The following is a 57671-nucleotide window of genomic DNA, read 5'->3' as shown; positions in this document are numbered from 1 at the left end:
CGACTGCAACCTGCCGTACTGGGTGCTGGAGGACACCCGGCGCACGTTCGCGTTCTCCGTGCGCGTCGACACCGTGGTGCCCGGTGCGACCGGTGCCGTGAGCATCCACCCCCCGTACGGCGAGTTCGGCCAGTACCCCTTCAGCTTCGACCCGGACCTCACGAACAACACGGCGGTCCTGGCAGTCAACTGACCGGCCCGTGTCTGGCGTCCGGGGACGATCCGGCGCGAGGGCCTCGCACCGGACGCGAGGCCTGTTCGGGGCGGGTCCGCGGGTGTCATCCTCTGAACACGGCGGTGGCCGCGGCGAGTCGGCCGCGGTCACCGCCTGAAAGGTTTCCCGCTCCACGGGGCTTGCCGGACCACAGAAGTCATTAGTTAAATCAAGTCGTGAACTAAGCCGCTGTTCCAGCGGGTTGTCCACACCTCGCCGAACCCGCGTACCTCCTCGCCCGTCCGCGACCCCGCACCCACCACCCGTCCGTACCCACCCGCACTCACCCCGCAGGGAACCAGCATGAGACTCAGATCCCTGGGTGTCGCGCTCGCCGCCACGTCGGCGTTGCTCGCCCTCCCCACGAACCGGCCCCCCGCGGCAGCGGCCGACCCCTTGCTCTCCCAGGGCCGCACGGCCACCGCGTCGTCGACCGAGAACGCCGGCACCGCCGCCGCCCTCGCCGGGGACGGGAACACCGGCACCCGGTGGTCCTCCGCCGCCACGGACGCGCAGTGGCTCCAGGTCGAGTCCTGACCACGGGCCTGTTGGTGGAGCACTTCGACAAGTACGACGTGGTCTGGAACGGCGAACGCGGGCGGACGGTCTTCTTCCGGAACGAGAAGGCCTACGACGTCCCGAACGCGGCCGCCGTCACCCACGACGGCATCGTCGGCTACGCGGCCTACAAGGTGGCCGACACGGTGAACGAGCACGAGGCCTGGGGGCTGGGCAGTTACTGCAACTTCACGTCCGCCCCCTCGATCGTGCAGCACCACGGCTTCCAGGTGCCGGTGAGACCGGGGTGAAAGGGGTTGAGGAACATCCACGTCAGATCGTGCGCTAAGCCCTCGCGGCCTCCAATGGCGCTTTGACCTGGGCTGACGGTACGGCGCAGCCTTCGCGGGTCGATGTTGTCGATCTTCGGAGGACCTGGTGGCGGTCGAGTTCCTGTCTGATCAACAGGCAGCCCAGTACGCGGTGTTCAGCGGAGCGCCGTCGCGTGCGGAGCTGGAGCGGTACTTTTTCCTGGATGACTCGGATCTGGAGAAAGTGCAGGCCAAACGGCGTTCGCACAACCGGCTAGGGTTCGCGGTCCAGCTGACGAGCGTGCGCTACCTGGGCCGGTTCATGCCGGACCCGCGGCAGGTGCCGGCGGAGGTCGCCGAGTACCTCGCCGAGCGGCTAGGGATCGCGGATGCGTCGTGCCTGAAGGAGTACGGCGAGCGGGACGGGACGGCCCGTACGCACGCCGGGGAGATCCAGGAGGCTGGCGTGACTTCGCCGAGGTGCGGGACGAACTGAGCGAGTGGCTGGATGCGCGAGCCTGGACGACCGGCGACGGGCCGAAGTCTCTGTTCGACGCAGCGGCCGGGTGGCTGCGCGAGCGCCGGGTGCTGCTGCCCGGGGCGAGCCGTCTGGCCCGGCTGGTGGGCACGGTTCGGGAGGCGGCGAACAACCGCTTGTGGGACACCTTGTACGGCCTGCTGAGCACTGGTCAGCGGGCAGTGCTGGACTCCCTGCTGACGGTGCCGCCGGGCACCCGGGTGTCGGAGCTGGACCGGCTGCGCCGGGGCCCGGTGCGGATCTCCGGGCCCCAGATGAAGTGGGCGTTGGAACGAGCGGAGGAGATCGCGGCCTTCGGGATGGGCGAGGTGGACGTGTCCGCGATACCGCCGCAGCGGCTGGCGGAGCTGTCGCGGTACGGGGTCGATGGCAAGGCGTCGCTGCTGCGGCGGCATGGTGACTCCCGGCGCCTGGCCACGCTGCTGGCCACTGCGGTCTACCTGACGTCCCGGGCGGTCGATGACGCCCTGGACCTCCTGGAGGTGCTGATCTCGACGAAGCTGCTGGCCAGGGCGGAGCGGGAGACGGCGAAGGAGAAGCTGAAGACCCTGCCGCGGGTGGAGAGGGCGTCGGCGAAGCTGGCCGCCGCGTTCCAGATCGTGTTCGACAGCACCAGCGAGCAGGTCGACACCGACACCGGGGAGATCAGCCCGCCCGAGGTGGAGACGCTGGAGGCGATGGGGGAGCGGATCGAGCAGGTGGTGCCCCGGCACGAGCTGGCGGCGGCGATCGCCGCGCTGTTCGAGCTGACTCCGCCGCTCGACTCGGATGCCGACGAGGCATGGCGGACCCAGCTGGTCACCCGGTTCGGCACCGTACGGCCGTTCCTGAAGCTCCTGGTGACGGTGGTCGACTTCGGCGCCACGCCGGAGGGCCTGCCGGTCCTGAAGGCGTTGAAGTCGCTGCCGGATTTGATGGGACGCAAGAAGGTTGGCCCGGCGGAGATCGACACCGGCCTGCTCACCGGGCCGTGGCGGCGCCTGGTGCTGTGCGCGCCGCACCTGGAGCCGGGCACTGTCGACTGGAAGGCGTACGCGTTCTGCGTGCTGGAGCAGGTGCACCGGATGCTGCGGAGCAAGCAGGTGTTCGCGAAGAACTCCTCCAAGTGGGGCGACCCGCGCGCCAAGCTCGTCGACGGTGATGCGTGGGAGCAGACCAAGCCCACCATGCTCGCTTCCCTCGGCCTGCCCGCTGAGGCCGGGGAACACCTGGCCGCGCGGGCCGCGCTGCTGGACGGCACCTACTGCGAGGTCGCCGCGCGGGTGCCGGCGAACTCCCAGATCGTGTTCGACGACGACGGACGGCTGCACTTCGCCGCCCTGGAGCCGGAGCCCGAACCGGGGTCCTTGCGTGCCCTACGGAAGGCGGTGGAGGCGATGCTGCCCCGCGTCGACCTGCCGGAGGCGTTGCTGGAGGTGTTCTCGTGGACCGGCGCCGACCAGGCGTTCACCTCGGTCACCGGCGGCGAGGCGCGGCTGAAGGACCTGCACGTGACGATCGCTGCGCTGCTGGTCGCGCACAGTTGCAACGTCGGCTACACCCCGGTCATCGGGGCCGCGGACTCGCTGAAGTACGCGCGACTGTCCCACGTCGACCAGACCTATCTGCGGCTGGCGACGTACCGGGCGGCGAATGCCACGCTGATCGACTACCAGGCATCCATCCCGCTCGCGCAGGCGTGGGGCGGCGGCCTGGTCGCCTCCGTGGACGGCATGCGGTTCGTTGTCCCGGTCCCGTCGGTGTACGCGCGGCCGAACCCGAAGCACTTCGGGCGCCGGGGCGGGGCGACCTGGCTGAACATGATCAATGACCAGGCGGCGGGACTGGGCGGGAAGGTGGTGGCCGGCACCCCGCGCGACTCGTTGTACGTGCTGGACGTCCTCTACGACCGCGACGGCGGCAAGCGCCCCGAGATGATCGTCACGGATACGGCTTCGTACAGCGACATCGTCTTCGGGCTGCTCACCTTGGCGGGCTTCGCGTACGCGCCGCAGCTCGCTGACCTGCCGGACCAGAAGATGTGGCGCATCGACCGCGCGGCCGACTACGGCGCCTTCCAGGACGCGGCCCGCGGCCGGGTCGACCTCTCGCGGATCGAGCGGCACTGGGAGGACATCCTGCGGATCATCGGCTCCATCCACACCGGCGCCGTCCGCGCGTACGACGTGATCCGGATGCTGTCGCGGGACGGGCGCCCCACTCCGCTCGGGGACGCGATCGCGCACTACGGGCGGATCTCCAAAGACCCTGCACATCCTGCGGCTCGTGGACGAGCCCGGATACCGCAGGCAGATCAAGAGCCAGGCCAACCTCCAGGAGGGCCGCCACTCGCTGGCCCGGAAGATCTTCCACGGCAGGCACGGGCAGCTCTACCAGCGCTACCAGGACGGTATGGAGGACCAGATCGGCGCCCTCGGCTTGGTCCTCAACGCCCTCGTACTCTTCACCACGAGGTACATGGACGCTGCGGTGAAGCAGCTGCGGGCGGACGGCTACGACGTCCGTGACGAGGACGTGGCCCACCTCTCGCCGTTTGTGCGGCACCACATCAACATGCTCGGCCGGTACTCCTTCCAGCTCCCGAACCTGCCTGGCGGCCTACGGCCCCTGCGCAATCCGGATTCCACCGACGAGGAGTGAAGCGCCTGTTCTGGTCAGGACGATGAACCCGGTGATCTCTGGTCGTATCCGCCACGTCGCTGGCGGGGCGCCCCGATGGCGCGAAGGGGCGTGGGTCCGGTCCTCGATGAACTCGTTCTTCTGTCTACGTGACAGCTTCCTGACCTTCGACGATGGGAGTCAGGCCGTCGAGGAGTGCCTTGAGGCCGAATTCGAAGAGAGCATCGAGACGCAGGTCATAGCCGTCCTCGAAGGCTCCGACCACCTTGGTGAAGGTCGGGAAGCGGCCGGATTCCACCAGTTCCCGGAGAGCGGGGGCGCGGCTGTCCATCCACTGGTCCTCCGACTGGCCCGTGGCGGCTTCGGCGTGCGCTTCCATCTCCAGGTGCACAGCCAGGCCCTGGACATGGCTGTAGAGCAGGACGTGGATATCGAACAGCTTGGTGGGATCGAGTCCGTGGCCGTCGAGGGCTCGCAGCGCCCATTCTCCGTGGACCATCAGGTTGGGCACGAGCAGAGGGCGAGTGAGAGAGCCGATCTGGGCCAGCCAGGGGTGCTTGCGGTAAAGATTCCAGAGGGTCCGAGCACCCAGTTCGATGCGGGAACGCCACTCTTCGGGGGCGTTGGCAGGGTAGGACTCCTCGCCGAATGCGGTGTCGGCCATGAGCAGGATGAGGTCGTCCTTGCTGGGGACGTACCGGTAGGTAGACATGGCGGCGACGCCGAGCCGTGCCGCAACGCCGCGCATGGAGAGCGCCGACAGTCCTTCGGTATCGGCGATGTCGATGGCCGTGCGGACGATCCGGTCGAGGCTCAGCTCCTGCTCGGAGTCCGGGACGGGTGACGGACGCCTGCGGGCCGGCGCAGCGGCCGTTCCGGCAACGACCGTGCCGATCCGGGGCCGGGCCTCGACAAGTCCCTCCAGACGCAGGGTGGTCAGGGCCTTGGTGGCGGTGGCGAGCGCGACGCCCCATTCCCCGGCGATCTGCCGGGTCGAGGGAACCCGGTCCCCGGGGGCGAGTTCACCGTCCGCGATGCGCCGCCGGATCGCGGCGACGATGCGCAGATAGGGCGGATCACCGACTGCATCTGTGGTCTTCGTCACGTTCTGCCGCTTCCCTGTCCTGTACTAGTGCAGAGGGTAGCAGCGGCAACGCCGAACGTAAGCCGTCTGACCTAGTACAGATCCGGTATTTGGCCAGTTGGAAGGGGTCGCGCGTACGTCGTACGTTCAGTACGCGTACACCGTAAAAAGCACGGGAGGAACTTCTCATGCAGACCGTACTCATCTCCGGCGGCGGAATCGCCGGGCCCGTCCTCGCCTACTGGCTGCGCCGCCACGGCTTCGCGCCCACCGTCATCGAACGCGCCCCAGGCCAACGCCCCGGCGGCCAGGCGGTCGACATACGCGGCGTCGCGCTCGAAGTCGTGGAGCGGATGGGCCTGCTGGAGCAGGCAAGCCGCGTACGGACCCGGATGCGCGGCATGTCGATCCTCGGCCCCGACGGCCACGAGGTCGACCGCTCCACCGAGGCGACCTTCAGCAGCGGCCGGCTCGACAGCGAAGACATCGAGGTGCTGCGCGAGGACCTGGTACGGATGGTGTACGAGCACACCCGCGCAGGCGTCGAGTACCTCTTCGGCGACAGCATCACCGCACTCGAGGAGGACGAGACCGGCGTGCGCGTCGACTTCACGCACGGACCGTCCCGCACCTTCGACCTCGTGGTCGGGGCCGACGGCCTCCACTCCACCGTACGACGCCTGGCCTTCGGCCCGGAGGAGCATTTCGCCCACCACCTGGGCAGCTACCTCTCGGTGTTCAGCGCGGACAACTTCCTCGCCCTGGACGACTGGCAGATGTGGCTGCGGGACGGCGACAGGGGCTTCGGCATCATGCCCGTACGTGGCAACACCGAACTCAGGATCGCCTTCGGCTTCGAGTCCGCCCCCCTCGCCCACGACCTCCGCGACAGCGGCGCCCTGCGGCAGCTCGTCGTGGACAAGCTCGCGTCGATACGGTGGGAAGGGACCCGCCTGGCCGAGGCCGCCCGGAAGGCACCCGACTTCTACTGCGACGCCATGGCCCAGATCCGCATGGACCAGTGGTCGCTGGGCCGGGTGGCCCTACTCGGAGACGCCGGCTACTGCCCCTCCCCTCTCTCAGGGCAGGGCACCAGCCTGGCCCTCGTCGGCGCCCACGTGCTGGCCGACTGCCTTGCCCGAGCCAACGGCGACCACCGCAGCGCGTATGCCCGCTACGAGCGGCGGATGCGCCCCTTCGTCACCCTCAACCAGGCACTGGCCACCGAGAATCCCGGCGGACCCGCCTCGGAGGAATCCGCCGCGCACGCCAAAAACGCACTCTCACTGGACAGCTGATCCCCTGCCCCGAACCGACATCAAAGCAGAAAGGCAGCACAGAACCTCTCCTGCGCTCAGCGCCTGCTGTCGCCAGGGGCCAGCAGGCTGGTGAGCTCGGCGATCGCCTCCGGGGACGGCTTGAAGTAGCGACGGACGTTCTCCGGCTTCTTGTGCCGGGACTTCGCCATGAGCATCAGCAGCGACGCACCCTGTTCACCGAGGTGAGTCAGGGCGGAATGCCGGTACTCGTGCAAGTCCCAGCCCGTGCCCGGTCCGCGCAGAACGGTGTGCTCGTCGAGCAGCGCGCGGGCCTGCCCGTACGAGAGGCGGGCCAGCCCGGTGTCCGGGCACACGTCGCGTGGGCTGAGGACCTTGCCCGGTCCCGGACGGCGATGGGTGACGAACACCGGCCCGCGGGTTCGGCCCTTGAGGAGCCTGGGCAGCAGCCGGGCAGTGCCGGCATCCCAGTACACGGGCTCCAGCACGAAGTCCTCGCGAGCCTGGCCGCGGCGGCGGGCCTTGGTCCGGGCGCCCTTCGCCTTGACCGGGCAGCGGCGCCCGGCGAAATCCAGTTCCTCGATGTTCACACCGAGGACCTCGTCCGCGCGGGCGGCGGTCTCGTACAGCATCCGCCACAGCGTCTTCTCCCGCACGTGCACCTCACGCCGGGCAATCAGCCGGTCCACGGCCATCTTCGAGCGGGCCGGGGTCTCAGAGTCCGGCACCGTCAGCCGCTTCGCCCAGGCCGGGACCATCGGTCCGTCGTAGCCGTGCTCCTGGCACCAGCCGAGCCAGGACAGCACCCCCGCCCGGCGGGCGTTCCACGTGTTCACCGCCGCGGTGCCCCACAGCAGTTCCAGGGCCTCGCCGATCTCATCGTCCGCGACCGACGCCAGCGGTCGGCCCTCGCCGAGCCGCGCGGCGGTCTTGCCCACCCCGATCCCGTAGTTCCGGACCGTGTTCGGGTTGCCCAGCGAGTCGAGGAACACGTCGGCCGCCGTCCGGACGGTCAACGCCTTCCCGGTCGGCAACTGTACGACGGTGGGCACTGCTTCCCCCTTGCCACAGATAACAGGGCCGCTTCACGTAGCGGCCGAAGAACGTCACCGCAGGTGATGGATCAAGCTACCGCAGATATTGGGGTGTTATCTGTGGGAAGACCTCAGGCAAGTCCGACCGCCGACGCTCCGTCAGCCGCCCACCAGGGCCGACGTCGGCTTAGCGCACGATCTGACATGGATGTTCCTCAACCCCCGTGAAGCTGCACAGCCTCCAGGTGATCTCCCTGGGCGGCAAGGGCCAGTACGCGCACGTGGTCAACGACACCGGGGCGCCGACCTCGGGCACGGACACCGTCCCGTCCAAGATCACGCAGTTCCCGTGAAACAGGTGAGGCGCGTGGGACAGGCGTGACCGCCTGCCGGTACGGCCACGGCGACGGCGACGGCGGCCGTCGTACCGGCGGGTCCGCCCTGCCGGCAGGGCGGGTGTCCGGCCGGGGTGCGCGGCGCGGTGTCCGGCCTCGTCGGTGTCAGTCCTCGGCGGAGCGGGCCAGGACGTCCGTGACCTGCCGGTGGACGACCGCACGGGCCTCGGCGGGCAGAGCACCGAACTCCGTGCGCTCCAGGGCGTGCAACGCCTCGTCGGGGCCGGCCGCGCACGGGACGCTCTCGCTGAGCACCTCGTAGCCGTCGCGGGCGGCGACCCGCAGGAGCCGGCTGCCGTCGCCGTCGGCGTGGACGGCGGTCGCGACGACGAAGGGCGGCGGCCCGCCCGCGTCCGCGGGGACCTTGTGGTAGCCGCTCACGACGGGGTCGCGCCAGCGCAGTCCGAGCATGAGGTGGCGCTTGGCCACGGTCTCGGCGAGATCGGTCTCGTACACCCGGTCGGACCCGAGGACCGTGGCCCGCGCGTCCAGGACGAGGGCGGCGGGCAGCAGGCACCGCAGCGTGCTGCCGACGATGTTGCCGCCGACGGTGGCGGTCCTGCGCACGGCTCCGGTACCGACGCCGGCGGCGGCCCCGCGCAGCGCCTCCGGCGCCTCACCGCCGATGCGGTGCAGCACCACGGCCGCCCCCAGCACCCCACGCCCGACCACGTTGGCCTCGGGCAACTCCCTCAGCGACATGGCCAGTTCGGGAAATCCGTCGCGCTGCCAGGTGGCCCACACGAGGGTGGCCCCGCCTATCGGTACGGCACCCTCGGCGAGGCATTCCCGCGCTTCGGACACGGATGTGGGGAGACGGAGCAACACGGCGACCGACCTTCCTTCCCGGGGAAGCCGGCGGTGCGGAACCGACGCCTCCGCCATGTGGTCACGGGCAGAGCGCATTCTGCCCACGCCCATGGGGGCGCGTACAGGGCTCACCGCCCTGCCGTGTGCGCCCCTCGGGTGGGGGACGGCCGGGGGGGCGCCCCTCGGGTGGGGGACGGCCGGGGGCGCCGGCACGGAAATTCCGTTGCGGCCCGTTCCTCCTCCCCCGGACGCTTGCCCCATGTCCTATGTCCTGCGCCCCGCCACGCTCGCCGACGCGCCCGCCGTCACCGACCTGCTCAACGCGGTCGACCTGATCGAGATCGGCCGGCCCGAGACGGACCTGCACACCGTCGAGGCGGACCTGAAGCACCCGGAGACCGACCTCGCGCAGGACTCCTGGCTCGCCCTCGAAGGGAACCGGCCGGTCGCCTACGGCCTGTTGTGGGACGAGTCGTCCGGCGAGCGCATCGACATCGACCACTACGTCCTGCCCGAGCACCAGGAGGCCGGCCGGCTCCTGCTGGCGGCGATGGAGACCAGGGCGCTGGCCAAGGCCCGCGAGAACGGCTGCGGGCGGGCGGTGGTCCACCTGCACCTCAACGTGCGGCCCACCCTCGACACCGAGGTGCTGCGCGCCCGCGGCTGGTACGTCGTACGGCGCCACCACGTGCTGCGCCGCCCCCTGGACCGGGCCGCCGACCTCCCGCCGGTGCCGCCCGCGGGCGTACGGGTGCGGGCCTGCGCCGACGAGGCGGACCGCAGGCGGGTGCACGAGCTGTACCAGGCGAGCTTCGCCGACCACTTCGACTTCCAGCCGCGGCGCTACGAGCAGTGGCTGCACGACGTCGACGCGCAGGGCCTGGACTGGTCGCTGGTGTGGATCGCCGCCACGGACGACCTCGGCGACGCCGGGTTCCTGCTCGCGCGCGACGACCGCGAGGCCATGGGCTGGATCCGCGGCCTCGGTGTGGTGCGCGAGGCCCGCGGCCGGGGTCTCGCCGGACTGCTGCTGCGGCACGCCTTCGCGGCCTTCGCCGGGCGGGGCCGGGACACGGTGGGGCTGGGCGTGGACACCTCCAACACCACCGGCGCCCCCCGGCTGTACGCCCGCAGCGGGATGACCCTGCACTACGCCGTCGACACCTGGGAGGCGGTCGTGGCGGGATGAGCGGACGCCGGGTCCGCCGGCGTTCAGCCCTCGAGGGCGAGCCAGGGCCGCGGGTCGGCGTAGTAGCCGTCGTAGACCACCTCGAAGTGCAGGTGGGGGCCGGTGGACAGGCCCGTCGAGCCGACCCGGCCGACCGGGGCGCCGGTCCGCACGCCCTGCCCGGTGGTGACGCCGAGGACGGAGAGGTGGCTGTAGGTGGTCTCCAGCCGTTTGCCGTCGACGGTGCCGTGGTCGATGACGACGCGGTTGCCGTACGCCCTGGTCATCGCCGCGAAGACGACCGTGCCGTCGCGGGCGGCGGCGACCTGCGCGCCCTGCGGGGCGCCGAAGTCCACGCCGGTGTGCAGCTTGGTCACGCCGGTGAGGGGATGTTCGCGGGAGCCGTACGGCGACGTGATGACGAGGGTCGTCACGGGTGGGGCCAGGATCGCGTCCGCGGACCCGCCGCCGGCCGGGGCCTCGCGGTCGAACGCCGCGTAGCGCGGCACGAGCCGCTTCACCTCGGTGAGGTAGGTCCGGGCCCCCGCGGGCACCCGTCCGGCCGCCGCGACCTCGCGGCCGCCCACGGCGTAGGCGGCCAGGGTGAGGTCCACCAGGTCGCCGGTGACGGTGCCGTCGGTCCTGAGGCCGGTGATCTCCGCGGCGAGGGCGCAGTCCTGGCGGCCGAGCGCCATGATGGCGTCGGCGGGGTCGTGGGGCGAGGAGTTGCCGTTGCCGTCGTCGTCCTTGCCCCAGGTGCGCCACTCCGCGTCCGTGAACCCGGCGATGCCCTGCTCGCCGGAGAGCCGGCCGGTGTCGTCCCGCCAGCCGGAGAGCTGGTCGATCTGCGCGGCGAGCACGGACGGCGTGACGACGGTGCAGCCGGCCGCGGCCTTGCGCAGCCACGGCACGTAGGACTCGTCGATCCCGGGGACGGTGACCTGCTGCCCCTCCGCGCCGGGAGTCCAGTCCGAGGGGAGCCCGCCGGTCAGCGCGAGGACCCCGGCCACCGCGGACAACGTGAGCAGACCGGGCAGCACCAGCAGGGTGAGGGGGCCGGGGCCGCGGCGTCGCGGGCGGTCGGTGGAGGCGTGGGGGGCGGGGGCGCCGGGCTCGCCGGACGGGCCGGCGTCCGTGAACTCGTCCTGTCGGGCGAGCGGTTCGGCGGTGGGAGGGGAAGTGCGGTCACCGGCCGTGACGGCCGGTTCCCGGTCCGCGTCCGCCGACTGCCGCTGCGCGACGGGACGTTCCGCTGCGGCGGACGGCGCGTGGTCTGCGGCGGACGGTTCCGCGGCGGTGCCGGGGGACCGCTCCCCGGCGGAGCCCTCCTGCGGGCGCGTCTCGACGGCCCCGTTCTCGTTCATGCCACCGGCCGTCGGGGGGAGTTGCTCGTGCTCACGGGCGGACGCTAGCGCGGGCCGCGGGCGGAGTCATCGGACGGGAAGGCAGCGGGAGGTGTCCCCGGGGGCAGATCCGGTACGTCCGTGCGGACACCGTGGAGGACCGGAAAGCCGGGGACCGGCGCGGGGACATGTCCGGCTGGGGCGGGCGGGAGCAGCGCGGAGGCGTGTCCGGCCGGGGCGGGCGGGAGCAGCGCGGGGACGGGCGGCAGGGGTGCGGGGACGGGCGGCAGGGGTGGCGGGGCGGGCGGGAGCGGTGCCGGGGCGGTGCGCGCCGGTCGCCGCCGCCGGGCGAGCCACAGGACGGCGGCGGTGTAGAGGGCGATCCCGGCCAGGTCGAGGACGGCGAGTTGCCAGGGCAGGTCGGCGGCGGTGTCCTCGCTCTTCAGACCGTCGACGACGGCGGCCGCGGCCGCGAAGGCGAAGAGGTTGTTGACGACGTGCAGGCCGATGGCCGCCTCCAGCCCGCCGGTACGCACGGTCAGCAGGCCCGTGACGACCCCGAACACCACCAGGTCGGCGAAGCCCCAGGGGGTGCCCCAGCCGTGGGCGGCGGCGAACAGCACCGCCTGGGGCGCGACCGCGATCCAGGGCGAACGGACGAAGGCGCCGACCGCCTGGGTGAGCCAGCCGCGGAAGACGTACTCCTCGGCCGCCGCCTGGAAGGGCACCAGCAGGACGAGCACGGCCAGGGCCGGCCCGAAGACCTCCCAGCCGGCCCACCGTTGCGGCTCCCCGTCCTCCGCGGACAGCAGGAACATCGCCCCGCCGGTCACGGCGAGGACCGGCAGGGCCGCGAGCACGCACAGGCCGAGCCAGCGCCACCGCAGTCCGCCCGTCACGGAGGAGACCGTGCCGGCCGGACGGCGGCCGATCCACCGGACCGCGAGGAGTACGAGGGGGATGGCGACGGCGAGCATGGCCAGGTCGACGGCGGTGGTCGTCACCGGCCCGAACTCCACGATGCCGTCCAGGCCTTCGGGGTAGCCGCGTGCGACTCCCACGGCGGAGACGAGGGCGTAGAGCAGTCCGGCCGTCAGGGTGTACGCCACCGCCACGAACAGGGTGCCGAGGACGGGCCGCCACCATCGGTGACGTGCCGCGACGCGGGCCAGCCGGTGGTAGCCGAGCGGTTCGGCGGGGTGGCTCGGCGGCGGGACGGCGAGGTGGCCCGACGGCGGGACGGCGAGGTGACCGGGCGGCGGAAAGGCGAGGTGACCGGGCGGCGGAAAGGCAAGGTGGCCCGACGGCGGGAGGGCGGCGGGAGGGGGAGGGAGCGGAGGTGTCCCGGGGGCGGGCGGGTTCGTCATGGCGGCCATCCTCGCCGACCGCCGGTTCCCGGGCATCGACCCGGCGCAGGAACGGCGCCTCCGTCGCAGGGTAGAGGGCGGCCTCGTACCGGTGACGGGTGCGGCCCGGCCGGGCCGCGGCCTACGCTCGTCGGCGACATGGACACGATACGCAACTGGCTGCTCCCCGCCCTGCTCGCGGCCGGACAGCTCACCTGGTGGGCGACCGGCCCCGACCCGGCAGGCGCGAACGCGCCGGGACCGGTCCGGCTCGCGGCCGTCCTGGTCGTCCTGGCCGCCGAGACCGTCGCGCTGGGCCGTCGGCGGCAGGCGCCGGTGCGGTGCCTGGCCTGGACGCTGGGCACCCTGGTGGCCGGCCAACTGGTCTGGGAGGACGGCTGCCTGGGCCTCGGCGCGCCGGTCGCGCTGTACTCGGTCGCCGTCCACCGCCCCGTGCCGGTGACCGTCCGCGCGGTCGCCGCGGCCGTCGGCGTCGAGTGGCTGCTGTCGTTCGTGCACATCGGGGTCCGGCCGGCCCTCGCCTCGGAATGGGCGCTCGGCGCACTGGGGTACCTGGTGTGCGCGGGGCTCGGCGAGGGCCGGCGCCAGTGGCTCGACGGACGGTCGGCCGCCGCCCGCCGGCTGGCCGGCGCGGAGGAGGCCCGGCGACGGGCGGCCGACACCGAACGGCGGCGGCTGGCGCGCGAGTTGCACGACGTGAGCGCGCACCACCTGACGTCCGTCGTCATCACCGCCGACGCCGCCCGCCGGCTGGGGCCGGGAAGACCGGAACTGGCGGCGGAGGCCCTGTCGTTCGCGCAGCGCACCGGCGCCGAGACGCTCACCTCGCTGCAACGGCTCGTCGGGCTGCTGTGGGACACCGACGACGGCGCGGAATCCCGTCCTATGACCGCCCGGATCGAAGAACTCATCGCCGGTTTCGGACGGTTGGGCCGGCCGATCGAGGCCGACCTCCCCGACGACCTGGCCGGTCCCGCGGCGGAGGCGGTCCACGGGATCGTCCGCGAGGCCCTCACCAACGCCCTGCGTCACGCGCCGGGCTGCGCCGCCCGCGTCGGCGTCCGGCGCGGGTACGGCGTCCTGGAACTGACCGTGGACAACGCCCCACCGCGCGGCTCCGCCCCGCCCGGGGTCGGCGGTCTGGGATCGGGGCGCGGGCTCGCGGGGATGCGGGAGCGGGCCGCCGCCGTCGGCGGAGAGCTGACCGCCGGTCCCCGGCCGGACGGTGGCTGGCGGGTCCGGGCCATGCTGCCCGACGCCGCCGGGCCCCGGGGGCCGGCCGAGGAGGCCGGACGCCGGGACGTACTGCGGGAGCAGCGGCTGGCCGATCCGGTCCTGGTGTTCTCGGCGGCGGTACTGCCCCTGGTGTCCGTGCTGGTCGCCGCGGAGGACTGGACGGGCGCGAGCCTGCGTGCCGCCCTGCCCGCGCTGTTCGTCCTGGCGGCGCTGCTGACGGTCCACGCGGCGCCGCTGCTGTGGCGCCGGCGTGCCCCGTGGGCGGCTCTGCTCGGGGTGTTGGCCACGTCGTGGCTGTGGCCGGTGACGGTCGTCGTGGCCGACCTCCCGGTGCGGGTGTCGCGGTTCCTCGACGTGGGAGCCGTCGCGGAGCTGCTCGCCGTGTACGCGATGGGGGTCTACGGCCGTGGCGCCTCCCGTACCTGGCCGGCCTGGGGAGTGTCGGCGGTGTCCCTCTCCGCGGTCGTGGTGCTGACGGCCGCGGCGGAGGGGAGGCTGACGGGGACGGGGACGGGGACGGCATCGGTACGGCTCACCGCCGTGGTGGTGTTCGTGCCGCTGGCCGTCCTGACGGCCGGGGTGTTCGCCGCCCTGTGGGGCGCCGGACTGGCCGTGCGCCGCAGGCGCCTGCGGGTCCTGGCCCTGGACGACCACGCGCTCGCCACCTCGCTGTGGCACGCGGAGCGGGCGGCGGACGCGGAACGGCGGCGGCTGGCGGCGAAGCTGCGCGACGCCGTCCTGGAGCGCACCGCCGCGCTGGTCGAACGGGCCCGGCAGGGACAGCTGGAGGAGGTGGCCACGGAGGCCCGGGCGGCGCTGGCGGCGATGCGCGAACTCCTGCACAGCCTGGGCGGGTCCGAGGACCCCGGGCAGCGTCGCTCCCCCGCGGACCTCGTCTCCCTGTACCGGGACCTGTCCTCGTCCGGCCGCCGGGTGAGCGTGCGCGGCCTGCCGAAGGCCGCGCGGGACCTGCCGTCCTCGGTGGCGCTGTCGGCGTACGGGATCGTGGAGACGGCGCTCGGCGCGGGTGACCAGGGGCCGGCGCGGGTCACGCTCAGGCGGCACCGGGACACGCTGCGGATCACCGTGTCGGGCGTGCCGCTGGCGGTGACCGGGCCGGTGGCCGAGCGGCTGCGGGCGCGGGTCCCCGCCGGGGCGGGGCGGATCGTGCTCGAAGCGCCCGGTATCGTAAGGGCGTTGCTGTCGGCCCGGCCGGGTCCGGAGCCCGTTCAGGAGGTGTCCCCGTCGTCACGCGTGTGATGGTCGTCGACGACCAGGCCGTGGTCCGTGCCGGATTCGCCGCCATCGTGGACGCCGAACCCGATCTGACCGTGGTCGCCGAGGCGGGTGACGGGGCGTCGGCGGTGGCGCTGGCCGCCGAGGAGCGGCCCGACCTGGTGCTGATGGACATCCGCATGCCCGGCATGGACGGCCTCACCGCGACCCGTCTCGTCACCTCGGTGCCGGACGGGCCTCGGGTGCTGGTGCTGACCACCTTCGACCTGGACGCCTACGTCTACGAGGCGTTGCGGGCGGGGGCGTCGGGGTTCCTGCTCAAGGACGCCATGCCCGAGGACCTGCTGTCCGCGATCCGGGTCGTCGCCGCCGGGGAGGGCATCCTCGCCCCGACCGTGACGCGCCGCCTGATCGGCACCTTCGCGCAGGGCGCCCCGCGGCCGCCCGCCGTCACCGGTGCGCTGTCCTCGCTCACGCCCCGGGAGAAGGAGGTCCTGCTGCACATCGCGGCGGGGCTGGCCAACGCCGAGATCGGCGCCGCGCTCGGGGTGACCACGGGCACGGTGAAGACCCATGTGAACGCCCTGCTGTCCAAACTGGGGCTGCGCGACCGCGTGCAGGCCACGATCCTGGCGTACGAGAGCGGGCTGGTGCGGCCGCGCGGCACGGCCGACGCGTAGGGCGCGTCTGACGATTCCCGTCGGGCGCGCGACGCCTGGCACGGCACTCCCCCGGCCTTCGGCCGGGGGCACCCCCACGCCGCGTTGTCGGATCACCCGAGTACATCCGGTACACGGGCGATCCTCCGCCCTGCGATCCTCCCCCACTGCCCGAACGGCGTGGGAGGTGCCCCCAGCACCAGACGCCGCGCGCTGATCCGACGCGAATCGTCGGACACGCCCTCGAGCCTCCCGTTCCGACCAGGCCGGGCTCGCGGGCCCGGCCGGGGCAGGCGGCCCCGGGAACCCGGCCCGCACCACCGCCTGTCCGGGCCGGTGGCGTCCCGCCCGCGCGAGGCGCGGGAACCGTCCGGCGTGCGGGCCGGCCCCGACGGCCCGCAGGACGACGCCGAGTGCTCCGACGGTACGCGGCCGCCGGTGAGTGACCGGCCGGGGCCGCACGGCCGGGGCGGGCCCGCCCCGGCCGGTTCAGCCCACCTCGACGAGCAGGTCGCCGCCCTCCACCTGCTGGATGCGGTTGATGGCCAGGCGGTTGACCCGGCCGCCCCGCGGGGCGGTGATGGTGGCCTCCATCTTCATCGCCTCGATGGTGGCGACCGTGGCGCCGGCCTCCACCTCGTCGCCCTCGGCGACCGCCAGGGTCACCACGCCCGCGAACGGTGCCGCGACATGGCCGGGCTCGGACCGGTCGGCCTTCTCGGTGACCGGGATGTCGGAGGCGGCCGCCCGGTCGCGGACCTGGACGGGCCTGAGCTGGCCGTTCAGGGAGGACATCACGGTGCGCAGGCCGCGCTCGTCGGCCTCGCCCACCGCCTGCAGCTCGATCAGCAGCCGCACGCCGGGCTCGAGGTCGACGGCGTACTCCTTGCCCGGCCGCAGTCCGTAGAAGAAGTCCTTGCTGTCCAGGACGCTGGTGTCGCCGTAGGCCTGGCGGTGGGTGTCGAACTCGCGGGTGGGGCCGGGGAACAGCAGCCGGTTGAGGGTGGCGCGGCGGGACTTCTCCAGGCCCTCCCGGTCCTCGCCGGTCAGCTCCGCGACGGGCTTGGCCCCGGCGCGGCCCCGCAGGGCCTTGGTGCGGAACGGCTCGGGCCAGCCGCCGGGCGGGGTGCCCAGCTCGCCGCGCAGGAAGCCGATGACGGAGTCCGGGATGTCGTAGGAGTCGGGGTGGGACTCGAAGTCGCCCGGGGACACCCCGGCGCCGACGAGGTGCAGGGCGAGGTCGCCGACCACCTTGGACGACGGGGTGACCTTCACCAGGCGGCCCAGGATGCGGTCGGCGGCCGCGTACATCGCCTCGATGTCCTCGAAGCGGTCGCCGAGGCCGAGCGCGACGGCCTGGGTACGCAGGTTGGACAGCTGGCCGCCGGGGATCTCGTGGTGGTAGACGCGGCCGGTGGGCGAGGCGAGGCCCGCCTCGAAGGGGGCGTAGATCCGGCGGACGCCCTCCCAGTACGGCTCCAGGTCGCCGACGGCCTGGAGGTCGAGGCCGGTGGGGCGGTCGGAGTGGTCGGTCGCGGCGACCAGCGCCGACAGCGACGGCTGGGAGGTCGTCCCGGCCATGGAGGCCACGGCGCCGTCGACGGCGTCCACGCCGGCCTGGATCGCGGCGAGGTAGGTGGCGAGCTGGCCGCCCGCGGTGTCGTGGGTGTGCAGGTGCACCGGCAGGCCGAACTCGCGGCGCAGCGCGGAGACGAGGGTGGCGGCGGCCGGGGCGCGCAGCAGGCCCGCCATGTCCTTGACGGCCAGCACGTGGGCGCCGGCCTCGACGATCTGCTCGGCCAGGCGCAGGTAGTAGTCGAGGGTGTAGAGGCGCTCGCCCGGGTCGGACAGGTCGGAGGTGTAGCACAGGGCGACCTCGGCGACCGCGGTGCCCGTCTCGCGTACGGCGTCGATGGCGGGGCGCATCTGGCCGACGTCGTTGAGGGCGTCGAAGACGCGGAAGATGTCGATGCCGGTGGCGGCGGCCTCCTGCACGAAGGCGTCGGTGACCTCGGTCGGGTAGGGGGTGTAGCCGACGGTGTTGCGGCCGCGCAGCAGCATCTGGAGGCAGATGTTGGGGACGGCCTCGCGCAGGGCGGCCAGCCGCTCCCAGGGGTCCTCGGCGAGGAAGCGCAGGGCGACGTCGTAGGTGGCGCCGCCCCAGCACTCCAGGGAGAGCAGCTGGGGCAGGGTGTGGGCGACGGCCGGGGCGGCGGCGAGGAGGTCCTTGGTGCGCACGCGGGTGGCGAGCAGCGACTGGTGGGCGTCGCGGAAGGTGGTGTCGGTGACGCCGAGCGTCGGCGACTCGCGCAGCCGGCGGGCGAAGGCCTCGGGCCCGAGCTCGACGAGCAGTTGCCGGGAGCCGGCGGGCGGCTCGGCGGCGGGCAGCGGGGGCAGCTTGGTGACGGGGTCGGTCAGGTCGGGCCGTTCGCCGTGCGGCTTGTTCACGGTGACGTCGGCGAGGTAGGTGAGCAGCTTGGTGCCGCGGTCGGCGGAGGAGCGGGCGGTGAGCAGGTGCGGGCGTTCCTCGATGAACGAGGTGGTGACGCGCCCGGCCCGGAAGTCGGGGTCGTCCAGGACGGCCTGGAGGAACGGGATGTTGGTGGCGACGCCGCGGATGCGGAACTCGGCGACGGCGCGGCGGGCGCGGTTGATGGCGGTCGGGAAGTCCCGCCCCCGGCAGGTGAGTTTGACGAGCATCGAGTCGAAGTGGGCGCTGATGTCCGTACCGGCGTGGGTGGTTCCGCCGTCGAGGCGGATGCCGGACCCGCCCGGCGAGCGGTAGGCGCTGATGCGGCCGGTGTCGGGCCGGAAGCCGTTGGCGGGGTCCTCGGTGGTGATGCGGCACTGCAGGGCCGCGCCGCGCAGGGTGACCGTGTCCTGCGACAGGCCGAGGTCGGCCAGGGTCTCGCCGGAGGCGATGCGCAGCTGGGCCTGGACGAGGTCGACGTCGGTGACCTCCTCGGTGACCGTGTGCTCGACCTGGATGCGCGGGTTCATCTCGATGAAGACGTGGTTGCCGTCGCGGTCGAGGAGGAACTCGACGGTGCCGGCGTTGCGGTAGCCGATCTCGCGGGCGAAGCGGACGGCGTCGGCGCAGATCCGGTCCCGCAGTTCCGGGGCCAGGTTCGGGGCGGGCGCCAGTTCGATGACCTTCTGGTGGCGGCGCTGGACCGAGCAGTCGCGTTCGAAGAGGTGGATGACGTCGCCCTCGCCGTCCGCGAGGATCTGCACCTCGATGTGGCGGGGGTCGACGACGGCCTTCTCCAGGAAGACGGTGGGGTCGCCGAACGCGGACGCCGCCTCCCGGGACGCGGCCTCGACGGCCTCGCGCAGCCGGTCGGGGTCCTCGACGCGGCGCATGCCGCGTCCGCCGCCGCCGGCGACCGCCTTGACGAAGACCGGGAAGCCGACGTCCTCGGCGGCGCGGAGCAGTTCGTCGACGTCGGCGGAGGGCTGCGAGGAACCGAGGACGGGCACGCCGGCGGCCCGGGCGGCGGCGACCGCGCTGGCCTTGTTGCCGGTCAGTTCCAGGATGCGGGCGTCGGGCCCGACGAAGGTGATGCCCGCCTCCTCGCAGGCGCGGGCCAGTTCGGGGTTCTCGGAGAGGAACCCGTAGCCGGGGTACACGGCGTCCGCGCCCGCCCGGCGCGCCGCGCCGACGATCTCCGCCACGGACAGGTACGCCCGGACCGGATGTCCCGGCTCACCGATCTCGTAGGCCTCGTCGGCCTTCAGCCGGTGCAGCGAGTTGCGGTCCTCGTGCGGGAACACCGCGACGGTGCGCGCGCCCAGTTCGTAGCCGGCGCGGAACGCCCGGATCGCGATCTCGCCACGGTTGGCGACCAGCACCTTGCGGAACATCCTGGATCCCTTCAGCCTGCCGGTGACGGCACCATGGTGTCGGTGCCGTCACCGGAGTGCCATGTGAGTCGGGCCACTCACCCTCGTGTTCCCCCCGTTTCCGGGCGGGCGGTGTGGTCGGGATGACCGGCGGTACGGCGGGCTTCCTTCATCTCCGCCTCGTGGAGGTGGTCCCGGCCCTCGGCCAGTTCGTCGACGGCGGCGCGCTCGATCCGCTTGAACGCCTCGTAGTAGGTGCGGTCGTAGGCCTCGACGATCTGGAAGGTCCAGTGGCCGGGGATGACGTTGCGGCCGAGGATCTCGGTGGAGACCTTCTCGGCCCATTCGTCGTGCCCGGCCCTGCGGAGCAGGGACACCGCCTCGTCCAGTTGGAGGTCGGCGGTGCCGGTCAGCTGGTGGAATCCGTAGAGGTGGCCTCTGGCCCGCTCCGTCGTCTCCAGCGCTTTGGACAGGGCGCCCAGCGCCTTCACGGTGTCGTCGCTCAGCCCTTCGGGACGGCGGTGGTCGCGGTCGGGTCCATCGTGGTGCGTGTGCATGCTCTCGCCTGTCCCCCGGACCGGACCGGTCATGCCCGGTGCGGCCCGGGCCGTGGGATGCGCGACGGCGGTACGGCGGGCCCGTCGTCGTGGGCCGGCGGGCCCGTCGCGGTCAGCCGGTGGCCAGTTTCCGCAGTCGGTCCGGGGTGCCGTTGAACCGGTCGTGGTCGCCGACGGTGGGTCCGGTGGAGGTGTACTGCCAGAAGGTGTGGTACGTCCAGCCGGCCGGGAGGGTGCCGGGCGTGGCGGCGTACCGGGCGATCCACAGGGGGTTGGTGGCGGCGAACCCGGCGTGGTTGCCGGTGCACTGGGTCCACCAGCTGGTGGCGGTGTAGATGACGGCGTCGCGGCCGGTGCGGGCCTTGTAGCGGGCGAGGAAGCTCGCGATCCAGGAGACCATCGAGGCGTGGGTCTTGCCGAAGCAGGCGTCGCCGTAGGGGTTCCACTCGATGTCGAGGACGCCGGGCAGGGTCGTGCCGTCGGGGGTCCAGCCGCCGCCGTGGTCGACGAAGTAGTCGGCCTGCGCGGCGCCGCCGGAGGTGTCGGGCGTCGCGAAGTGGTAGGCGCCGCGGAGCATGCCGACGGCGCGGGAACCGCTGTACTGCTGGGCGTAGTAGGGGTTGGTGTAGGAGGTTCCCTCGGTGGCCTTGACGTAGGCCCAGGTCACGCCGGAGGCCCACAGCGTCGCCCAGGCGACCTCCCGCTGGTGGCTGGAGACGTCGACGCCCTCGGGCTGGGTGGCCGCGCGGGTGTCCGGGGAGCCGGTCCGGCCGTCGTGGAGGACGACGCCCATGCCCATGCGGGCGGTGCCGCGGGCGGGGGCGCCGGGCGGCTCCCCGCCGGGGGCCGGCGGGGATATGGGCTGGTGCGCGGAGAGGAGTACGGACAGGACGACCGGCAGACCGGTCGCGTACAGACGCAGGCGGCCGAACGCCGCTCTCATGGGCCTTCGCATGCCTCCCATCTGATGTGCTGTCGCGGATGCCCGCACCTTTTCGTCCCCCCGTCGGCCGTACCCCCCGGGCGACGGGGCCCGGGGGGAGGTGCGACGCGGGAGGTCCCGCGCAAAGGCCGGCCGGGTCAGTTCCGGTTGGCGTCCAGTAGCGTCTGCAAATGGACCATGCAGGGGGCGCAGTGGCGGTCGGTGGTGTTCGTGGCCGTCGCGCCGGTGGCGGAGACATCGGTGCCGCACAGGCTCGTCCCGTGGTGCGGGACCACCACGTGCCACACATGCTCACCGCCACCCGACGCGAGGCCCACCTTCATCTCGTACACGGCTCGTCCCTTCTGTCGGGCGTACCTCCAGAAGACCGTGCGCGGCGCCCGGCGTCCCCCTGGGGCGGGCCATTCGGGGGAGGCCGTAGCCCGGTCGCACCACCCGGGTGGCCGGCCGGCGTGGGCCGTGGCACAGTGCCCCGCACGTCGGCCGGGCCCGCGGGACGCCGGGCTCAGGTGTCGCGGTGGACGGTGAGGGAGGCCACCTCGAAGGACATCTCCGTCACCTCCGGGTCGGGCTCCGGGTGGTAACGGCCTGCGCACACCGAGAGGTTGACGATGAGGTAGGCGTGCCACCGCCGGCCGACGCCGCGCCGGTCGGCGAAGACCACCTCGCCGTTCAGGTACCACACGACGTTGCGGGCGCCGAACTCGACGGCGAGGTCGATCCAGCCGCCGGGGGCGACCGCGTCGTCGCGGTGGTAGCGGTTGGCGGCCCGCACGTGGTTGGTGAGTTCCAGCAGGTCCGGGTTGTCGGGGTGGTACTCGAAGACGTCGATCTCCTGGTCGCCGTCGCGCCAGGTCCAGATGGCGGGCCAGGCCCCGGTCTCGACGGGCAGCCGCACCCGGGCCTCGAGCCGGTCGCCGGTGCGGGCCATGAAGCCCTCGTCGCTGCCTTCCGTGGTGAGCAGCCCCGTGTCCCAGAGGCCGTCGTCGCGTCGGGTGGCCCGGAAGGTGCCGGTCCGCGAGTAGGCGGGATCAGCCACGAGGTGGTCGAGTTTGTTGTCGCCGGGGTTGACGGGCCCCCCGTCGGGATAGGCCCACGAGCGGCCCGCGACCCACTGGTGGTCCGAAGCGAAATCGGCTCTGAAACAGACGTCGGTCACCGGCGTGCTCCTCGCGCTCGCGCGTTCTGCCAAGGACGGTCTGCCCTTTGCACCCGCACGCACACGGCGGCCGCCCGTAAACAACCCGGGCGAGGGACCCCGGTCCGCACGGGTGCTCAACTCCCGCACTGGCGAGCGGAACGGGGATCGCCACCTCAACGGCCTTTGATGCGGGGCCCGTTGCTACCCGCTCCCTCTCCGTTCGGCATGTCGGACATTGTTCGAGATCTATTGACGCCGCGCCGATCCGCGTTTGACACTCTCGCAACACCACGTCACAGAGCGGAAACGGCGGGCCGACCATGACGCACACCCCACGACGCCGCAGCCGCGGCAGACGCCGCGCGGCAGGCCTCGCCGGACTGACTACCGTCTCCGTGCTCATGGGCCTCACCGGCACCGCGACGTCCGCGCGGGCGGCGGAGGCCGCCGACGTCACGGACGGACTCGTGCTGCGGTACGCCCTGGACGGGCCGGCCGGCGTCACCGACTCCTCCGGGCACGGCCGCGACGGCACCGTCCAGGGCACCGCCGACTGGTCGGCCACCGGTCAGGGGCTCGGATTCAACGGCTCCGACACCTACGTCAGGCTGCCGAACGACCTCATGAAGGGCCTGAGTTCGATCTCCGTCTCGATGGACGTACGCATCGACGCCGCCCAGAGCACGCCGTACTTCCTCTACGGCTTCGGCAACTCCGGCGGCGGCAGCGGAAACGGCTACCTCTTCACCACCGGCGACTCCCTGCGCACCTCCGTCGCGAGCGGCAACTGGTCGACCGAGCAGACGACGAAGCCCGCGGACTCGCACGACCTGACCCGCGCGGTGTGGAAGCACGTCGCGTACACCCAGACCGGCACCACGGGTGTGCTCTACGAGGACGGCGTGGAGGTCGCCCGCAACACGGCGGTCACCCTCACGCCCGGCGCCGTCGGGTCCGGTACCACCACCGCCAACGCGATAGGCAGATCGGTCTACTCGGGGGACAGACCGTTCAAGGGCAGGATGCGTGACTTCCGCGTGTACGACCGGGCACTGACCGGCTCCGAGGCCGAGCGGCTCGCGCTCCCCGTGGCCACGGGGGGCGTCGCCGACGACAAGGCCGCGCTCGCTCTCGGCGACACCGACGGCGTCACCTCCGATCTCGTCCTGCCGAGGGCCGGGACGGCCGGCGGCTCGTCCATCACCTGGCGGAGCGACAACCCCGCCGTGGTGTCGGACGCCGGCGCGGTGACCCGCCCCGCCGCCGGGGAACCGGACGGCCACGCCACGCTCACGGCGACCCTGCGGAAGGGAACCGTCAGTGACACCAGGACCTTCGAGGTCACGGTCCGCGCGGCCTTCGACGACAGGACCGCCACCGAGGAGGCCGCCGAGGCGCTGACCGTGCACGACCTCGACGACGTGCGCGGCAACCTCACGCTGCCCGCCGACGGCGCCCACGGCACGAAGGTCACCTGGTCCTCCGCGAAGCCCGCCGTCGTCTCCGCCGGGGGCGTGGTGCGACGTCCCGCGCACGGCGCGGGCGCCACCACCGTCGAACTGACCGCCACCGTCACCAAGGGCGAGGCCGTCACCACCCGCGACTTCACCGCCCGGGTGCCGGAACTGCCCGCGGGACAGGACCTCGAGGGCTACCTGTTCAGCTACTTCACCGGCGAGGGCACCGCGGACGGCGAACAGGTCCACTTCGCCCTCAGCAAGGGCAACGACCCTCTGAAGTGGCGGGAGTTGAACGACGGCGCCCCCGTCCTGACCTCCACGCTCGGCGAGCGGGGCCTGCGCGACCCGTTCATCATCCGCTCCCCCGAGGGCGACAAGTTCTACCAGATCGCCACGGACCTGCGGATCCACGGCAACGGCGACTGGGACGCCGCCCAGCGCACCGGCAGCAGGTCCATCATGGTCTGGGAGTCCACCGACCTGGTGAACTGGACGGACCAGCGCCTGGTCGAGGTCTCCCCGGAAAGCGCCGGCAACACCTGGGCACCGGAGGCCCACTACGACGAGGAGCTCGGCGAGTACGTCGTCCTCTGGGCGTCGAAGCTGTACGCCGACGCCGGCCACTCCGGTGACACGTACAACCGCATGATGTACGCCACCACCCGCGACTTCCACACCTTCAGCGAGCCCGAGGTGTGGATCGACCGCGGCTACTCGGTCATCGACTCCACGGTGATCCGGCACGACGGCACCTACTACCGGCTGTCGAAGGACGAGCGGAACAACTCCTCCTCCACGCCCAACAGCAAGTTCGTCTTCGAGGAGAAGAGCGACTCGCTCCTGGACACCTCGTGGACCGCGGTCGCCGAGGGCATCGGCAAGGGCGCGATGAACGCCGCCGAGGGACCCCTGGTGTTCAAGTCGAACACCGAGGAGAAGTGGTACGCGTTCCTCGACGAGTTCGGCGGCCGCGGCTACATCCCCTTCGAGACGACCGACCCCGGCTCCGGCGTCTGGACCCCGTCCACCGGCTACGACCTCCCCTCCCGGCCCCGCCACGGCACGGTCCTGCCGGTCACCGGGGCCGAGTACGAGCGGCTGCTGAAGACGTACCAGCCGGACCAACTGCCCCAGAGCGTCGAGGACATCGAGGTCGAGACCCGCGTCGGTGACGCACCCGTGCTGCCCGCCACCGTCGTCGCCCGGTACGCCGACGGCGTCGAGCGGCCCGTCGCGGTCACCTGGGAGACCCTCCCCGAGTCGGCGTACGCCCGGGCCGGCACCTTCACCGTGCGGGGAAGCCTGCCCGACGGCACCTCGACCGTCGTGCGCGCCGAGGTCACCGTCTCAGAGAAGGGCCCGGACGTACCCGCCGACCTCGTCCTGCGCTACCGCTTCGACGAGACCGGCGGCAGCGTCGCCCGCGACTCCAGCGGCCACGGCCGGCACGGCACGGCACCTACCGGCTCCCCCTGACCTGCGGTCGCAGCAGCGACTCGGCCACGGTCACCGTCGTCAACGCGGCCCCTGCGATCACGCCTGTCACCGGCCCGAGCACGCCGGTGAGTGTCCGTCAGCCGGCCGCCAGCAACGCCTCCAGCGCCGTCGCGGTCCCCGGGTGACCGGCGAGGAGCGCGGCCCCCCGCGGGGCGTGTGCCGCGGGGCTCTCCCAGGCGCCCTCGCAGCCGAGCAGTTCCGCCAGCGCGTCGCACGTCGCGGGGTGCGCGGCGAGGAGGGCGGCACCATAGGCCGCGCCGCCCGGCCGGCCCGTCGGGACGGCCACGGGCTCCTGCGGGGCGCGCCACGGCGGCACCCAGGAGTCCAGCTCCGCCAGCCGGGCCGGGAAGACGCGGCCCGCCTCGCGGATCAGCAGCGGGGCCAGCTCCGCGCCGCCCGCCCGCAGGCTGGTGATCAGCGTCGGCAGCCAGGGCAGCAGCACCGGGTCCGGGAGCCGCGCGAAGGCGTTCGACACCGCCTCGACGACGAAGTCCGCCAGTTGCGGCACCGGTTCCAGGGCGTGCACGAACCCGCTGAGGTAGCGCGGGTACGCGGGCACCACGAGGGGATTTCCGAGCAGCTCGTCGCAGCGGGCCCGCAGCTGTGTCCGGGACAGCGTGCCGAGGTGGGTCTGCGCCGCCCACAGCAGTGCCGTGCGGGACGGCTCCCCCGGATGGGACTGGGCGAGGGCCAGCTCCAGTTGGGTACGGTCGCAGCCCAGGGAGAGGGCGAGGCCCTCCATGCTGAAGAGGAACCCCAGCATGGCCGCGACCTGCCGGACGGTGGCGTCCTCGTCGGTGAACGCCGTCGGCAGCAGCGTGCAGTAGTGCGCGTAACCGGTCGTGACGAAGGACTCGATCCACGGCGGCAGGACCGGCTCGGCGGTGCGGTAGTACGCCAGCAGGCGGCGCACGCGGCGCAGCACCTCGGGGGCGCCGTCCACGCTGCGCTCCGCCGCGAGGACCTCCAGGGCGCGGGTGCCCAGCTCGTCGGCGAGGCGACGGCTGCGCAGGTGGAGGATGGCGTCCTCGACGGTCTCCAGGACCTGCGCCGCCGTCGCCTGCGGGGCGTACGCGACGCGCCGCAGGCGCTGTTCCAGGACCTGCTCGATGCTGACGCCCTCGTAGCCGAGCTCGATGAGGGCGCGCTGGTGGGTGCCGAGGGCCAGGTCCCAGGACTCCTGGATGGGGCGCTCCCCGAGGCGCCGGTCGCCCATGATCGGCCGGGCGGCGCCCCGGGGCAGCAGCCGGCGCAGCATCCACAGCACGTCGGAGCAGCGCTCCAGTTCGGGCCGGGCGGCGATGTCCAGCAGGGCGCGCTGCACGCCGCGCTGCTGGAGCCGGAGGTCCAGCGGGGCGAGCCGGTCGTGGACGTCCCGGGCGAGGGGCGGCAGGGCGTCGTAGCCGACCTGGCCGATCCGGTCGCCGCCCATCATGATCTCGACGAGCCGGCCGATGTCGCGCCGCCCCGGTACGGCCTCCTTCTCGATGCAGGTGACGGCCGCGTCCTGGAAGTCGTACGGGGTCGGGCGGACCCGGTCGCGCATTCCGGCCAGCAGGATCGACGTCTCGAACACGGCGATGGCGTCCGCGGTGGAGGCGAGGTAGCCGTTGCGCCGCGCGGCCCGCACGATCTCCACCGACCAGCCGAGCAGTTCGGCCTCGTCGAGGGGATCGAGGGCGGGCGGCCGCCGGAGGAAGCCGGTGAGCCGGTCGGCCGGCGGGGCCTGGGAGGCGGGCAGCGCGGGCACGGCCGCCTTCCTCGGCCCGGTGCTCTTCTTCGTGCCGGCCTGTCCTTCCAGGCGGTACGGCCGCACACCGGTCCGCTTGAGGTTCTTGGCCCATTCCGACGCGGCGATGGACACGGATCCGGCGGCCAGGCCGAACTGTGCCTCGATCGCGGCGTGGCTGGAGGGGATGAGTCCGTGCCGCCACGTGGTGGGGGTGGGCGGGGTGATGGTGAAGGTGCCGCCGCCTTCGACGCCGAACTCCTCGACGCGGCTTGCGGCGTGGAACGCGCCGCAGACGTAGAGGCAGTCGGCGGGGTCGGTGCCGGTGGCCGCGAGGTGCTCGCGCATCCGCGTCCACATGTACCGTTCGCGGTCCTCGTCGACCCGCACCCGGCGCCGGTCGCCGGGTGCCAGGCGCCTGAAGAGGCTGCCGATGAGCAGCATGACCTGTCGGTAGGTGTCGTGGTCGCTGTCGCCGAGCGGCAGTTCGACGTACTGGTGCCACCACTCCGACCAGTGCCGCACCCGGCCGTGGCGCAGCAGGTGCTCCTCCAGTTCGGCGAAGCGGGGCCGCAGGTCGCCGATCTCGACGCCGACCGCGTCACCGTGCAGGACGCTCTCCTCGTCGGCGGGCGGCGCGTCCGGGTCGGTGTCCGCGGCGGGCGGGGTCTCCCACTGGAACACGTGGTCCGAGGAGCGGTCGACGAGGACGAGCTCGACGCCCGGGGTGTCGAGGGCGTAGGCGATCGCCTGGTACTCGGCGGAGGCCTCGGTGACCGGGGCGACCACCGACAGCGGTGACCAGTCGGCGGGGAAGCCCTCCACCTCGGTCGCGAACGCCTGCAGCGCCACCGGGAGGCGGCAGTTGCGCAGTTCGGTGAGGAGGGGCGCCATGTCCTCGCACAGCTCCAGGTAGACCACCTTCGGCTGCTTCTCGCGCAGTCGGCGGGCCATGGCGAGCGCCGAGGCCGGGGAGTGGTGGCAGACCGGGAAGATCTCCAGCGGCTCGCGCACGGCGCGCTCGACGTCGTCGACGATGCCGTGGAGGATGCCCTCCAGGGCGCCGGGCCCGTCGGCGAACGTGGTCGCCGCGTCCTGGAGCTGGGTGCGCAGGGCGCCGAACGCGCCCTCGGGCGGGGCGCTCACGACAGGGTCGCGATCGCGTCGCGGCCGCCTTCCAGGAACTCCGGCCAGGAGCCCCCTTCCTCCTTGCTGCGCGGCTCGACGACGCCGTGCAGGTACTTGTTGAGGATGGCGAGGTCCTCGGGTTCGCGGCGGGCCAGGGAGCCGACCAGGGAGGAGGCGAGGGTGCGCGCGGTCAGGGCGCGCTCGCCGAAGAAGTTGCTGTGCAGGACGGCGTCCTCCAGGACACCGATCTGCTCGGCGGTGGACAGCGCGGACTCCAGCTTCTCGTCGTCGCCGGCCGCCGCGGCGGAGGAGGCGCGCAGGTCGGCGAAGCTCTGCAGCAGCACGTCCAGCAGGGTGGGCGGGACCTCCAGTTCGATCTGGTGGCGGCGCAGCAGCTCCTCGGTGCGGAAGCGGACGATCTCCGCCTCGCTCTTCTTGTTCGTCACGACGGGGATGCGGACGAAGTTGAAGCGGCGTTTGAGGGCCGAGGACAGGTCGTTGACGCCCCGGTCGCGGCTGTTGGCGGTGGCGATGACGGAGAAGCCCGGCTTGGCGAACACGATGCCGTCGCTGTCGAGTTCGGGGACCGAGATGTACTTCTCGGACAGGATGGAGATCAGGGCGTCCTGGACGTCGCTGGTGGAGCGGGTGAGTTCCTCGAACCGGCCGATCGTGCCGGTCTCCATCGCGGTCATGATCGGCGAGGGGATCATCGATTCGCGGGACTGGCCCTTGGCGATGACCATGGACACGTTCCACGAGTACTTGATGTGGTCCTCGGTGGTGCCGGCCGTGCCCTGGACGACCTGGGTGGAGTTGCGGCAGATGGCGGCGGCCAGCAGCTCGGCCAGCCAGCTCTTGCCGGTGCCGGGGTCGCCGATGAGCAGCAGGCCGCGGTCGGAGGCGAGGGTGACGATGGCCCGCTCGACGATGCCGCGGTCGCCGAACCACTTCTGGGAGACGTCCCGGTCGAGGCCGTCCGCCCGCTCGGAGCCGAGCACGAACAGCCGGATCATCTTGGGCGACAGCCGCCAGGAGAACGGCTTGGGACTGTCGTCCACCGACTCCAGCCAGTCCAGTTCCTCGGCGTACTTGATCTCGGCGGGGGCGCGCAACAGGTCGGACATCGACAGGCCTTTCTGCGGAAGGGCGAGAGGGAGGAGAGAGAGGGGGCGGGGCGGGCGTCTCAGGTGAGGAACGTCTTCAGCTCGTGCACGAGCTTGCGGATGTGACCGGAGAGCACGGGTGTGCCGAGGTCCTTGAAGCGTTCCCGGAACCAGGGGTTGACGCTGCCGCGGCCGGAGCTGGTCACCGAACCGACGGGGATGAACTTGACCCCTGAGCGGTGCAGGGCGGCCATGCTGTCGTAGAGGGGCTCGCCGCGCCACTCGTAGAAGTCGGAGATCCACACCACGACGGTGTTGCGCGGCTCGGCGATCTTCGGCTGGGCCAGGGCCATGGCGACGGTGCCGTCGGTGCCGCCGCCGAGGTTGGTGCGCAGCAGCGTCTCGAAGGGGTCGTGCACCCAGGGAGTCAGGTCGAGCGCCTGGGTGTCGTACGCGATGAGGTGGACGTCGACCTTCGGCAGCCCGGCGAAGATCGAGGCCAGGATGGTGCAGTTGACCATGGAGTCGACCATCGAGCCGGACTGGTCCACCACGACGACGAGCCGCTGGGGTGTGGTCCTGCGGGCGGTGTGCCGGTAGTAGAGGCGGTCGACGTAGAGCCGCTCCTCCTCGGGGCTGTAGTTGGTGAGGTTCTTCCAGATGGTGCGGTCGAGGTCGAGGTTGCGGAACACCCGCTTCGGCGGGACGGACCGGTCGAGGGCGCCGACCGTGGTCTTCTCGACCTGGGTGCGCAGCACTTCGGCGACCTCGTCGACGAACCGGCGGATCAGCGCCTTGGCGTTGGCGAGGGCGACTCCGGACAGGTTGTTCTTGTCCCGCAGCAGTTGCTCGATCAGCGACATGCTCGGGGTGAGCCGGGCGGCGAGCGCGGGATCGGCGAGCACCTCCCGCAGGTGCATCCGCTTGACCAGGTCGCCTTCGAGGGCGCCGAGTTCGGGTCCGATCTGCGGGATCAGCCGGCTGAGGTCGGGGGTGCGGCCGTTGCCGCCCGAGCCTGTCGGGCCGGCGCCGCGGCCGCCGCCGGCCCGTCCGCCGCGCAGGTCGCCGGGCGAGCAGCCGAGCGCCCGCTCCAGCCAGCCGGCGTCGGACTGCCAGCGCGCCAGCTGACCGGCGCTGACGGCTCCGGTGCCGGTGGCGAAGACGTTGAGCAGCACCTTGGAGACGAGGGCCGCGCGCCGCACCTCGGCCGGACGGTCACGCGTGTCGTCGGCGTCGGGGCCGACCGTCGGTTCGGGCTCGGGTCCGGGCTCGGGCTCGGGTCCGGGTTCGGGCTCGGGTCCGGGTTCGGGCTCGGGTCCGGGTTCGGGGACCATCAGACCGTCGAACTCGGCGGCCAGTTCCGGGTGGCGCTGCACGAGGGAGTCGACGGAGGCTCCCGGGTCCAGCAGCGCGGGCGGCAGGCCGATGTCCTCGACGACGGCGAGGCTCGCGGACTCCAGCGCGGCCTGCTCCTCGGGGTCGAAGAGGCGGGCCAGGAGACGCCAGTAGAGGACCTGGCGGCGGTTGTCGTGGGGGTCGGCCTCGGTCTCGGCCGGGTGGTGGACGCCGGTCTCGGGCTCGGTCATTTGCGCAGCAGCCTTCCCGCTCGCTCCCGCAGGACGGTCACGGCGTCCGTGGCGGCCTTCTCGGCCCTGGCGCCGGTCTTGTCGGTGGTGCCGCCCGCCCAGGCGCCCGCCTGGAGGGCGGTGGTCTTCCTGCGCACCGTGGTCTCGACGGCGAGCGGCTGGAGGCGGAACGCGCCGTCGTCCCAGCGCAGCAGGCCGACACAGGCGCTGGAGGCGGCCACCGCGTCGGGGGTGAGGGGACCGGCGGCGGGGATGCGGTCGGTGTCCACGGCCAGGGAGTGACCGGCGAAGCCGAAGGCGATCGTGGAGTCGCCGTCCTGCCGGGCCTCGTAGCCCTCCAGGAACACCGGTTCGGCCAGGCGCGCGGGGTGGCGGTCCAGCGGTGCAGTGGGCGGTGCCGTGGCGGCCGGGAGGGCGACGCAGGCGGTGGCGAAGGCGTCGGCGGGTTCGCCCGCGCGGGCCCGGTCGTCGTCCCAGATCAGGTCGCCGTCCTCGGTGAGGGGCATGTCGGTGAGCTGCATGGACCGGCCTTCGCCGAGGGCGCCGAGCAGCGCCAGGTGGGGCCGCAGGAGCTGCCAGACACCGGCCGCGACGACGGTGTCCGGCTTGGGCACGGAGACGCTCGCGCGCACCAGGCGGGCCGGGCCGCCGTCCGCGGGCTCGAACACCGCGTGGACCTGAGCCTGGGCGGCCGTCGCGTGTTCGTGCAGGTCGACGCCGAGGGGAAGCAGCCGGCCGGTGGCGGGGGCGGTCGGTGCCGGCTCGGCGGCGCCGGGCCGGGTCAGCAGCAGGGCGCGCGCCCACAGGTCGCCCCAGCGGCGGGCGGGGAAGCGGTCCAGGGCGGCGCCGGGGCAGGAGGCGGCGAGTTCGGCGGCGAAGCCGTCGAGGAGGGTGGCCAGTCGGCGCAGTGCGGGGTCGGGCAGCATCGCGGAGACGATCTGCGCGGCCGATCCGACGAGTTCGTGGTCGATGCCCTGCCAGCCGGCGCGGGCCAGGTCGGCGAGCCAGGTCCGGGCGGCCAGCAGCAGGTTGACGGTCTGCGGCGGCGCCGGGGCGGGTGCCGTGGCCTCGCCGCGGGTGCGGCCGGTGCTCTCGTCGGCGCGGGCCGCCAGGGCGTCGTGGGCGGCGCCCAGGAGGGCGGTGCGGGCGGCGGCGAGGGCGACGAGGTGGTCCTCTCCCGCGGCTCCCGCCGCCGCCTTCTCGACGGCTTCCGCGACCCGGGCGGCCAGCGGCGAGCCGGCCACCGCGTGGGCGAGTTCCGTCAGGTCGGCGACGCGGGCGGGCTGCGGGCGGAGCAGGCCCGCGACGAGGGCCCGGTCGAAGGCGTCGACCGCCGCCAGCGCCTCGTCGAGGCCGTCGACGGGGGCGGTCAGCGGGTGCGCGGGCCCCGCTTCCGGCTCCGTCTCCGTTTCCGTCTCCGTGACGGGTTCGGCCGCGCGCGCGGGCGCTCCGGGGACGTCCGGCGTCCTGGTCGGCGGGAACCACTGCATCTCGGGCAGCGGGGCCGTGGTGGGGGCGAGTTCGAGGTAGGCGAGGTGCCGCAGGAAGCGGCTGAAGACGGAGGCCGCCGCGGTCTTGCCGTCGGCCGGGGCGGGCCGGGTGGCGGTCATGGCGGCGGTGATGCCGGGGGCCGTCGCCTCCCCGCCGGCCGGCTCGGCGCGCAGGTAGCGGGCGACGCGCTCGGCGCCGTACTGCAGGACGGCCTCGGTGATCAGGGCGCGGATGTGGTTGCAGTACGAGCCGCGCGCACCGCCGCAGGGGCGGTTGTTGTTGGTGCTGCACGCGAACGCGTACGTCCCGGCGACCACCGACGAGACGTACACGCGCTCGATGTCCGAGCCGCTGGAGACGACGCCCTGGAGGCGTCCGTCGGCCAGTTCGACGAAGGGGACCTTGGCGAGTTTGCGGGGCCGCGCGGGCGGCACCACGCGGGCCGTGCTCGACTTCTCCCAGTCCGACAACGCACCATCTCCTTTGCAGCACAAAACCCGGTCGCGCCGAGTCGGCGCAGCACAGGGGGGCTGTCGCACCGGAGTCGGTGCGACAAGAACGAAGCTACCGGTGACCACTGACAACGCTCCTCGGTCACCTGTGCGGAGCGGCTCCGGCGCCCGCCGCCGGACCGGCGTGCGGTCGGAGCCCGGCGCGGGGTCAGGCCCGGGATCATTCGCGGGGTCAGGCCCGGGGTCAGGCCCGGGCTGGCGCGAGGTCAGGCCCGGGGCCAGTGGCGGGATCAGGCCCGCGGCCAGTCGCGGTAGGGGATGCGAGCGAGTTCGCCGACCTCGCCGACGGTGCTCCACTCGTCGCCGCCGAGCCGGGCCAGTGGCCGCAGCCTGCGGATGTCGGGCCGGCCGTCGACGACGGCGTCCTCGTGCACGGCGGCGTGCACGACCTGCCCGAGGACCAGGGTGGAGTTGCCGATGCCCAGGGTGGAGTGGAGCCGGCATTCGAGCGCCACCGGAGAGGCGGCCACGCGGGGCGGCGCCACGAGCAGCGAGGGCTCCCGTTCGATGCCGACGGCGTCGAACTCGTCCATCTCCGCGGGGAAGTCGACCGCGCTGGCGTTGATCTGCTCGAGGAGCGGCTCGGGGGCGAGGTTGACGACGAACTCGCCGGTGGCCTCGATGTTGCGCAGCGAGTCCTTGCGGCCCACGGAGGTGAACTGGACGATCGGCGGGTCGGTGCAGGCGACGGTGAAGAAGGAGTGCGGCGCGAGGTTCGCGGTGCTGCCGTCGGCCGCCAGGGTCGACACCCAGGCGATGGGCCGGGGTACGACGACGGCGGTGAGGAGCCGGTAGAAGGCTCCGGCGCCCATGCTGTCGGGGGAGTGGTCGATGCGCATGGCGCCCGTTCCACCGGAGTGGCCGGGTCCCGGCGCCTGCCGCCCCGGCCTCAGCCGACGTCCCAGAGGAAACGGTGGGTGTGGATGGCGAAGTAGGGGAACGACTGGACGGCGGCGACGCCTTCGAGCTGCCGGACGGTGTCGTTGACGAAGTCGAGCAGCTCCTTGGCGGTGGGGCTGACGACCTCGGCGAAGAGGTCGAACCCGCCCGAGGTGAGCACGGAGTGGACGACCTCGGGGTGGCCGGCGAGCGCGTCGGCGACGGGCCGCGGGTCGCCGTCGGCGGTGATGCCGAGGAGGGCCATGGCCTGCCCGCCCATGGCCATCGGGTCGGTGACGCCGACGACCTGGACGGCGCGGGAGTCCAAAAGGCGTTGCAGTCGCTGCCGGGCGGCGGACGCGGAGAGCCCGACTCTGGGACCGAGGTCGGCGTACGCGATGCGTCCGTCGGTCTGCAGTTCGCGCAGGATGGCCCGGTCGATCTCGTCCATGGGGTGCGTCCTCTTCCTGTCCTGCCGTCAGTCGGGTTGTTCAGCGGGCCGGTTCAGCCGGCCAGCTCGGCCAGGGCCGACGCGAACAGTTCGGTGTGCGCGTCCACGTCCTGTTCCGTCGTGTCGGGGCACATGAGGGCCATGTTGTGGAACGGGGTGAGCAGGATGCCCCGGTTGGCGAGGTAGAGGTGGAGGAAGTCCTCCAGCTCGGTGTCGCCGGCCGTCGCGGCCTCGGTGCCGGTGCGGGGCGCCGGGGCGGTGAAGCGGTACTCGGTGCGGGCGCCGAGGCGGCTGACGGACCAGGGCAGGCCGTGGGCCTCGACACCGGCCCGGACTCCGGCCTCGAAACGCTCGGACAGCTTGTGCATGTGGGTGAACGCCTCGTCGGTGAGGACGTGTTCGAGGGTGGCGCGGGTCGCGGCGACCGACAGGGCGTTGCCCGCGAGGGTGCCGCCGACACCGCCCATGTCGACGAGGTCGAGGAGCCGGTCGGCGAGGTCGGCGGACAGTCCGTAGGCGCCCGCCGGGATGCCGCCGCCGATGGCCTTGCCGATGGTCAGGACGTCGGGCTCCAGGTCCCAGGCGGCGGTGCAGCCGCCGGGTCCGGCGGAGAAGGTGTGCGTCTCGTCGTTGACGAGGAGCACGCCGTGCCGGCGGGTCAGTTCGCGTACGCCCGCGAGGTAGCCGGGCTCGGGCAGGACGATGCCGATGTTGGTGAGCGCGGGCTCCATGAGGACGGCGGCCACGTCGCCGTGGGCGAGTTCGCGTTCCAGGTGCTCCAGGTCGTTGAACTCGGCGACCCGGCTGGTGAGGGTGACGTCGCAGGGTGCTCCGACGTTGCCGGGGCGGGCACGGCCGTTGCCGTCGGGGCCGGTCACGATCAGGGACTCGTCGACGCTGCCGTGGTAGCAGTAGCTGTTCACCAGGATCTTCGGGCGGCCGGTGACGGCGCGGGCGAGGCGGACGGCCCAGCGGTTGGCGTCGGTCGCGGTGAGCGAGAAGCTCCAGCGGGTGAGCCCGAAGCGGCGGGTCAGCTCCGCGCCCACCCATTCCGCGTCCTCCGTGGGCAGCATCGCGGTCGCGCCGCCGAGCACGGTGAAGCGCCGGTGCACGGCGTCGCCGACGGCGGCGGGAGAGTGGCCCGCCATGGCTCCGGTGTCCCCGAGGCAGAAGTCGATGTACTCGTGCCCGTCGAGGTCGCGGACGCGGGCGCCGCGCGCGGAGTCCAGATAGCGGGGGAAGGTGCCGGCCGTCTTGTTCATCCAGGTCATCGGCACGCGTCCGAAGAGGTGGTCGGCGCGCTCGTGGGCGGCCCGGGAGCGGGGGTTGCGCCGCTCGGCGTCCGCGCTCTCGCGGGCCAGCAGGTCACGCAGTCGGGCACGGTCCATGGCACACCCCGGATCGACGGAACGAGTGAATACCGGGAACCTACGACCGAAAACGAGAGGAAGGCAAGACCAGGCGATCGATTCGGCGGTCGTGACACTCGAACCCGTCGCCGACCCGGCCGTCACACGCAGGCCGGGCGTCGGGGCGATCGCCGCGCTCGGCGTCCCCGGCGCCGACGCTGCCGCCCCGCGCGGGTCACCCGTCGAAGCGGTCGGCCCTCTCCCCCGCCGGGGACGCGGAGCGGACCCGGGCGACGGCCGCCGCCACCTGTTCCCGGACGGCCTCCGGCGGCGGGTCCCCCTCCACCGCGCCGACGAGGCCGCGTGCGAGGTGGTGCAGCTTGGTGTTGGTGTGCTGGGAGGCGTCGACCAGCACCCGCCAGGCGTCCTGCGCGCTCAGCGCGAACGAGGCCATGAGGATGCCGCGGGCGAGGTCGATCACCGGGCGGGTCCGCATGGCCCGTCGCAGCTGGACGACCTCGGCACGCAGGTCCGGCTCACCGCCGGGGGCCTGGGGCGGGCCGGGGTCGAGCGCGTCGTCCGCGGGGCGGGGACCGGGGTCGGCGAACAGCCGCGCCGTGCCGGTCAGTTCGAGGAGCCGTTCCACCGCGGGGGCGGCCGAGCGGACGACGACCTTCTTGCCCTGCCGCAGGCCCCGCTCGCGCAGTTCGAGCAGCACGTTCAGGGCGGCGCAGTCGCAGAACACGACAGCGCCGAGATCCAGTTCCACGGCACCGGCGGCGGCCAGCGCCGCCCGCAGGGCGTGCTCGAGCGGCTCGGTGGCGTCCAGGTCCAGCTCTCCGCGGATCTCCACGGTCACCCGGTCGCCCCGCGCGTGCAGGGACACCCAGGGCACCGGCCGGATGTGCGGCGCACCGCCCGCACCGGCCCTCGGGCCACCCTCGCCGGCGCCGCGCTCCGTGTCGTACGCAGGCTCTGCCATGACCGCCTCCCCGGCCACCGTCCTCACCTTCCCAGATTCACTCCGATACCCGCGATACGTCAACTGATACACGAAATTCCGTTCCGGTTTTCGTGTACGCGAATCCCCGGTCGTACGATTGCGCCATGGAAGGAGTGCCCGAACCTCACCCCGGATGGACGTTCCTGACGAACCACGCCCGCGTGCTGGCGGTCATCGCGGACAACCGGACAGCCCGGATCCGCGACATCGCCGCGCGCTGCCGGCTGACCGAACGCGCCGTCCAGAAGATCATCGCCGACCTGGAGCAGGACGGGTACCTGTCCCACACCCGGGAGGGGCGCGGCAACACCTACCGGATCGAACCGGGCAAGGGGCTGCGCCACCCGGCCGAGGCGGGCCTGACGGTGGCGGCCCTGCTCTCCCTGCTCGTCCAGGACGAGGCGCACCGGACCCGCGACCCCGGGCCGGATGTCGGCGGGGCGTGACCGGGCCGGATCGCCGCGGCCACGCGCACCGGCCGCTCCGGACGGTCAACTCGAGCAGCGCCAAACGCCGTTGCCGCGAAGAGAGACCAAGGTCACGAATACGTATCGGACATTTAACCCTTGAACCTTCACACCGGCCACACAAGTTGGCTAGGTTGACGCAAGGCCGCACGACCGACTCCGGCGAACCCCGCCGGCCGCGCGGCCTCCGCCGAGTCCGGGGCACCACGTGCCGCGGCCGGAGCCGGGACCGTTCATCCCCGGGGTGAGACGCTCGACCGCCCGACGGGACGGCGAGCACGGGAGCACCTTGCCGCAAGGGCCGTTCCCGGACCCACCGCCCCCTCGGCCGGCGGAGCACGGAAGGAGTACGTCTTCCATGGCGACGGATCGCACCGCGCTCCCGACGGGCACCGGTTCCGCACGCATCGAGGACGCCGGCGCGCCGAGCCGTGCGGAGGTCCAGCGGCGGGTCAGCGCCCTGTACGACCGGGCCGAGACCGACACCGGGACCTTCAACGCCACCCGCGCCCGGTCGGGCGGGGGCGGCCGCCGGACCGTCACCTCCGTCGCCAACAGCGGGCGGCCGGCGTCCGATCCCTCATTGGAGGCCGTGACCCGGCAGTGGTTCGACACGGCGCGCAGCCGGATCGGACCGACCACCCCCGCCACCCTGCCCGCCGACCGCCTGCCGGACCGGCCGGCGCCCCTCCCCCGCCCGCGCAGCGCACCGGAACTGCCGCCCGGCGGCGGTGCCGCGCGGGAGCTGGAGGCGGGTGGCCGGCTCGAACTGGAGGCGGGCGGCCGACGCGTACCGGAACCGACCGGACGGACCCCGGCCGCACTGCCGGCGGCCCCCGCCGTCCCGTCGCAGGCGCCCGGGGCGCTGCCGCCCGGCCCTGCGGCTTCCGCTCCCTCCTCCGCCCCGGCCGCTCCGCAGGCGTCCCTGCGCAGTGGCAAGGAGACCATCCGGCAAAAGCTCACCGTCGCCCGCGAGGTGCTGGCCCGCGCCGTCCCGCAGCCGGTGCACCCGCTCCCCGCGATCGAGTCGCGGCCGGTCGAGCAGACCTGGGACACCGGGTCGTGGCAGGTCCACCGACCCGGGACGGACACCTGGGCGGGGCAGCGGACCGGTACCGGGGACGGCACCCTCACGGCGACCGGCCGCAACGCCGTCGTCCACGCCGCCCCCGAGACCGGCCCGCCCGCGCCCGCCGCGCAGTCCGGGCCGCCCGCGTACGACTTCCCCCTGCCAGCCACGCGGTCGGGATCACCCGCGTACGACTTCCCCGTCCCGACCTCGGGCTTCGCCGTGCCCCAGCCTCCGCCGGCGGCGCCCCCGAACGCCTTCCCGGAACCCGAGACGGGCCTCCTGGCGGCCAGTTACGGCGATCTCCTGGCTCCTGCGCCCGGACCCACCGCCCCGGTCGCCCCGCCCCAGCCGGTCCAGGCCACGCTTCCGGCACCGGAACCGGCCTTCGCCGGCGTCGGGTTCCCCCTCCCCCTCCCCGGAATCGGCCTCCCGCTGCCCGAGTTCACCCTCCCGACCGCACCGGCGGCCGCCCCCGCCCCGCCGCTCCTGGACGTCACCACCCACGCGACCGGGACCGGGTACCTCGGCAAGGCGGACAAGGCCCTCGCCTTCGCCCGCGCCCAGATCGGCAGGCCGTGCGTGACGGGTGCCACGGGGCCGGAGTCGTACGACTGCTCCAGCCTCACCCAGGCCGCCTGGCGGGCCGCGGGGGTGACGCTGCCGCGCACGGCGCTCGACCAGGCCCGGGCCTTGACCCGGGTCGCCCTGGACGACCTGCGCCCCGGCGACCTGGTCTTCTTCCACGACGACCTGAGCCACACCGGCCTGTGCACGGGCAACGGCATGATGATCCACGCCCCGGGCCCCGGCGCGGCCATCCGTGAGGAATCGGTCCACGCTCTCGGCGAAGGCGCCCTGCGCGGAGCGGTGCGCCCTGCCTGATCCCGCCCTGTCCGGTCACCCGGTGTGACGAGAATCGCTCACCGCGCGCCCGAGTTCGCGCGCATCTGCTGTCGGCGAGCGTTGTTGTAGACGCGCAGCAGATGCTTCGAGACCGCGCACGGCACGGCGTCGTAGTGACACTGCCGACAGGTGCGGGCGTGCTCCTCGTAGGTAGCAAGGGCTTGCTGCAGGGCGTCCTCGGGCGAGGTCATCGGGGTCCTCCGAAGGGAACGACGGTCGTGGGGCCCCACCTACCGGCCAGTAGCCCCCTCTCAGAAAGAAGAGTGGATCATGTTACTGACGGTAGCGGAAACTCGGATTCCGCCTGGTTGCGGAAACCGGCCACGGCGCATCCGGGCCGCCCCTGCACTGGGGCGCCGTCAGGGCCGCGCGGGCGCGGGGCCCGCCCACCACGACGGGAGGCCGGCGTGACCGGCGAGGACGAAAAGCGGCGTGCGGCGGCGGTGTTCGACGCGCTCGGATCCGGGTACGAGAAGGCCTTCGCCCACTCCGAGGGGCATCACCGGTCGTTGCGGTGGCTGCTCGGACGGCTCGCGCCGGGCAGCCGGGTGCTGGACGTGGGCAGCGGGACGGGCCGGCCGACGGCCCAGACCCTGGTGGACGCCGGGCACGAGGTGCTGGGCGTCGACGTCTCCCCCGTCATGGTCGGCCTCGCCGCCCGGCAGGTCCCCGGAGCGACGTTCCGGTGCGCCGACGCACGGGAACTGCCGCTGGAAGATGGCTCGTTCCACGCGGTCTGCGTCTACTTCTCCCTGCTCCAGATGGACCGCGACCAGCAGCGCGCCCTGGTCGGCCGGCTGGCACGGGCCCTGGTGCCGGACGGCAGCCTCGTCCTCGCCACGGTGCCGCTGGACGTGGCGGGCGTGGAGGCGGTGTTCATGGGGCAGCCGGTGCGGGTCACCAGCTTCGCCCGCGACGACCTCGTCGAGATGGTGCGGGGCGCGGGGCTGACGGTGCTGGCCGAGGAGAACCTGCTGTTCACCCCCGACCACCCCGAGGCCGTACCCGAGCCGCACGTCTTCCTGCACTGCGGACGGCGGTAGCCGCCCCGGCCCCCGCCCCGGCCGCGCCCCGCCCTCAGCGGGCCGGCCGGGCCGCCCTCACCGGTCCAGCCGGGCCGCCGCCCCCAGCACCACGGCCGCCGCCCCCGTCCCGAGGAGCGCGCCGGCCACGACGTCGCCCGGGTAGTGCACCCCGGTGTGGACGCGCGAGTAGCCCACCGCGCAGGCGAGCAGGCCCAGCGGGACGGCGGCGACCGGGAACGCCTGGCCGACGGCGGCCGCGAAGGCGACGGCCGACGCGGTGTGCCCGGACGGGAACGAGGCGGAGTCCGGCATCGGCACGTGCCGCCCCGGGAACGGCGAGTCGACGGCGCGGTGCGGGCGCGGACGCCGGACGAGGCGCTTGCCGAGCAGGTTGGCGCTCGCCGAGGCGACCCCGATGGCCGCGACGCCCAGGGCGGCGCCGCGCCGGGCCCGGCCGCCGCTCAGGGCGAGCCCACCGGCGATCACGAAGGACAGTTTCGAGTGGTCCGACGCGGCGGACAGCCGGCGCAACGCGGTGTCCAGGGTGGGCGTCCTGGTCACGGTGACGGTCTCGTAGAGGGCCTGGTCGAGGGTGGCGAGGTCGCGCACCAGGTGCGGCTTGCGGCTGCGCGGCTCGGTTCGGCGGTCAGACATCGTGCGTCTCCTGGATCGTGCGGGTGTCGGTGCGGCCGAGTGCGAGGGCGACGATGCGCCGCCAGTCGACGGCGGGCGGCGCGTAGGGGGCGCCCGGACGGTGGCGGGGCACCCGCACCCGGAGTGCGCCGGGCCGCAGCGTGCACACGACCGGGACGGGCAGATCGAGCGCCTCGCCGTCGACGGCCACCGGGATGTGTCCCCCGGGCGCCTCCACGGTGACCCGGCGGGACGTCACGGACGTGATGCCGCTGGCGCGTTCGCCGAGCAGGACCAGTTCGGCGGCCTGCCCCGGTCCCTCCACGCGGACGCCGATGACGCCGAGCTGTCCGGTGTCCAGGCGGGGGCGGCGGCCCCCGCCGAGCGGGTCGGCGCGGGCATAGGGGTTGTTGCTGACCAGGAGTGCCTGCGGGGCGTGCAGCCGGGTGTGGTCGGTGTGCACGTCGAGGGTGGCGCCTGCCTGACCCGCGAGCAGGTCCGGCAGGTGCTCCAGGAAGGTGGAGGCCTTGGCGTCGCGGTACTCCGGGCTCTGCACGATCTCCGCGTACGCCCCGAACGACACGGTGTTGACGAACGGCCGGCCGTCGATGTCGCCGAGGTCGACGCGGAGTTCCACGCCGTCGGTCAGGGCGTCGAGGCTGCGCACCGGGTCGGTGCGGTCCAGACCCAGGTCCATGGCGAAGTGGTTGCGGGTGCCGGCGGCGATGACCAGGAAGGGCAGTCCGTGGTCGGCGGCCACGGCCGCCACGAGCGCCTGGGTGCCGTCGCCGCCCGCGACCCCGAGCAGGTCGGCGCCGTCGGCCACGGCCTGCCGGGCCACCCGCGCGGGGTCGGGGTAGCTGTCCGGGCCGAGCACGATCACCCGGGCGCCCAGTGCCTCGGCCCGCTTGACCAGGTCGAACCGCTCGACCTTGCCGCCGCCCGAGCGCACGTTCATCAGCAGCACCGGACGCTTCGGGGGCGGGGTCCTACGGGTGTGCATGCCGCGCGGGCGGCGCAGGTTGCGCAGCGCGGAGCGGGCCGAGGCGAGGGCCGCCGTCCACAGGGCGAGCGCGCCGACGGCCACGATCCACAGCCCGGACGCGGCGTACAGCACCAGCACGGCCACGGGCGCGGCCACGGCCAGCGACGCGCCCACCAGCCGGGCCCCGCCGCGGTGTGCCAGCATCCACCAGACGCCGGCGCCGGCGAGCGCGAGCCCGGCGAACCCGGTGAGCAGGATCAGCCAGCCGCCGGAGTCGAAGCCCGAGAGGACGACGGCGACGCAGCCGGCGAGCAGGACCAGGGCCAGTCGCGCCCAGCCGCGGGCGCGGCCGATCCCTCCGGAGGGCCGGCCCGTGTCCGTCGTCCTCTTCGCGCTCGTCTCGTTCATCCTGCGCCCGCCATATTCCGAGATCCCCCTGTTCCGCGTGGCCCGCGCCATCGTGCCGCCGTGCCGCCGTCCGCTCCGGATGTCCGCACCCGGGCCTCGGACCCGCCTCCCGCGTCCATCGTGGGGACGGCGGGGCGGCCCGGCATCCCGGGCGGGCGCCAGGTCAATTGTCCATGCCGCAGCAGTCGCTCGTGCCGAGGGTCCCGGACGCGGTGTCGAGACGGCAGAAGCAGGACGCCTCGACGGGTACGTCCGTCAGCGCGTCCGCGAACTTCAGCTGCTGGGCCACGATCCGCGCCTCGCCGTCCTTGCCCAGCCGGACGAGGCATTCGTGCAGTCCGTGCAGGGACCAGATGTTGTTCGGGTGCTGGGAGGGCCGGGGCAGCGAGTCGTCGAGGCCCAGGTCGGCCCGGTAGACCGCCTCCGCCTCGGCGACCCGGCCCTGTTCGAGCAGCAGGGCACCGTAGGCGTGCCGGGTGGGCTGCATCCAGCCCCAGGGCTCGTCGTAGGGGAGGTCGTCGTCGAGGTGGATCGAGCGTTCCAGGGCGGCGAAGGCGGCCTCGTGCCGGCCCTTGCGGTACTCGAGTTCGCCGTCGAGCATGGCGGCGGCGATGGCGAGGATGTCGGCGCAGGTGTTGTTGAACAGCATGCGCGTCCGCGGGACCCGGGCAGCGGCCTCCCGGAACCGGGTGCGCTCGGCCTCCGCCTCCGGGACCCGGCCGGTCGCGGAGAGGGCGACGCCGCGGGCGTAGTGCCGCATCGCGGTCGTCATGCCGTACAGCTCCGGGTCGGCGGGCTCCGGCAGGTCGAGGATCTCGGCCCAGCGGCCGAAGCGGATCAGCACGTGGACCCGCATCGCGAGGAACGCCTCCAGCCAGTCCGCCATGGGCGGGCTCTCCACCCGCAGCAGTTCCTCCGGCAGGCACTCCTCCAGCCGGGCGGCGGCCTCCAGGGCGGTCTCCGCCCGGCCGAGGAACATCGCGCCGTAGATGCGGAAGTGGTGGTTGTGGGCGCGGTAGAGGGTGTAGAAGTTCATCGCCCCGGCCCGGGCCGCGTACTTCTCGTCGGCGGCGATCGCCCGGGTGTTGTCCGCCACCACCGCGCGGTAGTTCCCGCACAGCACCTCCAGGTGCGAGGGCATGTGCTGGAGGTGGCCGGCGTCGGGCACGAGGTCGCGCAGCCGGTCGGCGACGGGCAGCGCCCGTTCGGGGGTCGGGGACATCTCCATCAGGTGGACGTAGAAGTGCAGCAGGCCGGGGTGGCGGGCCCCGGCCTCCGTGGCGAGCGCCGCGTCGAGCACGGCCCGCGCCTCACGGGTGCGCGCGCCCTCGGCCGGTTCGCCCGTGCGCAGGTCCCACAGCTGCCAGGGGGTGAGGTTCATCAGGGCGTCGGCGTACAGGGCGGCCACGTCGAGGTCGTCGGGGGCGAGGGCGTGGACGGCGGCCATGGCGTCGGCGTAGGGCGCGTTCCACACCGAGCAGTCCGCGGCGGGCCGGTCGCGGGGGTAGCGGGCGCGGAGGGCGCCGATCAGGGCGCGCTCGACGGGGGTGGCGTGCCCGGCCCTGTCGTGGGCGAGTTCCACGGCGGCGTGGGTGCGCGCCACGGTCCGGGCCAGGTCCTGGTCGTCGAAGAACTCCCAGGGCTTGTTGTAGTTGGGGCCGAGCGCGTAGGCGATCCCCCAGTGGGCCATGGCGCAGTCGGGGTCGGCGCGGACCGCTTCCTCGAAGCAGGCGACGGCCTCCTCGTGGTGGAAGCCGTACGACCAGACGAGGCCGCGGTCGAACCAGCGCTGGGCCTCGGCGGAGGAGGTGGTGACCGTGCGGCGGTGGTCGCCGAGGTCGTAGTACTCCAGGTACTCCGGATCGGTGTCCGTGGTCCTGTTTCCGTCCTGCATGGGGCTCCCCTCGTCGCGCGGCCGCCCCGCCGGTCCGGGGCCGGCGCCGCTCGGAGCGACCCGTGCGGTCACTCCGAGCGACATATACCGTGCGGCCCGGTGGCGGGGCGGTCTCTCGCGGCAGGGAGCACCCGTTCGTGCCCGTGCCCGTCGGTTGCCCGGCGGAACCTCAGTACGGGCGCTTCGCGGAACGGCGCAGGAGCACGAACCCGCCGATCAGCAGCAGCGCGCCCGCGGCGGCCGGCCAGAGGTCGGCGCCGGTCTCGGCCAGACCGCCCTGGGCCTGCGGTGCGGGGACGGGGGGCGGGGTGTCGCCCGTGTCCGCCGCGACCGGGCTCTCCTCGGGGGCCGTCGCGGGGGCACCGATCTCGCCCTTGGCGTCGGCCTCCTGGGCGGGGATCTCCACCGCCGGCCCGGTCGACTTCGCGGTCGGCTTCGTGTCGACGCGGGGCTCCGCGGTGCGGGGGGTGTCGACGGAGCCGGCGCCGCCCTCGGCGGACCCGGTCCCGGGCTCCTGCGTGTTCTGGGCGGGGGGCTGCTGCTGACCTGCGCCCTGGTCCTGACCGTCCTGGCCCTGACCGTCCTGGTCCTGACCGTCCTGGCCCTGACCGTCCTGGCCCTGACCGTCCTGGCCCTGACCGTCCTGGCCCTGACCGTCCTGGTCGGCGCCACCGGCGTTGTCACCGCCGCCGTTGTCGCCACCGGCGTTGTCGCCACCGGCGTTGTCACCGCCCGTGCCGGCGCCGCAGGTGCGGCCCTCGTTGATGCAGGCGACCATCTCGTTCATCAGGTCCTCGTCGAAGACGTTGATGAAGTCGCCGTGGTCCGTGACCGGCTTGTGCAGCTGCTCGGGGAAGGAGTCCACCGCGAACAGCGGGGTCGTGCGGCCGCCGTCCTGGAGGCTCGGCGCGTCGACGTCGTAGACGATGCGCTGCACCAGCTGCGGGATGGCCTTGAAGCCCGCCGGGCAGCTTCCGTCCGCCGCTGCGAACGCCACGTGGGTGCGGTGGTTGGCGCTGTCGATGTTGTTGCCGTCCCAGCAGCTCTGGAAGCGGAAGGTGCGCACGACGTCGCTGCCGTCCGGGCAGAGCGGGTACTTGTCCTTCAGCTGCCGGTCCTCGAAGCCGGTGCAGCTCCACGAGGCGTTGGCGTTGGCCGTACCGTTGACGAAGGCCTTGGCGTCACCGGTGATGATGCGCAGCAGCCGGGGCATGGCCGTGACGGTGGAGCGCGGGTTGCCCACGAAGGTCATGGTGGCCTCCTTGGGCGTGACGATCTCGCCCGCGTTGCCCTCGATGCCGCCGCCGGGGGACTGGGCGTCCTTCTCCTGGGCACCGTTCTGCAGTCGCAGCACGGGCCAGAAGTACGACGACTTGTCGCCCTGGTCGACGCAGCTGGTCTCGCCGTTCGCGAGGTCGTCGTCCGAGGCGAAGGCGTCGTTGGCCTGGTTGCCCACGTAGTCGTGGAAGTGGTGGGCGCCGTTGGTGACTCCGGGCGCGACGATCACGTTGTCGGAGTTGAACAGGCCGTTCGCGTTGACGCCGCAGCTGGTGGCGAAGGTTCCCTTGGAAGGGCCGGCGCCGGGGTCGGCGGCCTGCCGGGAGGGCTGTACGGACGTGATGTCCGCGAAGTCGGCGGCCACGGGGCCGTTGCCCGCCTGCCCGCCGTTGCCTCCGCCGTCCTGCCGGCCGCCGCCTTGGCCGCCGTTGTCCTGCTGCCCGTCGCCGCCCTGCTGCCCGTCTCCCTCGTTCTGCCCGTCTCCCTGGCCCTGCCCGTCTCCCTGGCCCTGGTCGTTCCCTTGGTCCTGGCCGTCCCCGCCGTTGCCCCCGGCCTCCTCGCCCGCGTTGTCGTCGGCGGTGCGCAGCGTGCAGGCGGCGAGGTCGGCGAGGCCCTCCGGGCGGTCGCCGACGCGGTCGATGGCGATCCCGATGCGGTCGATCGTCGCGGCGCGCTTCTCCTTCAACGGGTTCATCACCGCGTTGTCGGCGAAGCCGGCGTCGTCGCGCACGGCCTGGGCGGATTCCTGGAGTTGACGGTAGGCCGCGGCCGTCTGCTGGTCCAGGAGGGCGAGTTCGCGGTCGACCTCCTCGCCCGCGCCGTCCGGCACCGAGGTCAGCCGACCGCCCACGTCCGGACAGTCGATGGTGACGGAACCGGAGGTCCAGGGCCCCTGGTCGCCCTCGGTGGCGGAGGCGTAGACGTTCGCGGCCATCAGCCCTCCGCCGCCGAGCATCAGCGCGACCGCGGCGAACGTCGCCCGTCGTCCGCCCGTCGGGCGCCTGCGCCTGTTGTGTCCCACGAAGTGCTCCAAAAAACGTCGTCGGCGGCCAGGACATGAAATCCCCGCGGCTCTATACGCGGCCGGGCCCAGGAGTGTTCAACCGCCCCGGAGATTCATGGCACTTTCTCAGATATCCACACCGATCCCGGCGTCAGCCCTGGACGAGGGGGCCTTCGCGGCGGTCGGGATGACCCCCTCCCGGGCGGCCGGGCCGCCCGTGCCCGTCGGCCGCGCCGGCGTGCTTCCGCCCGGGGAGAGGCGCCCTTCGGGGAACCGGGCGGGGAACCAGGCACGGAACCAGGCGCGGAACCAGGCTGGGTACCGTCGGCCGTGGAGCAGACCGAGGACGATCGCGGCGGCCACCGCTATCAGGTGCTCGCGTCCCGCGAGGTTGGGCTTGGCCACCGACTCCCACACCATCGAACCGCCGGTGAGCGTGAAGACGACGGGGGCCCGCCGCACGACGGAGATGTAGGTGAACAGGCCCACGACCGCGGCCGACGGGCCCGTGTCGAGCACCTGCCCGGCCTCCGGTGGCAGACCGAACCCCCACCGGTCCGGACCCGCCATGATCATCACCCGTGCCGTGAGGGTGCCGGCCAGCGTGGTCGCGTAGGCGACGGCCAGGGTACGGGTCCGGCCGATGCTGTTCTCCGCCAGCGCGAAGGCGAGGAACAGCTGGGTGATGCCGGCCCAGACCGGCAGGTCGAGCGCGGGGACGTACAGCGAGACCGGGGTGCGCAGGAGGGTCAGCCACAGCGGGAGGTCGCCCTGCACACCGCCGACGGCCCGCACGACGTCCGCCCCGGCGGGCCGCTGGGCGAGGGCGTGGAAGAAGATGACGCCCCCGACGGCCACACCGGCGAGCAGCAGCCCGGCGGGTCCGCGTCGGAGCAGTCGCCGTACCGGGTCGACGACGATGCTGCGCGCCTCGGCACGCAGCGTGCGCAGGACGAACGCGCCCGCCCCGGTGACGCGGGCCGCCGCGCCGGGCCACTCACCCGTCGCGTCGCCGCACACGGCACGGCCCTCACCGGCGCCGTGCCGCCGTTCCTGTGCTGGACGCACGATCCCCAAGGTCTCTCCCACCGCTCGCCGCGCGCGGGGAGCGCACGGCCGGATCCGGCACCCGCGCGCGGTGCCGGCCCGGGAGGGCGGACCCGTGCGCCGGGTCATACGCCCGTGTAGACGTCGAGAAGGCCTTCGGGGATCACTCCGGGGCTGTGATCAGGCGGGGATCACTCCGTGGCTGTGATCAGGCAGGACGACGGGCCGGACCCGACCGGGCGCCGTCCGCCGGGGTGGTCGTGCTGTCGGGCGTCGGTCAGCTCCACAGTTCCCGGCTGTCGCACAGTCGTGCCCCCATGTTGCGTTCCATCATCCGCAGCGCCGCGTCCGCGAGGTCGGCGTGGATGTGGGCGACCGCGTCCCGCGGGACGGTCACCCGGAGGTGGCGGATGTGGGCGTCGAGCGCGGAGTAGAGGACGCACTGCTCGGTGACCTGGCCGCACAGGACGAGGTGGTCGATGTCCTGCTGGTCGAGCAGGTAGGCCAACGGGGTGTCGAAGAAGATCGAGTGCCGGGCCTTGACCACGAAGAGGGAGTCGTCATCGGGGACCAGCGGCTCGACGAGGTCGGCGTGCGGACCGGAGAGGGCCGTGCCGAGGAGTTCGCCGTGGTGGGACCGCCACTCGCCGAAGTTGTCGTTGACGTAGACGACCGGCACGTCCGCCCCGCGCGCCCGCTCCAGCAGCCCGGCCACCGCCGGGACCACCTCGCGCGCCGACGGCAGGAGCAGGTCGGCGTCGGCGTGGTCGTACGTGTTGATCATGTCGATGACGATCAGCGCGGTGTTGCTCATGCCCGCACGGGTTCCCCTCCGGGAGCGAAGACCACGGACTGTCCTCCGACCGGAACGGCCTGGCTCGGCGTCGCCGGTGGGAAGGAGTTCCCGGCCGGATCGGACACGGGGGAAGTCGGCGCCGGCCGGGAACGGCCGGGGTTCCCTGGGGAGCCGGCCGCTCCCCCACCGTAGGACGGCCGTGTGGTGTCCGCGCGGCAGGCGGGCGGAGCGGGTGACCGGCGGGTGGGCGGAGCGGGTGACCGGCGGGTCATCGCCCGTGGCGGTGCCGCCCTGCCCCTCCGATGCCGTCCCCGCCTCGGTTACAGTGCTCCGCCGGTATCGAACAAGGAACCGGTTTCGAGCGGAGGAGAGACAGCGGTGCGCTTCGGGGTGGGGAACGGATGGCGGGGCCTGACGGCGGCCCTCCTGACGGGGCTGGCGGCGGCGGGGTGCGGTGAGTCGGGCGACGCCCCGGACGCGTCCGGCACGAAGGCGAAGGCGTCGGCCGGCGCCGAGGTCGCGGCGCGCGGGGAGAGCATCGGTGCCGCGGGCTCGGCCTGCGAGCTGCCCGTCACGTTCGACATCGCCGAGTTCTGGGAGGCCGAGGCCATCGACGCGGCCTCGCAGCAGGGCGAGACCGGCGACGACATCACCGACGATCTCGCCGACGCGTTCCTGCACCAGGGCCGGGTCACCATGGCCTGCGAGGTCGACGCCAAGCCGGCCGGCAAGCTCGGCTTCCTCCGGGTGTGGACGGGCAGGCCCGGTGACGCCGACGCCCGCGCCGTGCTGGAGGGCTTCGTGACCGCCGAGGAGGGCGCGAGCGGGGCCGAGTACCGCCCGTTCAAGACCGGTTCGCTCTCCGGCACTGAGGTGGAGTACACCACGACGAGCGAGCTGCTGGAGGAGACGAAGAAGGAGCGTGCCCTGGCCGTGAGCACGCCCGAGGGCCCGGTCGTCGTCCACCTCGGGGGCATGGACACCCAGGAGCACGAGGCGATGCTGCCGGCGTACGAACTGGCGAAGAAGACGCTCGAGGTGACCGTCTGACGGGGCCGGACCCGGCCCCGCCCGTCGCGTCCCGCCCCCCCGTTCCGCTTCCCCGTCCCACCCCCCGTTCCGCTTCCCGTCCCGTCAGGTCCGCCGGTCGGCGACCAGTTCGCGCATCCGGGCGGCGGCCCGCACGGCCGCGTCGGCGCAGCAGTTGTTGAACAGCAGGTGCACCCGCTCGGCCCGGTCGGCGAGCGCGCGCACCCTGGGCAGCCATTCGCGCAGTTCGTCGTCGGTGTACTCGTGCCGGAAGCGGTCCTCCTTGCTGCCGGTCCCCCAGGCGCGGCTGCGGCCGTGGAACCGCACGACCGCCAGCCGTTCGCAGGTCACGGGCGTGACCGGCGGGATCGCGGACGGCAGCGACGGCTCCATGTCGACGGCGACGGCGAAGAAGCCGTACGACCGCAGCAACTCCTCGGTCGTACGCCGCTGTGGCTCGCGCCACCAGTCGGGGTGTCGGAACTCCACGCAGACTGGCCACCCGGCGGTGCGCTCACGGCACTCGGCGAGGACGGCACGCGCCCGTGGGCCGGGCCGCAGCCACGGCGGGAACTGGAACAGGACGGCACCCAGCCGCCCCGCCTCGCGCAGCGGCCCGATGCCGTCCGAGAAGCGCCGCCACACCTCGTCGAGCGCCTTCGGTGAGCGGACGTCGTCGGGCAGCCCCGGCGGCAGCACCGCGGACCGGGTGGGGTGGCCGGTGAGCAGGGAGAAGGCCTTCACGTCGAACACGAACCCGTCCGGCGTGCGCTGCGCCCACAGCAGGCTGGTGCGTTCCGAGGGCAGGGCGTAGTACGTGGAGTCGGCCTCGACCACGGGGAAGTGTTCGGCGTAGTGCCGCAACCGGCCCTCCGCGTCCCGCCGTCCGGACGGGTACCAGCCGCTGCCGAGGAGCGCCCGGTCCGTCCACGAACAGGAGCCGATCAGTATCTCGCCCATGACGGCCGGTTACCCCGGACGGGCCGGGTCAGCCGCCGATCCCTCCGCGGAAGCCGCGTCCCGGTACCCCGCGCGGATGCACACCCGCCCCCGTGAGGCGCATTCTTGCTGTGTCGCCCTCCGGGCGGCGCACGGACGAGGTGGGTCGATGACTGGGAGCGCCGGGGACCGGCGGGAGCCGCCCGCTCCGCCAGCCGCGCTGCTGGCCGGGGCCGTGGCGGACGGGCTGCGGACCGGGGGCGGCCGCGCCGGGGGCCTGTACCTGTGCTCCGGCACGCCCGGGCTCCTGCGGCTCGCCGTCCTCTCCGGTCTGCCGGGGCCCCTGTTCCGTCCCTGGGACCGGGTGAGCGTGGACCGCCCGTTCCCGGTGGCCGACGCCTACCGGCTGGGCGTCCCGGTGGTCCTCGCCAACGCCACGGAGGCCATGCGCCGCTATCCGCAGTTCGCGGCCGGGCTGCCGTTCCAGTTCGGGACGCTCAACGCGCCCGTCGGCGCGGCGGGCCGGACCTTCGGGGTGCTGACCGTGCTGCGGCCGGCCGCCGACGACGCCGCGGCGATCCTGGCCGAGAGCGACCGCCTGCAGCGCGTCGCCGAGTACCTGGGCGTCGCCCTGCTGCGCAGGGAGGCGGCGGGCGAAGGCGTCACCTGGGACGCCGAGCCGCTGTGCGTGCGCCCGCCCGCCCTGGACCGGGCCCCCGGCCGCTTCGGCCACCTGACCTGGGATCCGGCCACGGACGCCGTCACCGCCGACGGTCCCGCCCGCACCCTGCTGGACCTGCCCCCGGACCGGGAACCGGGCACGCTGGCCACCCTGACCCGGTCCGTCGACCCGGCCGACGCCCACCGGCTGCCCGCCCTGCTGCGGGAGACCGCCCACGGCCGGCCCCAGGCCCAGCCTGTCCAGGTCCGCCTCGTCGACGGCGGTCTGCGCCTGCTGGAGCTGTGGCCCTCCGGCACGGTGGCACCCGCCTCCGGCCCGCGTCCCGTCGCCGGGGTCCTCTTCGACCCGGGTCCGGGCGCCCTGGCCGACGGCGCCGCCGACCTGCTGCCCCAGGGCGTCTTCTGCCTCGACCGGCTCGGGCTGGTCGTCTACGCCAACCCCCGCGCCGCGCACCTCCTGGGCGTCCCCCGGGACCGGCTGCTCGGCCGGTCCCTCTGGGACGCCGTGCCGTGGCTGAACCAGCCCGCGTGCGAGGAACACCTGCGCGGCGCCCTGCTGTGCCCGGAGCCGGTGCACTTCCACGTCCGCCGGCCCGACTCCGGGGGGCTCCGGCCGTACGACGCCGACGGCCGGGACAGCCGGCCGAGGCACGACCGGCCCACGGCCCCGCGCCCGTACGAGGGCGACTGGCTGAGCCTGGCGGTGTACCCGGGCCCCGACACCCTCACCTGCACCGCCGTCCCGGCGAACCGGGTGCCCCACGCGCCGGCGGCCGCCGGGGCCGGCGCCCCGACGGCTGCCGAGCCTGCCGGTCCCGCCGTCGGCATGGAGGCCGGCACCCCCGCGCCCGATCTCGCCGCCTCGACCGCCCCGCCGTACCGGCCCGTCGTGCTGGCCATCGCGCTGACGGAGGCGGTGACCGCCCGCCAGGTGTCGGCGGTGGTCATGCAGGAGCTGCTGCCCGCGTTCGGTGGCCGCCGCATCGCCATCTACCTGCTGCACGAGAGGCACCTGTACCTGGCGTGGGAGAGCGGCTTCCCCGAGGGTTTCCTGACGCCGTTCGAGGGCGTCGGGCTGGACGCCCGGCTGCCGGGCGTGGAGACGCTCACCACCGGCCGCCCCCTCTTCTTCGACTCGATGGAGCAGCTCGCCGAGGCGTACCCCGGCATCGCGATGGACGCGGCGGAGGGCGCCCGTGCCTTCCTGCCCCTGATCGCCTCCGGCCGCGCGGTCGGCTCGTGCATCCTCGGCTTCGACCGCCCGCGCAGTTTCAGCTCCGAGGAGCGCACGGTCCTGACCGCACTCGCCGGACTCATCGCCCACGCGATGGAGAAGGCCCAGCGCTACGACACCGAGGCGGCCCTGGCCCGCGGGCTCCAGCAGGCCCTGCTCCCCCGGCGGCTGTCGCAGCACGCGGGCGTGGAGACCGCCGGACGCTATCTGGCGGGCACCGAGGGCATGGAGGTGGGCGGCGACTGGTACGACGTCGTGGAGGCCGGGGACGGCCTGGCCCTGGTCATCGGGGACGTCCAGGGACACGGGGTGCAGGCTGCCGCGACCATGGGGCAACTGCGCAGCGCGGTGCGGGCCTTCGCGTTGAGCGACCGGCCGCCCGAAGAAGTCATGAGCGGCACGAACCACCTGCTGATCGACCTCGACCCCGGCCAGTTCGCCAGCTGCTGCTACGTCCGTCTGGACCCGGTCACCGGGCTGGCCCGGGTGGCCAACGCCGGGCACCTTCCGCCGCTGCTGCGCCACCCGGACGGGCGTACGCACGTCGCGGACCTGCCGGAGGGGATGGTCCTCGGCGTCGACACGCGCGCCCACTACGCGGTGGCGGAGCTGCGTCTGGAGCCGGGCGCCGTGCTGGCGCTGTACACGGACGGGCTGGTCGAGCGGGCGGGGCACGACATCGACGACGGCATCGGTGCCCTGCGTGCGGCGCTGGCCGAAGCGGGCGCCGTGCGGGGGCGCTCCCTCGCGGACATGGCCGACCGGCTCACCGCGACGGCCCGTCAGGCGTCGGACCGGCCCGACGACATAGCCCTGCTGCTCGCCACCCGCCGCGACCCGCCGCCGTAGGGAGCCGCAGGGAGGCCCGAGCCGCGGACGCCGCGGCGCCGCCGGGATCGACCGTGCCGGCGGGCCGCCGGGCAGCCGACCACCCGGCGGACCACACCCCGGGACCGACACGGCCACCACCCGGCCCGGCCCCGAAGCCGTCGACGCCCGGACCGAAGCCGTCACGACCGCCGCCCCCGCAGGCCGACGCGCCCCTCCGCCCTCCGAGCCGGAGCCCGCCCCCACACCGCCGCCGCCACCGCCGCTCCCCGCCACTCCCCTCCCCGACCCGCCCGGAGCCGAGCCCGGCAGGGCCTCCAGCGTCCTCGGAGCCATCGGGGTCACCGAGGTCACCGGAGTCGCCGAGGGCGAACCACCTCGCAGCGGCCGGCACGTCGGCCGGGAGCGATCCCCGTCGCAGAGGCCGGCAAGGCCGCCGGGACCGGCCCGCGGCACCGGCGCCGTCAGCGCCGCAAGGGTTGCCGGGGTCCGTCACATCGAGTAACGCCCCTCGCCTGACGGAGCCGGGCAGTGTAGACATGGCACATGGTCCGACTCCTGGGGCGATCGGGTGCCCGGCCGGCCCGTCGTCCCCGGGCCCCGCTGGTGCGGCGCACGCCCGAGACCTCGCTCGGCGGGCGCAGCCTCGCCGCACAGGTGTTCGTCCTGCAGGTGGTCGTCGTCCTGTTGCTGGTCGTCGCCGCGGTCGTCGCCCTGGTGCTCCAGGCGCGGCGCGACACCACCGAGGAGGCCCGCAACCGCTCGCTCGCCGTCGCCCAGACCTTCGCGAACTCGCCCGGCATCCTGGCGGCGTTGCGCAGCCCCGACCCGACGGCCGTGCTCCAGCCGCGGGCGAAGGCCGCGCGTGAGGCGTCGGAGGTCGACTTCATCGTCGTCATGGACCCGGAGGGCATCCGCTACACCCACCCCAAGCCGAACCGCATCGGCAAGAAGTTCGTCGGCACGCTGGCCCCGGCGCAGGCCGGCGGGACGGTGGTCGAGGAGGTCGACGGGACGATCGGGCGGCTGGTGCAGGCCGTGGTGCCGGTGAAGGCGGCCGACGGCCGGGTCGAGGGGCTGGTGTCGGCCGGCATCACCACCGCCCGCGTCGGCGGGAACGCCAACCGTCAGCTGCCGCTGGTGCTGTCGACGGCCGCGGTGGCGCTGGCCCTGGCCACCGGGGGTACGGCCCTGGTCAGCCGTCGCCTGCTGCGGCAGACGCACGGCCTGGGCCCGCGCGAGATGACCCGCATGTACGAGCACCACGACGCGGTCCTGCACGCCGTACGCGAAGGGGTGATCATCGTCGACGGCGAGGGCGACCTGCTCCTCGCCAACGACGAGGCGCACCGGCTGCTGGACCTGCCGCAGGACGCCGAACTGCGCAAGGTGTTCGACCTGGGCCTGGACGCCGACACCGCCGAGCTGCTCGCCTCCGGGCGGATGGCGACCGACGAGGTGCACCTGGTCGGGGAGCGGCTGCTGGCGATCAACCAGCGGCCCACCGACGTCGCGGGCGGCCCCGCCGGCAGCGTCGCCACGCTGCGCGACTCGACGGAGCTGCGCGCGCTGTCGGGGCGGGCGGAGGCGGCGCGCGAGCGCCTGGACATGCTGTACGCGGCCGGGGTGGGCATCGGGACGAGCCTGGACGTGACGCGGACCGCGGAGGAGCTGGCGGAGCTGGCCGTGCCCCGGTTCGCGGACTTCGCGTGCGTCGACCTCTTCGACGCCGTGCTGGAGGGCGAGGAGCCGGAGCCGCGGGGCGCGCTGCGGCGCACGGCGATGAGCGCGATCCGGGCGGGCGCGCCGCTGTACCCGGTGGGCGGGCGGATCCGGTTCGTGGCCTCGTCCCCCCAGGCCCGCAGCCTGGCGGAGGGCCGGCCCGTGCTGGAGACCCGGCTCGCCGAGTCGCCGGGCTGGCGGGCGCAGGACCTGGAACGGACCGAACAGGTGGTGGGGTTCGGCATCCATTCGCTGATCACCGTGCCCGTGCGGGCCGGGGCCCTGGTGCTGGGCGTGGTCAGCTTCTGGCGTTCGGAGCGGCCGCAGCCCTTCGACCCTGAGGAGGTCGCCCTCGCGGAGGAACTGGTGGCGCGGGCCGCGGTCTCCATCGACAACGCGCGCCGCTTCACCCGCGAGCACGGCCTGGCCGTCACCCTCCAGCGCAGTCTGCTGCCGCGCACGCTGCCCGAGCAGGGCGCCCTGGACGTCGCCTACCGCTACCTGCCCGCGCAGGCGGGTGTCGGCGGCGACTGGTTCGACGTGCTGCCGCTGTCGGGGGCCCGCGTCGCGCTGGTCGTCGGGGACGTCGTCGGGCACGGGCTGCACGCGGCGGCCACCATGGGGCGGCTGCGCACCGCCGTGCACAACTTCTCCGCCCTTGACCTGGCGCCGGAGGAGATCCTCGCACTGCTCGACGAACTGGTCGCGCGCATCGACCAGGACGAGACGGCCGACGGCACCACCGCGCCGGTGGCGGGGGCGACCTGCCTGTACGCGATCTACGACCCGGTGTCCCGGTACTGCGCCGTCGCCCGCGCCGGCCATCCGCCGCCCGCGCTGGTCCATCCGGACGGGCGGGTGGAGTTCCTCGACGTCCCGGCGGGTCCGCCGCTGGGGCTCGGCGGGCTGCCCTTCGAGACGGCCGAGGTGGAACTGGCGGAGGGCAGTCGGCTGGTGCTGTACACCGACGGGCTGGTGGAGGACCGCAAGCAGGACATCGACACCGGCCTGGAGCGCCTGCGCGCCGCGCTCGGGGACGGCGACGGCTCGCCCGAGGGCACCTGCCGGGTCGTCCTGGAGTCGCTGCTGCCGGCCCGCCCGAACGACGACATCGCGCTGATCGTGGCCCGTACCCGGGCGCTCGGCGCGGACCGGGTCGCCGAGTGGGCGGTGCCGGTGGACCCGGCGGCCGTCGGCGAGGTGCGGGCGGCGGTGGCCCGGCAGCTGGCGCGCTGGGAGCTGGAGGAGCTGTCGTTCACGACGGAGCTGATCCTCAGCGAGCTGGTCACCAACGCGATCCGGTACGGCAGCCCGCCCGTCCGGGTGCGTCTGCTGCGCGACCGCACGCTGATCTGCGAGGTCTCCGACAGCAGCAACACCTCGCCGCACCTGAGGTACGCGGCCATGACGGACGAGGGCGGGCGCGGGCTGTTCCTGGTCGCCCAGCTCACGGACCGCTGGGGGACGCGCTACACGCCGACGGGGAAGGTGATCTGGGCGGAGCAGCCGCTGCCCTGAACCGGCCGGCGAGGACGGGTCCGGGCGTTCGGCGGGGCGTTCGGCGGGAAGTCCCGCGCGGCGGTCCGCGTCTCATAAACGACGCTTATGGGTCCATAGAACGGACCCGCGTACCGGGTTAGGTTTGCCTCAGTTTAGGCTTCCTCCGAGTCGACCTGTCACCGCTCGAAGGGAACCTGATCATGCCCCGCCCTCTGCGGGTAGCCATCGTCGGAGCCGGCCCCGCCGGGATCTACGCCGCCGACGCGCTGCTCAAGTCGAATGCGGCCACCGACCCCGGTGTCTCCATCGACCTCTTCGAGCGCATGCCGGCCCCGTTCGGTCTGATCCGGTACGGCGTGGCCCCCGACCACCCCCGGATCAAGGGCATCATCACCGCCCTGCACCAGGTCCTCGACAAGCCGCAGATACGCCTCTTCGGCAACGTCGACTACCCGGCCGACCTGAACCTGGACGACCTGCGCGCCTTCTACGACGCCGTTGTCTTCTCGACCGGCGCCATGGCCGACCGCGAGATGTCGATCCCGGGCATCGGTCTCGACGGCTCCTACGGCGCCGCCGACTTCGTGTCCTGGTACGACGGTCACCCGGACGTGCCGCGCACCTGGCCGCTGGAGGCGGAGAAGGTCGCCGTCCTCGGTGTCGGCAACGTCGCCCTGGACGTGGCCCGCATCCTCGCCAAGACGGCGGACGAGCTGCTGCCCACCGAGATCCCCCCGAACGTCTACGAGGGCCTGAAGGCCAACAAGGCGCTGGAGATCCACGTCTTCGGCCGCCGCGGCCCGGCGCAGGCGAAGTTCTCCCCGATGGAGCTGCGGGAGCTGGACCACTCCCCCACCATCGAGGTCGTCGTGGACCCCGAGGACATCGACTACGACGAGGGCTCGATCGCCACCCGGCGCGGCAACAAGCAGGCCGACATGGTCGCCAAGACGCTGGAGAACTGGGCGATCCGCGACACCGGCGACCGTCCGCACAAGCTGTTCCTGCACTTCTTCGAGTCGCCCGCGGAGATCCTCGGCGAGGACGGCAGGGTCGTGGGGCTGCGCACCGAGCGCACCGCCCTCGACGGCACCGGCAACGTCAAGGGCACCGGCGAGTTCAAGGAGTGGGACGTCACGGCGGTCTACCGCGCCGTCGGCTACCTCTCGGAGAAGCTGCCGAAGCTGCCCTGGGACATCGACTCGGGCACGGTCCCGGACGAGGGCGGCCGGGTCATCGAGGAGAGCGGCGCGCACCTGCAGTCGACGTACGTCACCGGCTGGATCAGGCGCGGCCCGGTCGGTCTGATCGGCCACACCAAGGGCGACGCCAACGAGACGGTGTCGAACCTGCTGGACGACTTCGCCCACGGCCGTCTGCACACGCCGTCCTCCCCCGCTCCCGAGGCGGTGGACGCGTTCCTCGCCGAGCGGGGCGTCCGCTACACCACCTGGGAGGGCTGGTACAAGCTGGACGCCGCGGAGAAGGCGCTGGGCGAGCCGCAGGGCCGCGAGCGCGTCAAGATCGTCGAGCGTGAGGACATGCTCCGCGAGAGCGGCGCCTGACCGGTCGCGGAAGCGGTGCGCGACCGCTGGTGGGAAGGGCCCGGGACTTCCGTCCGCGGGCCCTTCCCGCCGTCGGGGCGGGGGGGGGGGGGGGGGGGGGGGGGGGGGGGGCGCCCCCCCCCCCCCCCCCCCCCACGCCGCGATGGACAGGTGCGTCATCGCGTCAGGGCTCCCGATCCGTCAGTCGTTGCCGTCGCT

General features: G+C 73.6%; 39 protein-coding genes and 5 pseudogenes (1 of these 44 running past the window's edge). 17 read left to right on the top strand and 27 right to left on the bottom strand.

Translation table 11 applies throughout. From position 1 onward, the window contains the following. The 4 genes and pseudogenes from ACGFQC_RS31340 to ACGFQC_RS31325 form a co-directional block, all read left to right on the top strand. On the top strand, nucleotides 1-193 hold the end of the coding sequence (locus tag ACGFQC_RS31340; protein ID WP_363089981.1) for a hypothetical protein. Its footprint begins 1178 nt before the window's first position; 193 of the gene's 1371 nt are visible here — the last part of the coding sequence; its start codon lies off the left edge, out of view; it ends in the stop codon at nucleotides 191-193. A 324-nt stretch (nucleotides 194-517) separates the two neighbouring features. After that, nucleotides 518-751 carry a discoidin domain-containing protein gene (locus ACGFQC_RS31335; protein WP_363089982.1) on the top strand — a complete coding sequence of 78 codons (234 nt, stop codon included), beginning with the start codon at nucleotides 518-520 and terminating at the stop codon, nucleotides 749-751. Further along, nucleotides 745-1020 (top strand): annotated as a pseudogene (locus tag ACGFQC_RS31330) (hypothetical protein); the annotation flags it as partial. The gene ACGFQC_RS31335 and the pseudogene ACGFQC_RS31330, both read left to right, overlap by 7 nt. Before the next feature lie 130 nt (nucleotides 1021-1150). Beyond that, nucleotides 1151-4201: pseudogene (locus ACGFQC_RS31325) on the top strand (Tn3 family transposase). 124 nt (nucleotides 4202-4325) lie between these two features. On the opposite strand, the gene ACGFQC_RS31320 reads toward ACGFQC_RS31325, so the two are convergent. Next, nucleotides 4326-5285 carry a TetR/AcrR family transcriptional regulator C-terminal domain-containing protein gene (locus ACGFQC_RS31320; RefSeq protein ID WP_363089983.1) on the bottom strand — a complete coding sequence of 320 codons (960 nt, stop codon included), beginning with the start codon at nucleotides 5283-5285 and terminating at the stop codon, nucleotides 4326-4328. A 167-nt stretch (nucleotides 5286-5452) separates the two neighbouring features. Between ACGFQC_RS31320 and ACGFQC_RS31315 the strand changes: the two genes are divergently transcribed. Continuing rightward, complete coding sequence (locus ACGFQC_RS31315) at nucleotides 5453-6562, top strand: FAD-dependent monooxygenase (protein ID WP_363089984.1); 1110 nt, start codon at nucleotides 5453-5455, stop codon at nucleotides 6560-6562. Nucleotides 6563-6618: 56 nt separating this feature from the next. On the opposite strand, the gene ACGFQC_RS31310 is transcribed toward ACGFQC_RS31315, so the two are convergent. Further along, the gene (locus ACGFQC_RS31310) at nucleotides 6619-7593 is read right to left on the bottom strand and encodes a site-specific integrase (protein ID WP_363089985.1); all 975 of its coding nucleotides are present in this window, start codon (nucleotides 7591-7593) and stop codon (nucleotides 6619-6621) included. Between the two features lie 206 nt (nucleotides 7594-7799). Here ACGFQC_RS31310 and ACGFQC_RS31305 point away from each other — a divergent pair. After that, nucleotides 7800-7928, top strand: a pseudogene (locus ACGFQC_RS31305) (hypothetical protein); the annotation flags it as partial. Nucleotides 7929-8075: 147 nt separating this feature from the next. Here the strand turns inward: ACGFQC_RS31305 and ACGFQC_RS31300 are convergent. After that, nucleotides 8076-8798, bottom strand: a complete 723-nt coding sequence (locus ACGFQC_RS31300) for an FAD binding domain-containing protein (protein WP_363089987.1) — start codon at nucleotides 8796-8798, stop codon at nucleotides 8076-8078. 241 nt (nucleotides 8799-9039) lie between these two features. On the opposite strand from ACGFQC_RS31300, the gene ACGFQC_RS31295 reads away from it, so the two are divergent. After that, entirely contained in the window at nucleotides 9040-9969 is a 930-nt protein-coding gene (locus tag ACGFQC_RS31295) for a GNAT family N-acetyltransferase (protein WP_363089988.1), read from the top strand. 23 nt (nucleotides 9970-9992) lie between these two features. On the opposite strand, the gene ACGFQC_RS31290 is transcribed toward ACGFQC_RS31295, so the two are convergent. Next, nucleotides 9993-11312: a M23 family metallopeptidase gene (locus tag ACGFQC_RS31290; protein ID WP_363089989.1), complete on the bottom strand. Its 1320-nt coding sequence runs from the start codon at nucleotides 11310-11312 to the stop codon at nucleotides 9993-9995. A 44-nt stretch (nucleotides 11313-11356) separates the two neighbouring features. After that, nucleotides 11357-12658, bottom strand: a complete 1302-nt coding sequence (locus ACGFQC_RS31285) for a type II CAAX prenyl endopeptidase Rce1 family protein (RefSeq protein WP_363089990.1) — start codon at nucleotides 12656-12658, stop codon at nucleotides 11357-11359. Between the two features lie 138 nt (nucleotides 12659-12796). Between ACGFQC_RS31285 and ACGFQC_RS31280 the strand changes: the two genes are divergently transcribed. Together ACGFQC_RS31280 and ACGFQC_RS31275 are read left to right on the top strand one after the other, a co-directional pair. After that, entirely contained in the window at nucleotides 12797-15154 is a 2358-nt protein-coding gene (locus ACGFQC_RS31280; protein ID WP_363089991.1) for a histidine kinase, read from the top strand. Further along, nucleotides 15154-15810 carry a response regulator transcription factor gene (locus tag ACGFQC_RS31275; protein ID WP_363090071.1) on the top strand — a complete coding sequence of 219 codons (657 nt, stop codon included), beginning with the start codon at nucleotides 15154-15156 and terminating at the stop codon, nucleotides 15808-15810. The genes ACGFQC_RS31280 and ACGFQC_RS31275 overlap by 1 nt, the downstream gene beginning before the upstream one ends. Before the next feature lie 468 nt (nucleotides 15811-16278). On the opposite strand, the gene ACGFQC_RS31270 is transcribed toward ACGFQC_RS31275, so the two are convergent. The 5 genes from ACGFQC_RS31270 to ACGFQC_RS31250 form a co-directional block, all read right to left on the bottom strand. After that, complete coding sequence (locus ACGFQC_RS31270; protein WP_363089992.1) at nucleotides 16279-19653, bottom strand: pyruvate carboxylase; 3375 nt, start codon at nucleotides 19651-19653, stop codon at nucleotides 16279-16281. Nucleotides 19654-19730: 77 nt separating this feature from the next. Then, nucleotides 19731-20189, bottom strand: a complete 459-nt coding sequence (locus ACGFQC_RS31265) for a hypothetical protein (protein WP_363089993.1) — start codon at nucleotides 20187-20189, stop codon at nucleotides 19731-19733. A gap of 112 nt (nucleotides 20190-20301) precedes the next feature. Beyond that, complete coding sequence (locus ACGFQC_RS31260) at nucleotides 20302-21144, bottom strand: lysozyme (RefSeq protein ID WP_363089994.1); 843 nt, start codon at nucleotides 21142-21144, stop codon at nucleotides 20302-20304. A gap of 125 nt (nucleotides 21145-21269) precedes the next feature. Next, nucleotides 21270-21464, bottom strand: coding sequence for a hypothetical protein (locus tag ACGFQC_RS31255; RefSeq protein WP_363089995.1), 195 nt, complete (start codon nucleotides 21462-21464; stop codon nucleotides 21270-21272). A 173-nt stretch (nucleotides 21465-21637) separates the two neighbouring features. Next, nucleotides 21638-22291: a beta-glucanase gene (locus ACGFQC_RS31250; protein WP_363089996.1), complete on the bottom strand. Its 654-nt coding sequence runs from the start codon at nucleotides 22289-22291 to the stop codon at nucleotides 21638-21640. A gap of 302 nt (nucleotides 22292-22593) precedes the next feature. Here ACGFQC_RS31250 and ACGFQC_RS31245 point away from each other — a divergent pair. After that, nucleotides 22594-25188 (top strand): annotated as a pseudogene (locus ACGFQC_RS31245) (immunoglobulin-like domain-containing protein); the annotation flags it as partial. 118 nt (nucleotides 25189-25306) lie between these two features. Here the strand turns inward: ACGFQC_RS31245 and ACGFQC_RS31240 are convergent. From ACGFQC_RS31240 to ACGFQC_RS31200, 9 genes and pseudogenes are all read right to left on the bottom strand, one after another. After that, nucleotides 25307-28105, bottom strand: a complete 2799-nt coding sequence (locus ACGFQC_RS31240; RefSeq protein ID WP_363089998.1) for a hypothetical protein — start codon at nucleotides 28103-28105, stop codon at nucleotides 25307-25309. After that, complete coding sequence (locus ACGFQC_RS31235) at nucleotides 28102-29214, bottom strand: AAA family ATPase (protein WP_363089999.1); 1113 nt, start codon at nucleotides 29212-29214, stop codon at nucleotides 28102-28104. The genes ACGFQC_RS31240 and ACGFQC_RS31235 overlap by 4 nt, the downstream gene beginning before the upstream one ends. A gap of 59 nt (nucleotides 29215-29273) precedes the next feature. After that, the gene (locus ACGFQC_RS31230; protein ID WP_363090000.1) at nucleotides 29274-30779 is read right to left on the bottom strand and encodes a VWA domain-containing protein; all 1506 of its coding nucleotides are present in this window, start codon (nucleotides 30777-30779) and stop codon (nucleotides 29274-29276) included. Continuing rightward, nucleotides 30776-32152, bottom strand: a complete 1377-nt coding sequence (locus tag ACGFQC_RS31225; RefSeq protein ID WP_363090072.1) for a hypothetical protein — start codon at nucleotides 32150-32152, stop codon at nucleotides 30776-30778. The genes ACGFQC_RS31230 and ACGFQC_RS31225 overlap by 4 nt, the downstream gene beginning before the upstream one ends. Before the next feature lie 93 nt (nucleotides 32153-32245). Further along, nucleotides 32246-32740 (bottom strand): annotated as a pseudogene (locus ACGFQC_RS31220) (hypothetical protein); the annotation flags it as partial. 272 nt (nucleotides 32741-33012) lie between these two features. Beyond that, nucleotides 33013-33621 carry a flavin reductase family protein gene (locus ACGFQC_RS31215; RefSeq protein WP_363090001.1) on the bottom strand — a complete coding sequence of 203 codons (609 nt, stop codon included), beginning with the start codon at nucleotides 33619-33621 and terminating at the stop codon, nucleotides 33013-33015. Between the two features lie 50 nt (nucleotides 33622-33671). Then, nucleotides 33672-34112 carry an Lrp/AsnC family transcriptional regulator gene (locus tag ACGFQC_RS31210; RefSeq protein ID WP_363090002.1) on the bottom strand — a complete coding sequence of 147 codons (441 nt, stop codon included), beginning with the start codon at nucleotides 34110-34112 and terminating at the stop codon, nucleotides 33672-33674. Nucleotides 34113-34165: 53 nt separating this feature from the next. Next, nucleotides 34166-35500, bottom strand: a complete 1335-nt coding sequence (locus tag ACGFQC_RS31205) for a transaminase (RefSeq protein ID WP_363090003.1) — start codon at nucleotides 35498-35500, stop codon at nucleotides 34166-34168. Between the two features lie 196 nt (nucleotides 35501-35696). Beyond that, a complete protein-coding gene (locus tag ACGFQC_RS31200; protein ID WP_363090004.1) occupies nucleotides 35697-36443 on the bottom strand; it encodes an STAS domain-containing protein in 747 nt (248 codons plus the stop codon). 125 nt (nucleotides 36444-36568) lie between these two features. Between ACGFQC_RS31200 and ACGFQC_RS31195 the strand changes: the two genes are divergently transcribed. Beyond that, the gene (locus ACGFQC_RS31195; RefSeq protein WP_363090005.1) at nucleotides 36569-36910 is read left to right on the top strand and encodes a helix-turn-helix domain-containing protein; all 342 of its coding nucleotides are present in this window, start codon (nucleotides 36569-36571) and stop codon (nucleotides 36908-36910) included. Between the two features lie 379 nt (nucleotides 36911-37289). Next, on the top strand, nucleotides 37290-38885 hold the full coding sequence (locus tag ACGFQC_RS31190; RefSeq protein WP_363090006.1) for a C40 family peptidase: 1596 nt from the start codon (nucleotides 37290-37292) through the stop codon (nucleotides 38883-38885). A 38-nt stretch (nucleotides 38886-38923) separates the two neighbouring features. Here ACGFQC_RS31190 and ACGFQC_RS31185 read toward each other — a convergent pair whose 3' ends face one another. Continuing rightward, the gene (locus ACGFQC_RS31185; RefSeq protein ID WP_363090007.1) at nucleotides 38924-39097 is read right to left on the bottom strand and encodes a hypothetical protein; all 174 of its coding nucleotides are present in this window, start codon (nucleotides 39095-39097) and stop codon (nucleotides 38924-38926) included. A 216-nt stretch (nucleotides 39098-39313) separates the two neighbouring features. On the opposite strand from ACGFQC_RS31185, the gene ACGFQC_RS31180 reads away from it, so the two are divergent. After that, entirely contained in the window at nucleotides 39314-39949 is a 636-nt protein-coding gene (locus ACGFQC_RS31180; protein ID WP_363090008.1) for a class I SAM-dependent methyltransferase, read from the top strand. A 57-nt stretch (nucleotides 39950-40006) separates the two neighbouring features. On the opposite strand, the gene ACGFQC_RS31175 is transcribed toward ACGFQC_RS31180, so the two are convergent. From ACGFQC_RS31175 to ACGFQC_RS31150, 6 genes are all read right to left on the bottom strand, one after another. Next, a complete protein-coding gene (locus tag ACGFQC_RS31175; protein WP_363090009.1) occupies nucleotides 40007-40585 on the bottom strand; it encodes a phosphatase PAP2 family protein in 579 nt (192 codons plus the stop codon). Then, nucleotides 40578-41957 carry a diacylglycerol kinase family protein gene (locus tag ACGFQC_RS31170; protein WP_363090010.1) on the bottom strand — a complete coding sequence of 460 codons (1380 nt, stop codon included), beginning with the start codon at nucleotides 41955-41957 and terminating at the stop codon, nucleotides 40578-40580. Before ACGFQC_RS31170 ends, ACGFQC_RS31175 begins: the two co-directional genes overlap by 8 nt. Nucleotides 41958-42120: 163 nt before the next feature. Next, the gene (locus tag ACGFQC_RS31165) at nucleotides 42121-43851 is read right to left on the bottom strand and encodes a hypothetical protein (RefSeq protein WP_363090011.1); all 1731 of its coding nucleotides are present in this window, start codon (nucleotides 43849-43851) and stop codon (nucleotides 42121-42123) included. A gap of 169 nt (nucleotides 43852-44020) precedes the next feature. After that, nucleotides 44021-46063 carry a DUF1996 domain-containing protein gene (locus tag ACGFQC_RS31160; protein WP_363090073.1) on the bottom strand — a complete coding sequence of 681 codons (2043 nt, stop codon included), beginning with the start codon at nucleotides 46061-46063 and terminating at the stop codon, nucleotides 44021-44023. A gap of 195 nt (nucleotides 46064-46258) precedes the next feature. Continuing rightward, nucleotides 46259-47200, bottom strand: a complete 942-nt coding sequence (locus ACGFQC_RS31155) for a hypothetical protein (RefSeq protein ID WP_393288986.1) — start codon at nucleotides 47198-47200, stop codon at nucleotides 46259-46261. Between the two features lie 256 nt (nucleotides 47201-47456). Continuing rightward, complete coding sequence (locus ACGFQC_RS31150; protein WP_363090012.1) at nucleotides 47457-47993, bottom strand: isochorismatase family cysteine hydrolase; 537 nt, start codon at nucleotides 47991-47993, stop codon at nucleotides 47457-47459. 360 nt (nucleotides 47994-48353) lie between these two features. Between ACGFQC_RS31150 and ACGFQC_RS31145 the strand changes: the two genes are divergently transcribed. Then, nucleotides 48354-49025, top strand: a complete 672-nt coding sequence (locus tag ACGFQC_RS31145; protein ID WP_363090013.1) for a lipoprotein — start codon at nucleotides 48354-48356, stop codon at nucleotides 49023-49025. An 84-nt stretch (nucleotides 49026-49109) separates the two neighbouring features. On the opposite strand, the gene ACGFQC_RS31140 is transcribed toward ACGFQC_RS31145, so the two are convergent. Then, nucleotides 49110-49964 carry a DUF72 domain-containing protein gene (locus ACGFQC_RS31140; RefSeq protein ID WP_363090014.1) on the bottom strand — a complete coding sequence of 285 codons (855 nt, stop codon included), beginning with the start codon at nucleotides 49962-49964 and terminating at the stop codon, nucleotides 49110-49112. 148 nt (nucleotides 49965-50112) lie between these two features. Between ACGFQC_RS31140 and ACGFQC_RS31135 the strand changes: the two genes are divergently transcribed. From ACGFQC_RS31135 to ACGFQC_RS31125, 3 genes are all read left to right on the top strand, one after another. Beyond that, complete coding sequence (locus ACGFQC_RS31135; protein ID WP_363090015.1) at nucleotides 50113-52707, top strand: SpoIIE family protein phosphatase; 2595 nt, start codon at nucleotides 50113-50115, stop codon at nucleotides 52705-52707. A gap of 525 nt (nucleotides 52708-53232) precedes the next feature. Beyond that, nucleotides 53233-55926, top strand: coding sequence for a SpoIIE family protein phosphatase (locus ACGFQC_RS31130; RefSeq protein WP_363090016.1), 2694 nt, complete (start codon nucleotides 53233-53235; stop codon nucleotides 55924-55926). A gap of 182 nt (nucleotides 55927-56108) precedes the next feature. Beyond that, on the top strand, nucleotides 56109-57473 hold the full coding sequence (locus tag ACGFQC_RS31125; RefSeq protein WP_363090017.1) for an FAD-dependent oxidoreductase: 1365 nt from the start codon (nucleotides 56109-56111) through the stop codon (nucleotides 57471-57473). Nucleotides 57474-57671: the final 198 nt, after the last annotated feature.

Source organism: Streptomyces sp. NPDC048734, from assembly GCF_043198675.1.
In the GTDB taxonomy this organism is placed as follows: Bacteria; Actinomycetota; Actinomycetes; order Streptomycetales; family Streptomycetaceae; genus Streptomyces.
The sequence above is the reverse complement of the archived record's forward strand: the minus strand, read 5'-3'. Positions and strand labels throughout refer to the sequence as shown.

Coding starts and splice junctions, on each gene's coding strand:
- ACGFQC_RS31335 (WP_363089982.1), top strand. CDS start 518: ATGAGACTCAGATCCCTGGGTGTCGCGCTCGCCGCCACGTCGGCGTTG.
- ACGFQC_RS31315 (WP_363089984.1), top strand. CDS start 5,453: ATGCAGACCGTACTCATCTCCGGCGGCGGAATCGCCGGGCCCGTCCTC.
- ACGFQC_RS31295 (WP_363089988.1), top strand. CDS start 9,040: ATGTCCTATGTCCTGCGCCCCGCCACGCTCGCCGACGCGCCCGCCGTC.
- ACGFQC_RS31290 (WP_363089989.1), bottom strand. CDS start 11,312: ATGAACGAGAACGGGGCCGTCGAGACGCGCCCGCAGGAGGGCTCCGCC.
- ACGFQC_RS31285 (WP_363089990.1), bottom strand. CDS start 12,658: ATGACGAACCCGCCCGCCCCCGGGACACCTCCGCTCCCTCCCCCTCCC.
- ACGFQC_RS31280 (WP_363089991.1), top strand. CDS start 12,797: ATGGACACGATACGCAACTGGCTGCTCCCCGCCCTGCTCGCGGCCGGA.
- ACGFQC_RS31275 (WP_363090071.1), top strand. CDS start 15,154: ATGGTCGTCGACGACCAGGCCGTGGTCCGTGCCGGATTCGCCGCCATC.
- ACGFQC_RS31270 (WP_363089992.1), bottom strand. CDS start 19,653: ATGTTCCGCAAGGTGCTGGTCGCCAACCGTGGCGAGATCGCGATCCGG.
- ACGFQC_RS31265 (WP_363089993.1), bottom strand. CDS start 20,189: ATGCACACGCACCACGATGGACCCGACCGCGACCACCGCCGTCCCGAA.
- ACGFQC_RS31260 (WP_363089994.1), bottom strand. CDS start 21,144: ATGCGAAGGCCCATGAGAGCGGCGTTCGGCCGCCTGCGTCTGTACGCG.
- ACGFQC_RS31235 (WP_363089999.1), bottom strand. CDS start 29,214: ATGTCCGACCTGTTGCGCGCCCCCGCCGAGATCAAGTACGCCGAGGAA.
- ACGFQC_RS31230 (WP_363090000.1), bottom strand. CDS start 30,779: ATGACCGAGCCCGAGACCGGCGTCCACCACCCGGCCGAGACCGAGGCC.
- ACGFQC_RS31215 (WP_363090001.1), bottom strand. CDS start 33,621: ATGCGCATCGACCACTCCCCCGACAGCATGGGCGCCGGAGCCTTCTAC.
- ACGFQC_RS31210 (WP_363090002.1), bottom strand. CDS start 34,112: ATGGACGAGATCGACCGGGCCATCCTGCGCGAACTGCAGACCGACGGA.
- ACGFQC_RS31205 (WP_363090003.1), bottom strand. CDS start 35,500: ATGGACCGTGCCCGACTGCGTGACCTGCTGGCCCGCGAGAGCGCGGAC.
- ACGFQC_RS31200 (WP_363090004.1), bottom strand. CDS start 36,443: ATGGCAGAGCCTGCGTACGACACGGAGCGCGGCGCCGGCGAGGGTGGC.
- ACGFQC_RS31195 (WP_363090005.1), top strand. CDS start 36,569: ATGGAAGGAGTGCCCGAACCTCACCCCGGATGGACGTTCCTGACGAAC.
- ACGFQC_RS31190 (WP_363090006.1), top strand. CDS start 37,290: ATGGCGACGGATCGCACCGCGCTCCCGACGGGCACCGGTTCCGCACGC.
- ACGFQC_RS31185 (WP_363090007.1), bottom strand. CDS start 39,097: ATGACCTCGCCCGAGGACGCCCTGCAGCAAGCCCTTGCTACCTACGAG.
- ACGFQC_RS31175 (WP_363090009.1), bottom strand. CDS start 40,585: ATGTCTGACCGCCGAACCGAGCCGCGCAGCCGCAAGCCGCACCTGGTG.
- ACGFQC_RS31170 (WP_363090010.1), bottom strand. CDS start 41,957: ATGAACGAGACGAGCGCGAAGAGGACGACGGACACGGGCCGGCCCTCC.
- ACGFQC_RS31165 (WP_363090011.1), bottom strand. CDS start 43,851: ATGCAGGACGGAAACAGGACCACGGACACCGATCCGGAGTACCTGGAG.
- ACGFQC_RS31160 (WP_363090073.1), bottom strand. CDS start 46,063: ATGGCCGCGAACGTCTACGCCTCCGCCACCGAGGGCGACCAGGGGCCC.
- ACGFQC_RS31150 (WP_363090012.1), bottom strand. CDS start 47,993: ATGAGCAACACCGCGCTGATCGTCATCGACATGATCAACACGTACGAC.
- ACGFQC_RS31140 (WP_363090014.1), bottom strand. CDS start 49,964: ATGGGCGAGATACTGATCGGCTCCTGTTCGTGGACGGACCGGGCGCTC.
- ACGFQC_RS31135 (WP_363090015.1), top strand. CDS start 50,113: ATGACTGGGAGCGCCGGGGACCGGCGGGAGCCGCCCGCTCCGCCAGCC.
- ACGFQC_RS31130 (WP_363090016.1), top strand. CDS start 53,233: ATGGTCCGACTCCTGGGGCGATCGGGTGCCCGGCCGGCCCGTCGTCCC.
- ACGFQC_RS31125 (WP_363090017.1), top strand. CDS start 56,109: ATGCCCCGCCCTCTGCGGGTAGCCATCGTCGGAGCCGGCCCCGCCGGG.